The following is a 55,381-nucleotide window of genomic DNA, read 5'->3' on the forward strand; positions in this document are numbered from 1 at the left end:
TCTCGCCGGACGCAACCCTCCTGGCGCCGTCGTCGTCGGCCTTCTCCATCTGGAGCCTGATCTACGTTGGCCTCGTGGCCTATACCGTGTTCCAGTGGCTGCCGTCGCAGCGCCGATCAGCGCGGCAGCGACGGCTGGGTTGGACCGTTGCCGCCTCGATGCTGCTGAATCTCGCCTGGATCCTCAGCGCCCAGGCCGGGCTGCTGGTCCTGAGCCTGATCATCATCATGCTGCTGTTCTTCACCCTGCTCGTGGCCGTTCGGACCCTGAACGCTTTCCCCGGCAGCTCGCGGCTCGAGGGTGCGCTCGTCGATACACCGATCGGTCTCTATCTGGGGTGGATCCTGGTGGCGGCAGCAGCAAATGCGGCCGCTCTCCTCACGGCGAGGAATGCCGATCTTTTCGCCTGGGGCGGCGACACCTGGGCCATCGTAGGAATCGCCGCCGTCCTGATCACGGCCGCCGTCGTCTGTTCAACGGACCGTGGCCGGCTCGCGGTGGCAGCCGCGACCTCATGGGGTCTGCTGTGGATCGCCGTCGAGCGTGCCCTCGGCGAACCGTCGGCGATCGATGTCGCCTTCACCGCCGTCCTGGCGGTCTTCCTCCTGATCATCACCGCCGGGTCCCGCAGGCACCGTGTTGACCACGCGTACCGGCGTCGGCTCCGCGCGGAGCAGGACGCCGAGCGCGAGCCTCTGGATCTGCTCGCCGACGATCGGGAAAGTCTCCGGTAGGACCACCGGGAACGGGCCCCGCATCCCGAAGGCGCGGGGCCCGGTGAACTAGCTTGCGTCGCCCACCGTGATGGCGATCTTGCCGGGCGCATGGCCGTCCATATTGCTGCGGAAGGCCTCCGCCGCCCGCTCCAGGCGGAAGATGCCCGCGATGATCGGCTTCACCTTCTCCGCCTCCACGAGTTCGGTGAGCGCGAGCAGATCGGCCGGATTCGGGCGGACGAAGATGTAGAGACCGCCCCTGTCCTTCACCTCCACGTCGGCAACCGAGGCAATGCGCCCCGGTGCCTTCAGCTGGTCGACGGTGGCTACCCAGTCCTCGCCGCCCACGAAATCGACGATGGCGTCGACCCCGTCCGGGACCAGTTCGGCCAGGCGCCCGGCAAGACCCTCGCCGTAGGCGAGCGGCTCGGCCCCGAGCGACCGCAGGAAGTCATGGTTCTTCTCGGACGACGTGGCGATCACCCGCGCACCCCAGGCCTTCGCGATCTGGATGGCGTAGGTACCCACGCCGCCGGCACCGTTGTGTATCAGGACGACGTCACCCTTGCCCACTCCGACGGCCCGGAGCGACTGGTAGGCCGTCAGCCCGGTCAACGGCATCGTGCCTGCTTCGGCCCAGGAGACATTGCGTGGCTTGCGCGCGAGCGCCCGCACCGGGGCTGCCACCTTCTCGGCGAAGGTGCCCAGGCCCACGGTGTCCATGCGCACATAGCCGATCACCTCGTCGCCCGCCTGGAACTCCGTCACGGACGGGCCGGGCTCGACGACGACGCCGGCCACGTCCCAGCCAGGAATCGCCGGGAAGTAGGTGTGGAGGGCGCCGTCGAGGTAGCCGGCAGTGATCTTCCAGTCGACGGGGTTCACCGATGACGCGCGGACGTCGACGAGGACGGAATCCGGGCCGATCTTCGGATCAGGCTGCTCCCCGTACTGCAGGTTGTCGGGATCGCCGAATGCCTCGTAGAAAATTGCCTTCATGGTGCTCCTTCTCGTGGATCGCTGTTCGTCTCCTCGGCGGTAACCGGTGGCACTTCGCGCGTATTCCGAGATATCGCGGTCCAGGGGCAGCCGACAGGTGGACCGGGCACGGTTGAACACAGCTCCGGACTTGCGGACCTGTGCCTCGCCGAGGGCCACGGTGGACCCACGCCGGAGGTACACCTTGGAGGGTAGATTCTCGGCTCAGGTGCCCAGCCGCTTCGGGTTGTTACGTCTGGGTGGAGGCCATGAGACGTTCCACCTCGTCCGCCAGCTCTGTGATCGGTCGGCGACCATCGAGCTCGAGGGTCGCACCCTTGCGCAGCAGCGGCTCGATGTCGAGGACCTGCTGACGAATCAGCAGCTGCTCTTGTTCTGCTCTCCCATAGGGGTTGTTCGTGCGACGTGAGACGCGCTCGATGAGAACTTCCACGGGGGCGCTGAGGAGGACGACGGCCGCGAAACGATCGTAGAAGCGTCCCTGATTCTCCACAGTGCCCTGGAGAACCAGCGACGGGGTGGACGCGAGCAGCGCGGACATGCGGGCCTCATCCCAAGTGCCGTCAGGCAGTGTCCAGCCGTCGTAGTCAGTGTCGATCGTTCGGTGGCCCCGCCGGGACAACTCGCCGAGCACCGTGGTCTTCCCTGCCCCTGACATACCGGTGATTAGGATTCGGGACATGGGGTCAGCCTACCGAGGTACCTGTCGGCGGGAATGTCTCACGCTTGAAATGTCCGTCACGGTGAGTTGACTGGTTCAGATCACCCTCGACCTCGAGTCGGCTCTAGAGCCCTCGACCTCGTCGCTCCCCTTCCCCTCGGTCCGTCTGGGTGCTCCTCCGCGACCGCCGCCCTCCACCTCAGTGCAGCGGCAGCGCGACGACGATGACCAGTGCAAGGACGCTGACCAGCGCGACGGCGCCCACCATCCAGGCGACGGCCACGACGTCGGCCCCGACATGACCGACACTCATACCCCGCACACCACGTCGATACCGCCGTGCCTGACCGGTTGCGATCCCGAGCGCGATACACGCCGTCAGGCCGCTGATCACGAGCGGGAACCAGCCATGGGCCGGGACCCAGCGCAGCATCAGCACCCCGGACAGGACCAGCGCGAGCAGGGTGCGGTTCCAGGCGAGTGATGTGCGCTCGGGCTGCAGGCCGGGATCGGCCGGACCGCCCGGAAGCGGCCGGTCAGAACCGGGCTCTCGGGCTCCGACGCGCGCGCTCATCGACCGATGAGAACGCCGACGAGTACTGCCGCAGCAACGAGCGACCCACCCGCTGCCAGCACCGGGACCAGCAGCGGCAGGGGAAGAGGAGCCTGCCGGCGCATGGCCCGTTCCACCCTCAGCCAGCGGACTCCCGCTGCGAGAGCGAGCACGAGCGCAAGCCCCAGCAGGACGACGGCGAGCGCCGTGCGGAGCGGCGGGATGAAGGTCTCCGGGGTGAAGGCCTCGACCGCGATACCGCCGGCCAGCAACGCCAGGGCAGTCCTGATCCAGGCCAGGAACGTCCGCTCGTTCGCCAGGGTGAAGCGGGGGTCGGGGTCGACACCGCCGCCGAGGAACCGGGCGGCTCGGGAGTCCCGACGATTGGGATCGACGACTGGCTGCTCGGGCGTGGCCGCCGCGGCGGGAGCGGCACCGTCGTCGCCGGGCTGATCGGATTGGTCGGCAGGACCGCGGGAAGATCTCACGCGCCCATCGTAGGTCCCCAGCGGCGCCGCAGCGGGCATCCCGCCGTCGTCGGACCATGCACGCTCAGGTACCGGCACCCTTGAGGACCGGCACCCGCGTCAGGCGAACGCGGAGATGCCCGTCAGCGCCCGCCCCACGATGAGGGAGTTGATCTCGTAGGAACCCTCGTACGTATAGACGGCCTCAGCGTCCGCGAAGATCTTGGCCATCCCGTAGTCCGTCACGATCCCGTTGCCGCCGAGGATCCCGCGACCGAGCGCCACGGTCTCGCGCATCCGCGCCGTGGTGAAGGACTTGGCGAAGGCTGCCTGCGCCATGTCGGAGGCGCCCTGTGCCTGCAGGTCCGCGATCCGCGCCATGACCGCCAGGCTCGCCGTCGTATTGCCCATCATGGTCACGAGCTGGTCCTGGACGAGCTGGAAGCCCGCGATCGGCCGGCCGAACTGGTGGCGCTCCAGCGCGTACTGCCGGGCGACGTCGAACGCTGCCAACTGCTGTCCCACCGCCTGCCAGCCCACGAGGATGCGCGAGCCGAGCAGGAGCTGGCGGGTGTCATTGAACGAGTCGATGCCGGAGAACCGGTCGGCTTCGGGAACGCGCACGTCGGTGAGGGTGATATCGGCGTTCTGCACGGTCCGCAGGGCCGTCTTGTTGGCGATGGCGGTACGGGTGACTCCGCGCAGGGTGGCATCGAGGATGAAGCCGCGTACCCCTCCGGTCTCGGTGTCTCGGGCCCACAGGAGCATGTAGTCGCAGAAGGTACCGTTGCCGATCCACCGCTTCGCGCCGTTGATGACCCACGTGTCACCGTCGCGGGTGGCCGTGGTGGTCATGCCACCGGCGACGTCGGACCCGTGCAGTGGCTCGGTCAGGGCGAAGGCACCGGTGATGCGCAGGTCCATCGCGTCCTGCAGGAGTCTGGCTTTCTGGTCCTCGCTGCCGAAGGTGTGAAGCGCTTCGACGAAGAGATCGTGATGAACCATGAAGAAGGTGGCGATCGAGGTGTCGGCGCGTGTCAGCTCGGCGATCACCAGACCGCTGAAGAGGTGACTGTACCCCTGCTGGAGGGGCGTGCTGAGCTGGAGATCGGCCAGCTTGGGCAGGAGCTCGTGCGGGAACTCCGCGCGGTTCCACCACTCGACGGCGCGCGGTGAGACCTCCTTGGCGAGGAAGTCCCGGACGTCCTGCAGTTTCTCCCGCTCGTGGGCAGCGAGAAGCGATTCGAACGCGAGGAAATCCGCGGTGGGTAGCTGGCTCTCCATGGAGCCGTCCTTTCGATCGAGACCGGTGGCGGCGATTACTTCGGCGCCATCCGGATGGCTCCGTCGAGGCGGATGGTCTCCCCGTTGAGCATCTGGTTCTCCACGATGTGCGCGGCGAGTGCTGCGTACTCGACCGGCTTGCCGAGGCGGGAGGGGTGCGGCACCTGGGTGCCCAGGGAGTCCTGGGCCTCCTGCGGCAGGGAGGACATCATCGGGGTCTCGAAGATGCCCGGGGCGATCGTGACCACGCGGATGAGCGAACGGGCGAGCTCACGTGCGATCGGAAGCGTCATGGCCGCGACGCCGCCCTTCGAGGCGGAGTACGCGGCCTGGCCGATCTGCCCGTCGAAGGCGGCGACGGATGCGGTGTTGATGATGACGCCGCGCTCGTCCGAGCCGCCGAGCCCGGTGACCGTCGGCGTGAGGGCCATGGCTGCGGCGGCGAGTCGGATCACGTTGAAGGTGCCGAGGAGATTGACGGTGATGACGCGCGTGAACTGCTCGAGTGGCAGGACCCCGTCGCGGCCGAGGACCTTGCCGGGAGTGGCGATACCGGCGCAATTGACGACGATCCGCAGCGGGCCGAGCCCGGTGGCGGCGTCGACCGCTGCCTGCACCTGCTCCGGATCGGCGACGTCGGCGGCGACGAAGCGGACGCGCTCCCCCGACGGATCCAGCTCGACGGCCGCGTCTGCTCCGGCGGACTGCGGCAGATCGACGAGGACCACGGAGGCGCCGCCGTCGAACAGTCTGCGAGCCGTGGCGAGACCGAGTCCCGAGGCGCCACCGGTGACGAGAGCCACCGCTCCACTGATGTCCATGCTGATCCTTCCGCCCGGGGACCGCCGTCGGTCCATCCGGGGCCAGACTACTGTGACCTGGCCCACTGCGCACCCGCGCGGAGTTCTACTGAGCATTGTGCCCAACGGCAGGGCAGGGCGAGCTGGCTAGGGTGGTCGTATGCCCATCCCCGACGACGCCGCGCCCGCGGCCGCAGCCAGCATTCGGCAGCTGTTTGCCCGCCGCAGCCTGCGCGTCCCCGGCACGCGCTTGGGAGCCATCGCCCTCCCTGCACCGGCCGGCCTGCGGAGCCACTGGCACTACTGGTGGCAGGCGCACTTCCTCGACTGCCTCATCGACGAGCACCTCCGTGATCCCTCGGGTCACGCGCTCCCCGAGGCACGAAAACTGGCCCGCGGGATCTGGCTGCGCAATGGTGCCCGATGGCGCAACGCCTACTACGACGACATGGCCTGGCTGGCCCTGGCCCTGCAGCGCCTCGATGCGGCGGCGGGGCGACGCCGGCCCAGTCGCCCCGTGCGGGTCCTCGGCGACGCACTGCGCTCCGCGCATACGCAGGAGCTGGGTGGCGGCGTCTTCTGGAACACGACGCGGGACTACAAGAACACGCCCAGCACGGCCCCCGCTGCGCTCTTCTTCGCAAGGGCAGGGGAGGAGGAGCGCGCGCAGCGCCTTCTCGACTGGCTGAGGGAGCACCTGTTCGATGCGGAGAGCGGGCTCTACCTCGACGGCGTCAAGACCGACGGCCGGGTGGAACGCACGCTCCACACCTATAACCAGGGCACGGTGCTCGGTGCGCTCGTCGCCGTCGGCGGACGCAGCAATCTGCAGCACGCCGGCGAGCTCGTCACGTCGATCGCACGCGGCATGGCCGCCGACGACGGCGTGCTGCCGCTGGGATCCACCGGCGACGGCGGACTCTTCACCGGCATCCTCGCGCGCTATCTTGCGCGGGCAGCCGTGGCGGACGTCGGCGGGTCGGCGGCGACGACGGCCCGGCAGCTACTCGAGTCCACGGCTGCATATGTATGGAACGGGCGCACGCAGCTCGGTGACAGCGCCTTCGTCTTCCCCCCGCCGCAGGACGGAGCGATCAGCCTGTCGTCGCAGCTCCAGGCCTGGATGGTCCTGGAGGCGGAGCGGGCCTCGCGCTGAAGCCGACAGGATCCTGCGAGCCGGATCTGATCAGGACGCACCATCGCTGCGGCATGTCACCCGCAGCGCACCCGCCCCGATGACAGACTGCTCCTATGGAGAACACCGAACGCGCTCACGATCTCGTCATCTACGGAGCCACGGGCTTCGTAGGCGAGCTGATCGCCGCGTACATCGCAGAACACGCCCCTCCCGGCCTCAGGGTAGGCATCGCCGGCCGGTCGAGAAGCAAGCTCGAGGCCGTCCGGTCACGGCTTCCGGCGGCCGCTCGTGAGTGGCCCCTCATCGAGGCCGACTCGGAGGACGCCGGCTCCCTCACCGCCCTCGCCGAGAGCACACGGGTGCTCTTCACCACCGTGGGTCCCTACGTGAAGTACGGGCTGCCCGTCGTCGAGGCCTGCGCCCGGGCCGGTACCCACTACGGCGATCTGACCGGCGAGGTGTCCTTCGTCCGCGACGCCATCGACCGCTGCGATGACCTCGCCAAGGCGAGCGGCGCGAGAATCGTGCATGCGTGCGGCTACGACTCGGTCCCGTCGGATCTCGCGGTCCTCCTGCTGCACCGGGCCGTCGAGGACGACGACGCCGGTGCGCTGACCGACGTCCAGCTCGTCGCGACGGCGAAGGGCGGCGTCAGCGGAGGCACCATCGACTCGATGCGCGGCCAGCTCGACGGTGCACGCTCGGACCCCGCACTGAAATCGCTCGCCGGCGATCCCTACGCCCTCAGCCCGGACCGCGCCGCGGAACCGTCCACCGACCAGCCCGCGGATTACGGCCCCGTGAGCCGCTCGACGAACGGCCTCTGGACGGCGCCCTTCGTGATGGCCGCCGGCAACACGCGGATCGTCCGCCGCAGCAACGCCCTGCAGGGCTGGGCCTACGGCCGCTCGCTCAGCTACGGCGAGGTGATGGGCATCTCCAGCGGACCGGCAGGGGCCGTCGTCGCCCGCATCATCGCCGTGGGGCTGAAGATCTTCATGGGCGCCATGGCGGTCCCGGTGACCCGGCGACTGCTCGATCGCGTGCTGCCCGCTCCGGGCAAGGGCCCGAGCCGGGAGGCACAGGAGGCGGGCTGGTTCCGCTCCACGGTGACCGCCGACACCGAGCGCGGCCGACGCTATCGGGCGACGGTGAAGGCTCCGGGCGATCCTGGGTACGCCGCGACCGCCGTCATGGCGGGTGAGACCGCGCTCTCCCTAGCGCTCGACGGCGACCGGCTCCCACCCGTGAGTGGATCGCTGACGCCGGCCACCGCGCTCGGCGACGTGCTCGTGGAGCGGCTGCGGGCCGCCGGCCACACCTACGAGGTGACCCGGCTGACCTGAGACGCAGACCGGCTCGCGCGGCAGAGGGCAGCGTGCGCTAGACGTCCCTCCGCCGGACGCCCTGGGGATGGAAGGTCTCCCCGCGGGCGAGCATGGCGACGAACTTGGCGATGTTGCGCTCCCTGGCCGCCTCGGTCTTCAGCTGGGACAGCCGGAAGATCAGCGCATAGCGATTCTGGGAACTCAGGGTGGTGAACGTGGCGAGCGCGGCGTCGTCGGCCTCGATCGCCGCCATGAGCCGGGGCGGCACCTCGGCCGTCGCCGGGCCCGCATAGGCGCGCTCCCACCGTCCGTCGGCCTGCGCCGCCGCGACAGCCCGCTCACCCGCCTCCTGCATGCGGCCCTCCCCGCGGAGCCGGTCGATGTAGGTCCTGTTGCGCACCGACCAGATGCTCCGCGGCCCGCGCGGGGTGAAGCGCTGAAGATAGGTGCCCTCGTCGCGCGTTCTGGCCTGGCCGTCGATCCAGCCGAAGCAGAGCGCTTCGTCGAGCGCCAGCGCGTAGGTGAGCGCCGTCGTCGTCCCGCCCTTCTTGTGCTGGACGAGCCACCCACCGGGCGAGTCGCCGTGGTGCTCCTCGAGCCAGAGGTGCCACGCCGCCGCGTGGGGCAGGAGAAGTTCTGGCAGCTCCGGTTTCATGCGATCACTGTAGGGCCGCTGCCACTCTTCGTGCACTAGATTGCTGGAGCACTCCCTTCGCCTATCCGAGGAGACCTGATGCTCCGTGTCCGCCCGCTCGTGTTCACCCACGATCTTCCCCGCGCCGCCGAGTTCCTGCTCGCACTGGGGCTCACCCCCGCCGTCGACCCTGAGCCGACCGACGCTTCCGCCGTGTTCGACGCCGGGAGCGGCCGCGTCGCCCTGCAGGCCTGCGAGCCGGGCAGCCCCGAGGACGGCACGGCGGCGCTGGCGTTCGATGTGTCCGACGTCGCCGAATTCGCACGACGTACGGAAGAGGCCGGGACTTCCGTGGAACTCTCGAAGGCGGGGCACCAGCTCGTGGCCCGCATCACCGCCCCCGACGGGATGTCCTTCCGCGCCGAGGCCGGCCCGCGCAGTACCGGAGCCGATCCGACGCCGCTGTCCGTCGTCGCCCTCTGGTACACGCACCACATCGGCTCCGCCGTGCGTGTCCTGAAGGACATCGGCGCCAGGCCCCGTATCAGTTCGGACGCCGGCACGTGGCACGACTTCAGCGCGAAGAACGGCGGGCTGGTCGCCCTGCACGCCGGAGCGCGCACTGGGCTGGAGCTGGCCTTCGAGGACGACGGCGACGTGCAGTCCCGTGTCGCCGATCTCACCGCCGCCGGCATCGAGTCCGCGCTGACCGGCGAAGGTTATGGCCGATCACTGCGCGTCCGCGCTCCCTGGGGTGCGGAGATCCGGATCAACGGGCGGCACCGAGATCTCCACGGGTACACCGAGCACTGATTCCGGGCGTGCGGTTTTCAGCCACTGGCCGAAGAACCGCCCTGCGGTGACGGAGAGGGCGAGGTCTGCTATAGAACTAGGGTATGAACGTTCGTACCCCTGACCCCAACCCGGGCTGGCTCTCCGACGAAGATCTGTACGAGGCCCGCCGCCGCCTGCCGATGGTCTACGTGGAGGCGATCCCTGTGCGCTGTGATGCGTTGGGCTACGTCGACGAGGTGGGCCTGCTGCTTCAGGCGAACGAACAGGGCGAGATGGTGCGCACGTTCGTCTCGGGGCGCGTGATGTACCGGGAGACCATCAGGGCGGCCCTGCTGCGGCACTTGGAGAAGGACCTCGGACCGCTGGCCCTGCCGCAGCTGTCCCCCTCTCCCCTGCCCTTCACCATCGCCGAGTACTTCCCGTCTCCCTCGGAGACCGGGCTGACCGACGACCGCCAGCACGCCGTCGCATTGGCCTACCTGATTCCGGTGACAGGCGAATGCAACCCGCGCCAGGACGCCCTCGAGCTGTCCTGGATGACGCCGGCGGAGGCACTGAGCCCCGCGATCCAGGCCGAGTTCTCCGGTGGACGCGCCGATCTGCTCCGCCAGGCACTGGCTCACGCCGGGTGGGGTCGCTGAGCAGGAACACCACCACGGGCAGGTCGTAACATCGGGGCGCTGCAGGGCGCACACCCAGGAGGGGATCGAGTGGCGGACAAGGACATGACGGGACTGCGCGCGGTGCCTGCGGACCGGCTCACGGTCGGAGACATGCTCGCGCTTCCACGGGACGAGGGGACGGCGGAGGTCACCTCCGTGGAGGTGGAGCACGACGATTTCGGGATCGCCGCGCTCATCGTCGCCACCGTCGAGGACGGGCGCCGCATCTCGATCGCCAGTGGGTCGCTGGTCCACCTCGAGCCCGCCGACACGGAGCTCGGGGTCTCGGCCGTGGCGGCCGACCACGGATCGCCCGAAGCACTCGTGGCCCAGATTGCCCGGACCCATGAGCACAATCCTGCCCTGCAGGAGATTGCCGGACGCCTGGCACGAGGGATCAATCTCAAGGCCGGGAGTAATCTCCAGGATCTGCACCAGCTCGCCACCACCCTGCTCGTCGACGAGGCGGACACGGCCGCGGCCCTCGGCATCGCCGATCTGCTCGCCGGGCAGCCCTTCGACGGGAACTTCGGTCGCTGGAAGTGGATCGAGGGCGGCCTGGCGATCGCGGCCTATCTCACGCGGCACGACGACGAGCGGTCCGCTGGGTACTCCGCGGCCATCCTCGCGGCCGACGCGGCCGAGACGGATCCGCTGCGCGCGAAGACGGCGGCCATGTACCGGCAGCGGCAACTGAACGAGCCCAATGTGTACGACCCGGAGATCCTGCGGGCAGCCGCGGCCGGGCAGGATGACGTCGAGCGCGACTGGCGCGTGCTGCGCATCGGCGTGCTGCTCTATCTGCGGGCGCACGGCGGCTCCCAGACCCTGGGCCGCGAGGTGCTCGAACGGCGCATCGCCGCGGAACTCGCCGCCGTCGCCGCCCTGAACGGGCGACTGGGGGAGCGCTGAACGGGTGATCGGCGGAGCGCTGATGTTCGGCGAGCCGGGCGGCTGGGGACTGGCAAAATAGGGTGGTGCATCCACAGTCCCAGCAGTCGTCCTTCGCCTTCGCCGTCCACTCGCGCCTCGAGGACACGACGCCGGGTGGCGGGAGCGGCGGTCCACGGCACGGGCGCACAGGCACCATCACCACACCGCACGGGCAGATCCGCACACCGGCGTTCATCCCGGTGGGCACGAAGGCCTCGGTCAAGGCGGTCCTCCCCGGCGCGATGGCAGAGCTCGGAGCGCAGGCCCTCCTGGCCAACGCCTACCACCTCTATCTGCAGCCCGGTGCGGACATCCTGGACGAGGCAGGGGGACTCGGCGCCTTCATGAACTGGCCCGGTCCCACGTTCACCGATTCCGGTGGCTTCCAAGTGATGAGTCTGGGCTCCGGCTTCAAGAAGGTCATCACCATGGACGCACCCACGGACGCCGAGAAGGCGGGGGCGGACGACCGCGTGGCCGTCGGGAAGGAACGCCTGGCGCACATCGACGACGACGGCGTCTGGTTCAAGTCGCATCTCAATGGTGACCGCCACCGGTTCACACCCGAGATATCGATGCAGGTACAGCATCAGCTCGGTGCAGACATCATGTTCGCCTTCGACGAGCTCACCACCCTCATGAACTCCCGCGGCTACCAGGAGGAATCGCTCGAGCGGACCCGGCTCTGGGCGGAGCGCTGCGTCTCCGAGCACGAGCGTCTCACCGTCGAACGCAACCATCGGCCCTACCAGGCGCTCTTCGGCGTCATCCAGGGCGCCCAGTACGAGGACCTGCGGCGCAAGGCCTCGGCAGATCTCGGCGGCATGAACTTCGACGGCTTCGGCATCGGCGGTGCCCTCGAGAAGGAGAACCTGGGCACCATTCTCGGTTGGTGCAGCGACGAACTTCCCGAGGACAAACCGCGCCACCTGCTCGGCATCTCCGAACCGGACGACCTGTTCACCGGCATCGAGAACGGCGCCGACACCTTCGACTGCGTCTCCCCCACCCGGGTGGCCCGCAACTCCGCGTTCTACACTCCCGACGGGCGGTGGAATCTCTCCAACGCGCGATTCAAGCGCGACTTCACACCGCTCGTGGAGGGCTGCGACTGCTACACCTGCACGCACTACACGCGCGCCTACATCCATCACCTCTTCAAGGCCAAGGAGATGGTCTCGGCCACGCTGATCTCCATCCACAACGAGCGCTTCGTGGTGCGCATGGTGGACGACGCCCGGGCAGCGATCGACGACGGCACCTTCTACGATCTCAAGGCCGAGGTCCTCGGGCGCTACTACACCTGAGTCCCCTGCCGGTCCCGATGCATCGGGACTGGCCGCTCCGGAGTCCGGTCGGGCAGACTAGGAGGATGTCCATCACCGAGTCATCCGCAGCCCCTGTCACCCTGACCATCGCCGGATCGGAGGCAACCGGCGGTGCCGGCGCCCAGGCCGATCTGCGCACTTTCCAGGAACTCGGCGTCTTCGGTATCACGGCGCTGACCTGCATCGTCTCCTTCGACCCCGAGCACGACTGGCAGCATCGCTTCGTGCCCATCGACCAGCAGGTCATCGCCGATCAGCTCGAGGCGATCCAGGCCACCTACCCGCTCTCCACGGTCAAGCTCGGCATGCTCGGTACACCCGCCACCATCGACACCGTGGCCGCCACACTGCAGAGCCAGGAGTGGGGGAACGTGGTGCTCGATCCCGTGCTCATCTGCAAGGGCCAGGAGCCCGGCGCGGCCCTCGACACCGATAAGGCGCTCACAGCGAAGATCCTGCCGCTGGCCACCTTCGTCACCCCGAACCATTTCGAGGCCGAATCGCTCTCCGGCACGAGCATCACGAGTCTCGACGACCTGAAGGAAGCCGCCCGCATCATCCACCGCAAGAGCGGCGCCGTCGTCCTCGCCAAGGGCGGCGTGCGCATCGAGGGCCCGGACGCCGTTGACGTCTACTTCGACGGCGAGACCCTCGAGGTGCTGTCCACCCCGAAGATCGGCGACGTCGCCGTCAGCGGTGCAGGATGCACCCTCGCCGCCGCAGTCGCGGCGGAACTCGCCAAGGGTGCCACACCGCTCGACGCCGCGCGGACCGCGAAGGATTTCGTGACGGAGGGCATCCGGAACCGGCTCACCTCCAATGCACCGTTCGACGCCGTCCGGCAGGGCGGGCCGCGCTCCTCGGACTGATCCGCGTCAGGGGATGCACGGCGTCCCCTGCTACGTGCTGCAGTCTCGCTAGGGAGCCGTCGGCGTGGCCTCCGGCGTCGGAGCCTGCTCTTCCTCGGCGCTGCAGGACAACCCCGCGGGCGTTTCATCGATCCCCTGCGGCGCCGCAAGTCCCTTGTAGGCAGAGCCCAGGATCACGTCGACCGAACGGTCCTCGCGCTCATCGGACACGAAGATCGCGTCCGGGATGGTGCGTTGCAGCGTGAAGGCGTTGGCTTGCCCACCCTCTCCGGCGACGATGATAGCCGTCATGCCCGTCGGTTCCACGTCCCTGTTCCCGACCTCGCGGACCGCGAAAGCACGCCCGCGCAGTTGCTCGGCCGCGGTTCCGGCGAGACCGCCGATGGTGGTGCTGTTGTAGACGTCGACGGTGATCGAGCTCGGGTCCTGGAGATCGAACGGCCCGGCGGGGCAGTCCGAGGCCGAGGTGGAGGTCGACGAGGGCGTGCGCTCGAGGGCGTCGAGGGTGATGTCTCCACGGGCCATGCCGACCGCCAGATACACAGCCGCCGCCACCAGACCGACCAGCAGCACGAGGACTACACCGTGACGGATCCGCCGCGTCGAGATTCGCCGCCGGTCTGCTGCGTCGTCGGTCTCGAAGGTGCTGCCCAGATCCGTCTCCGTGACGATCCGCTGGCCGTGCCACTCGGTGGGGTCCCGCCTTGCCCTGGCGCGTTGCTTGCGCTTCGACTCCTGCCCGCTCATCGGGCATCACCAGGGTTCCGGGGGCGAACTGTTCTGAGGATCACTGCCCCAGCCTAGGTAATCGTCTCCCCCAATGGAACGCGGGCCCGTTTCCCGGCATGGCGGCAGCTCGCGTGATGGCCGACGGGCCCGCCCCTACTGCGCCTGCAGCGGCAGATCGTCGTCGAGCGCTGGGTAGGAGGGCTGGGCGCCGGCATGCTGGACCGCATAGGCACCCACCTGCACGGCGAACCGGACGGAGTCCTCGAGTCCGCTCCCTTCCGCGAGTCGTACGGCGAGCGCACCGACGAAGGCATCTCCTGCCCCCGTGCTGTCCACGGCATCCACGCGAGGGGCGGGCACCGCAATTATTCCGCCGCCGTCGGACACCAGGGCACCAGCAGCGCCCAGCGTCATCACCACCGATGCCAGCCCGCACTCCAGCAGAGCCTCGACGACGCTCTGCTCATCGGAAGCCTCGCGGCCCCCGAGCTGAGCCAGGACGAGCGCGCCCTCGTGTTCGTTGACCACCAGCGGATCGGCGAGGAGGAGCGCCTCGCGGTTGAGGTGTATGACCGGCGCCAGATTGAGGATCACCCGCCCCGAGCCCAGTCGCATGGCGGCCTCGGTGGTGTCTGCGGGGACCTCGCCCTGCGCTACGACGACTGCAGCGTCCGCGATGGTCTCCGCAGCAGAGTCCACCAGCGCGGGGGTGGCTTCAGCGTTCGCTCCGGGAACCACCACGATGGTGTTCTCGCCGTCATCGGAGACCTCGACGATGGCGATGCCCGTGGTGCCGGGCGACCTGCGGACAGCTCGCAGGTCGACGCCGGCGCTCGTCAACATCGAGAGTCCGGTGTCCGCATACTCGTCCGAGCCCACGGCGCCGATCATGGTGACGTGACCGCCGAGCAGCGCTGCCGCGACCGCCTGATTGGCTCCCTTGCCGCCGGGCAGCACGGTCAGCGACCGGCCGCGCACGGTCTCCCCAGGTCTGGGATGCCGCTCCAGCGTGACCACGAGGTCGACATTGATGGAGCCGACGACGACGATCCTGGGCGACCCTGTATTCATGCCGCGAGTCTCTCATCCTGATCGGCAGGCGTGACACGACTGGGCTCACACAACTGCCTCAAGTGACCGGTTGTCCGTGGTGAGGCTGTCTCAGGTGTTGGGAGCGATCCCGCGCCCAGTACGAGCCACGGCCAGGAGCTCGAACCCTCCGGTGGGTGACCCGACCTCCTCGAAGAGGGCCTGGCGCAGGGCCTTCTGCTTGTCATGCGCGCCCTTGGATCGGTGACGAAGTGCAGGACCAATTGGGGGAGCAGCACATCCTTGGAATCGTCCTGATACGGCAACTCCTCGGCGCTGCACCGATCGACTTCGACGCCCTGATTGCGGGTACGACACTCAGCGACGAACGGCGCGGACGGATCGCAGGCCGTCACCGCCGTCGCGCCAAGCCGTTCCGCCAGGACCCTTGTCAAAGCACCAGGACCACATCCCACATCGATGGCAGACCATCCACTCTCGACCCCCGCCCAGTCGGCGAACGCTATCGCGAGCGGGTTGGAGTAGCGCCCCATGAAAGCATCGTAATCCTTCCCTGACTTCTGGAAGGTGGCAGCACCCTCGACAGGTTTCATCACCCGCTCCTCATCCGGAGGCGCGCCGTCTCCCACATTCAGATTATTCCGCTCGTAGCGCTTCTGCAGCCCATTTCTGGACATTCCTGCCAACCGCACTGGTTCCCTATGGATAGCCGCCGTGCTCCAGTGGTCAGCTGAGAAGAGCTACTACTGTCAGCCGGCATGCGAATGGAAGCCAGACCCTGAGCGGAACATACTGGGACCATGCCTACGGATGCCCCCATCGACCTGCTGCCCGACGCTCCTGCCCTGCCCTCGGAGGAAAATCGCCCCGTGCAAGGGTTGCTCCTCGATGTCGACGGACCGATCGCCAGTCCTGAAACCCGGACGGTGCCGCCCGGCATCATCACGGATCTGCTGCTCCTCGCCGCGGCGGGGTGGCCCGTGGTCTTCAATACCGGTCGCTCGGACCACTTCATCCGGACACAGGTGATGCAGTCGATGCTCGATGTCGGGATCCCGGCCGGCGTCACCTTCCACGCGGTCTGCGAGAAGGGCGGAACCTGGTTCTCCTTCACGGCCGACGGCGCCGGGGAGGTCTTCGTCGACCAGGGACTCGCGCTGCCCACCAGCTTCGCCGACGACATACGGGATCTCGTGGAGGAGAAGTACGCGCACCTCATGTTCTTCGACGAGACGAAGCTCGCCATGGTGTCCGTGGAGCAGTCACTCGCCGCGAAGAATGCCGAGTACCTCGAGGGCCAGGCCCACTTCGACAACGACGTGTTCAACGTCATGCACAGCCACGACATGGGCGTACGCCGGCTGGAACGCGACGAGCCGGACAGCGCGGGGGAGGTCGGGTACCGGATCGATCCGACCATCATCTCCACCGACATCGAGTCGGTCCGCGTAGGCAAGGACCTCGGGGCGGAGCGGGCCCTGACACTCGTGGCACCGCTCATGGACCTCCCCCACACCTGGCGGACCGTGGGCGACTCCCGCACCGACTACGCCATGGCCGACTACCTGCACGAGCAGGGCTTCGACGTCGCGCACGTGGACGTCCGCCCGGCCGACGGCATTCCGGACAAGCCCTACGAGGTTGTCACCGAGGGTCCACTCATCCACGAGGAAGCGGGAGCCGCGTTCTTCGCGCGCTGTGTAGCGTCACTCTCCTGGAATGCCGGCGGCCCCGACGGGGTAGCCCGGCACTGAGCCCTCGGGCCCTGCAGGAGCAAATCGGGCAGCGGATACGTTGGATACGAGGGACGGCTCCACGGCCGGCTCCCCCTGCCCGACGAGGGCATCGCTAGGCCACGGAGAGAACAGGTCACCGCATGGGCATCATCGATACGTGGAAGCTACAGCTACGCACCACCTTCACCGACGGTGATCCGAGCATTCCGCAGTGGCAGTTCGAATTCGAGAAGGGCGACGACGTCGGCTACTTCCCGGTGGGCTCCGCCGTCTGGACCGTCCACAGCTCGATGACCCCCACGGTCGCCGGTATCCGGGCCCTCCTGCTGCAGGCCCTGCACCCCGGCGCCATGGCCGGCGTCCACGCGCACTCGAGCTTCCGCGAGGAACCACTCGGCCGACTTGCCAACACCATCCGGTGGATCTTCACGGTGACCTATGGCTCGCGGGTCGCAGCACAGGAGGGTTCGGCCTTCGTGCAGCGCCTCCACACCAGGGTCAACGGAACCTACACCGACAGCAGCGGCAACGAGAAGCCCTACTCCGCAGCCGATCCTGAGCTGATCCGCTGGGTGCACCTGGCGTTCACCGACGCCTTCGTCGCGGCGCACAAGGCTTACGGCGGGCCGATCCCGGGCGGAGTCGATGCGTATGTGGCGGAGTGGGCGGCGGCCGGGGAGCTCATGGGGCTGCAGGATCCTCCGCGTTCCGAAGCTGAACTGAGGGATCAGCTCGCGGCGTTCGACGGCGAACTCTCCGACAGCGCACAGGTGCAGGAGACGCTGACCTACATCCGTCGCCCACCACTGCCTCGTTCGCAGCGCATCGGATACCAGATCCTGTTCGCGGGGGCGGTGGCCACCCTCGAGCCGAGACACCGCGAGATGCTCGGGCTCACGGTCCCTTCCCTCGGGCTGATCCCCCTGCCCATCCGCACGGCCGTGCGACTGGTTCTCGGCGTGATCCGGCTGGGTCTGGGACCCGCGGGTCCGGCCGAGACGGCGGCGAAGAAGCGGATCAGCCGGCTCCGTGGCATGACCGACACCTCGACGGCCTGAAGCACAGAAGGACCCCGACCGACAGGCCGGGGTCCTTCTGAGGTGCTACAGCGGAGGATGGGGGATTTGAACCCCCGAGGGCGTGAACCCAACACGCGTTCCAGGCGTGCGCCATAGGCCGCTAGGCGAATCCTCCTCGTTGGAGCAGATCCCAGAATACCCATACATGGTGATCCTGCCGAATCACGGCGTCCCGACTGTCCCTGAGACCGATTCAGGAGCTACGTGGGCAACTGTGTAGACTATTCGCTGGCCCCCCATGTGGTGTCACCCTGTGAACTCCCCCAGGACCGGAAGGTAGCAAGGGTAAGCGGGCTCTGGCAGGTGCATGGGGGGTCTTACCTTTAAGTACCGGCTTCAGGAGGTCGCGCGGTGGCAGAGACGGGCACCGGTCGATTCGCGCCGAGCCCCTCGGGCCCTCTCCATGTCGGGAATCTGCGCACCGCCGTCCTCGCCTGGCTCTTCGCGCGATCGACGGGCCGCCGCTTCCTGATCCGCGTCGAGGACCTCGATCGCGTACGGGCCGGCGCAGAGGCCGAACAGCTGGCAGAACTCGCGGCTCTGGGCCTGATGTCCGACGCCGCCGTGATCCGCCAGAGCGAGCGGGCCGACCACTACGCCCTCGCCCTCGGCCGGCTGCAGGACCTGGGCCTGGTCTACGAGTGCTTCTGCACACGCCGTGACATCGCCGAGGCAGCCAACGCTCCCCACGCGGACCCCGGCTTCTATCCCGGCACCTGCCGGAACCTGGGCGATGCCGAGAGGGCGCGACGACGCGCAGAGCGCGCGCCCGCCCTCCGCCTGCGCTCCGGCGTCGACTCCTGGGCGATCGACGACGTCCTGGTCGGCCGCTTCCGGGCCCCGGTGGACGACGTCGTGCTGCGACGCAACGACGGCGTGATCTCCTACAACCTCGCCGTGGTCGTGGACGACGCGGCCCAGGGCGTCGACCAGGTGGTGCGCGGCGACGATCTGCTCGCCTCCGCTCCCCGGCAGGCCTACCTCGCCTCGCTGCTCGGGCTGGCCATCCCTACGTACGCCCATGTGCCGCTCGCTCTCTCGCCGCAGGGGCAGCGCTTGGCAAAACGGGACGGCGCTGTGACACTGGAGGACCTCGCGGACCTCGGCCACGCGCCGTCGGCCGTGTTGGCCGCCATCCTCGGCTCGCTCGAGCTTCCCACCGGCTCACTGGCAGCGGCGCTCGGAGTCTTCGATGCGCAGCGGGTACCTCGTGAGCCGTGGATCGTGGACCCTGCGCACCTGCTCTCCACCGTCGCCCGTCCGGCACCCGAACAGTCAGCACCAACCGATAAGGTTCATCCGTGAGTACAGCCCTCTACCGTCGCTATCGCCCCGAGACCTTCGCGGACGTCATCGGCCAGGAGCACGTCACAGACCCCCTGATGGCGGCCATCGACAAGGACCGCATCAATCACGCCTACCTCTTCTCGGGGCCGAGGGGTTGCGGCAAGACCACGTCGGCGCGAATCCTCGCCCGGTGTCTCAACTGCGCCCAGGGGCCGACGTCCACTCCGTGCGGTGTGTGCGACAGCTGCGTGGGACTCGCCCGCAACGGCTCGGGCAGCCTCGACGTGATCGAGATCGACGCTGCCAGCCACGGGGGCGTCGACGACGCCCGCGACCTCCGCGAGCGCGCCACCTTCGCGCCGGTGCGTGACCGCTTCAAGATCTTCATCATCGACGAGGCCCATATGGTGACCTCCGCAGGGTTCAACGCCCTGCTGAAGATCGTGGAGGAGCCACCGGAGCACATCCTCTTCATCTTCGCGACCACCGAGCCCGACAAGGTCATCGGCACCATCCGGTCGCGCACCCACCATTATCCGTTCCGCCTCGTGCCACCCGAGCCGCTCATGGCCTACCTGGAGCTGCTGTGCCGGCAGGAGAATGTTCCGGTGGCGCCCGGGGTCCTCTCGCTCGTGATCCGGGCCGGCGGCGGATCGGTCCGTGACTCGCTCTCCGTGCTCGATCAGCTCATGGCCGGCGCCGGCGAGAACGGCCTGGACTACGAGCTGGCCGTCTCCCTCCTGGGGTACACCCACGCGGCGCTGCTGGACGACGTCGTCGATTCCATGGCGGCCGGTGACGCTGGGACGGTCTTCCACGCCGTCGATCGCGTCATCCAGACCGGACACGATCCCCGCCGGTTCGTGGAGGACCTGCTCGAGCGCTTCCGCGATCTGATCGTCATCAACGCAGTGCCCGAAGGCGCGGCGTCGATCCTCCGCGGCGTGCCCGACGACCAGCTGAACCGCATGCGCACCCAGGCGAACCAGCTCGGGGCCGGAGAGCTGTCGCGCGCCGCCGACGTCACGAACACCGCGCTGACGGAGATGACCGGGGCCACCTCGCCACGGCTGCATCTGGAACTGCTGTGCGCCAGGTTACTGCTGCCGGCGGCCGACGCCACCGTCCGCGGCACCCTGGCCCGCGTGGACCGCATCGAGCGGCGCCTCGAGTACGCCGGGGGCACCCCGGTGGTCGAGCCGCGGGTCGAGGCGGGGGTCGAGACGGAGGCTGCGCCGGAGGCTGCGCCGGAGGAGCCTGCGCGACCCGCGGAGCGTTCGCGGCTCGAGGGAGTCCCCCGGAACGCCGAGGAGGCGGCCGCTCAGTGGTCCCTGCCGACGGCTGCGCCGGACCCGCATGCACCGGCCGTTCCTGCTGCGGCACGGACCGGCTCGCCCTCCGCGCCCGACGCGTCCGCCGACTGGGGCGCGAGCTGGGGCATGTCGACCGACGCCGGCTTCTCCGGACCGGAACCCGCGAGCAAGACCGCTGCGACGACGCCGGGCGCTGCCTCGGGAGCCGACCGCCCTGCAGCGCAGGCCTCGGAGCCGTCCGCCGGCGACCGCCCCGCTTCCGGTGCCAGTCTGCCCTCGTCCGACCGGGCCGCGGAAAGCCCCTCGACCGCGGGCATCTCCGCGGAGTCTGACGGACCGCCGCCGAACGGCCCTGGCAAGGGCGACCCGTCATCTGTCGGTCAGCCCATGCCGGGCGACCCCACGCCCTCCAGACCCGCCGATGTCGATCGATCGGTTGCTCCGGGTGAGTCCGCGCCCACCGACGCCGATCCGTCGGTCGCTCCGAGTGAGTCCGCGCCCGCCGACGCCGACCGGTCGATCGCTCCGGATGAGCCCGCGCCCGCTGCGCCCGCCGACGCAGACCGGTCGATCGCTCCAGTCGGCCCCGCGCCTGCGGCCCACTCCGGGCTCGCCCGGCCCACGGATGCCCAACCCGCTTCCGGGGAGAATTTCCCCGCAGAGTCTGTGCCGGCTCAGGGAGCATCGCCCAGGCAGGACCATGCACCGAGCGAGAACATCGAGATGATCCGCCGCGCGTGGCCCGAGATCATGAACGAGGTCGCGGGGATCAAGCGAGCCACCTGGCTGATCGTCAATGTCTCCGCAGCACCGCGCTCGTTCGACGGCAACCAACTGGTGCTTGCCTTTGCCAATCAGGGCAATGCCATCGGCTTCCAGCGCGGACAGCACATGGACAACGTCAAGCAGGCCATCCACAAGGTCCTCGGGCTCACGTGTTCCATCGAAGTGGTGCACGACGCGGGCGGAGGAGGTGGGGCCGACCCAAAAGCACCAGCCGGCCCGCCGGCCCCCACCAGTGACCGGCGTCCCGCTGCGACCACACCCGCTCCCGAGCGCCCGGCCGCCCCGGGGCCCGGGCACGGCCAGCAACCCAGGCAACCGGGAACGGCGTCGACCCCTGACCGCGGACCCCGCCAGCAACCCACGCAACCGGAGCCGGCGTCGACCCCTGACCGCGGACCCCGCCAGCAACCCACGCGACCGGAAACGGCGTCGACCACGAACAACGGCGACCCCTCTCCTGCGGTAGACCCGCTCGCCGGGAAGGTTGGCACCCCGGATCCCGGCGCGGACCCGCCGCGCCGGCCGCGCGAGACCCCGCGAGAAGCTTCTCCCGCACGGGCGTCCACGGCCCGACGTCCACCGGACGAAGGGGTCAGTGGCTGGGATCCGACCATTACCGATGACTCGTGGGCGCTCGTCGAACCTCCGGAGGAGGCCTTCGATCCGGGTGCAGCCTGGGGATCCGTCCCGGACGATCCCTCCGAGCCCCGCAGCAGCGCCTCCGCGGGCGCGACGCGCGCCCCTCGCCCTGATGAAGCAGACCGCGGGGACCGGGCACCGGCGCCGCAGGAGCTCACGGCACATCGGCAGGAGCAGCAACCCTCTGCAGCGCCACCGTCCCGCTCAGTGGTGTGGAGTCCCCCGGCAACTCCTGCACCGACAGGGGACATCGAGGGAGCAGCCGGGATTCCCGGCGCCGCTCCCAACACCGGCGGCGGGTGGAACGGTCCTGCTGCGACGGCCCGCGCCGGTGCGTCCGTCACCGCCCCCCGCCCGGGTAGCGGATCCGCGACGGAGCAGCGCGAGGCTGCGGGTGCGCTCCGCGAGAAGCCCGTCAGCCGGTACCAGCAGTTGCTCGACGAGGGTCAGCGCAAACGGGCGGAAGAGGCAGCCAGCACCCGCGGCGCCGTCGACCTCCGGTTCGTTGAGGATGAACCCAGTGCCGACGACGAGACGCTCGAGGACTCCGGACTCGTCGGTCGCGCCGCGATCGAGCGGATCCTCAACGGGCGCCTGGTCGAGGAACGGACCCCCGACGGCCAGTAGCACCGCGGACCGTACCGACCGGTCGACGCTCACGGCGTAACCACTGCGCTCCTCGGCGTGCAGCACCCGCCGAGGGCGGACAATGGACAGAAGTCATCACCGCAGAAAAGGGAGCACCGTGTACGAAGGCGCAGTCCAGGAGCTGATCGACGAGCTCGGACGTCTCCCAGGGGTGGGCCCGAAATCCGCCCAGCGCCTCGCATTCCACATCCTCGAGGCCGACGGGGAGGACATGGCGCGTCTCGTCACCGCCATCACGACCGTGAAGGAGCGCGTCAAGTTCTGCACCATCTGCGGCAATGTCGCAGAGGAGGAACGTTGCGCCATCTGCCGCGACCCCCGGCGGGATCCGAGCATGATCTGCGTGGTCGAGGAATCGAAGGACGTCATCGCCGTCGAGCGCACACGGTCGTTCCGCGGGAGGTACCACGTCCTCGGAGGCGCCATCAATCCGATCGCCGGGGTGGGACCCGATCAACTGCGCATCCGCGAACTGCTTGCGCGTCTTTCCGACGACCAGGTCCAGGAGATCATCATCGCCACCGACCCGAATCTCGAGGGCGAGGCGACGGCAACCTATCTCGTGCGTATGCTGCGGACCATCGGGATCCCTGTGACCCGGCTCGCGTCCGGGCTGCCGGTGGGTGGAGACCTCGAGTATGCGGACGAGGTGACGCTCGGCCGCGCCTTCGAGGGCCGCCGGGTCATGACCTGAACCACCGTCCACGACGCGCCGCATCCCGGGCACCATACCGGGATCAGGCGATCCGCGTCCCCTTCGCCAGCTGCCGTGCGGGCATGGTCAGCCTCCGGCGCCCGAGGAGCAGAAGGACCCCCGCGAGCGCTACCTGGATGCCCAGACCGAGAGGCCAGATGGGGACCTCCTGGGGCAAGGGCCGCAGTGCCGCGGCGGCTTCCTCTCAGGTGACGTCCAGATCCGGCCCGGCCTGCGCAGCACGCACCAGCTGGCTCGCCATCTCCATGACACCGGGCGCGTAGTAGTCCCCCGCGTACGCATAGGGGTCGGGTACGGCGTCCGCCGGTGGTTCATCAGGGAGACCGTAGGGCACCGCATCAGCCACCACCACGAAGGGGTTGGCCGCAAGAAGCCAGGCTACGTACTCCGTATGGGCCACCGGGGTCGTGTAGGTCTGGGTGATGCACTCGAGTTCGGCGTCCTCGTCGAACCTCCCGTCGTCCCGGTAGGCGGAGTCGGGGTAGTCGTAGTAGGACGTCGTCGTCATCCTGTCCTCCGTCACCAGCGCGCTGCTCAGGCCGAAGACGATCAGCGTCCCGATGCTGAGCAGCGCCACCACCATGTAGGTGCTGACGATCGAGAACAGGGGTCGGTCGGCGAGCGCAGAGATCCCGACGCCGATGGCGCAGAGAATGCCGAGCTCGACGGCGAGCATGAGCAGGGAGACCAGTGCTTCGGACGCGTCGACGCCGCCGAGAGCCAGGGCCCAGAAGATGAAGGGACTGCTCAGTACGAGGAAGGCGAGCGACCCGACCCAGGATGCCAACCACTTGCCCAGGAGCAACTGCCCGGGGCTCAGCAGTGTCACCTGCAGGATGGCAAGGGTCCCTCCGGCGCGGTCGCCGTTGACCGCGTTGGCGGAGAGCCCGGGCGCCACGAGCAGTCCGAAGAAGAGGACGAAGCCGACCACGAGATCGAAGAGGATGCCGCCCTCGTTGTCCATGGTTCCGAGGAAGGCGGTCCCGAGGACGAAGATGAGGCCGATCACCACGAACCAGACGCCGAGCATCCAGTACCAGGCCCTACCGCGCAGGCGCTGCTTCATCTCGAGCGAGAAGACTGTGCGGACGGCCGTCCAGGCGGGAAGGCTCGTGGAAGTACGGACCGGCTGCGGGGTCGAAGGCTCGGTCACCGTGCTCATCGTCTGTCCGTGTCGAGGCTCATGTAGGTCTCCTCCAGTGCGCCGCCCGCGGGCGCGAAAGCGGTGATGACCACGTCGCCGAGCACGAGGGTCCGCAGCAACCACGACGCCTCTGCGGTACTGCCGAGCTGGATGAGGAACTCCTCGCGCCGTGAGTCCCCGCGCGTCTCGAAGCGCACCCCGTAGCTCTGCAGCGCCGTCGCGAGCTCCGACATCGGCTCCGCCCGTACGTAGTAGCGCCTCGTCTGGCTGCCGGCCTCGTCGAGGGTCTGGCTCTTCACCGATCGGCCTCGGCTCACGAACACGGCCCGGTCGGCGATCTCGTCGAGCTCGGACAGGACATGACTGGACACGACGACGGTCTTGCCGGCCGCTGCCAGCGACCGCAGGAGGGAGCGCAGCTCCACACGGGACCCCGGGTCCAGGCCCGACGCCGGTTCGTCCAGTAGCAGGACCTCCGGATCGTGGATGAGCGCCCGCGCCAGGCTGAGACGCTGCTGCTGGCCCCTCGAGAGAACACGCGCCGGCTGCTTCGCGTACTCCGTGAGGTTCACCGTGCCGAGCAGATCCTCGGCACGGGAGGAACGGTCCGCTTCACCCAGCCCGTAGAGGGCACCCATGGTCTTCAACACCTCCGACGCTGTGAGGGAATCCCAGACACCAAGGGTGTCCGGCATCCAGCCCATGCGCCTGCGGACCTCGCCCGGTTGGGCGACCGGGTCGAAACCTGCCACCCGGACGGTCCCTTTGTCGGGGGCCAGGAGGCTTGCCAGGATCAGCAGCAGCGTGGTCTTGCCGGAACCGTTCGGGCCGATCAGGGCCGTTACTTCTCCGGGCGGGGCCTTGAAATCGACGTCGTTGACGGCCTGCACCGAGCCGAAGCTCCGGGCGACACCCTCGACGACGATTCCCCCATTCTCGTCGGTCATGGTAAGAGGGTATGCGATAGGGGCGCTCCATGACCCCGGCCGGACGCTTATTTCCTGCGGAAGCGTGCGTACACAATCGGACACCGACTTCCGGTCCGCAATCACGGCGCCCTACACTGGCACGGGTACCCGGGCCCGGCCGAAGGCTTCAGGTCACGAGGCACCCGCGAATGTCCCGACGGCGCGGCGCGGCCCCGCCGTCCTCCCTAGCAGTGAGCGAGTGCATGAGCCTCATAGTCCAGAAGTTCGGGGGCTCCTCGGTGTCCGACGCCGAGGGGATCAAGCGTGTGGCGCGGCGCATCATCGATACCCAGGCCGCCGGTCATGACGTGGTGGTGGTCGTCTCCGCTATGGGCGACAGCACCGACGAGCTGCTCGATCTCGCCGCGCAGGTGGGCCCCGAGTCATCGAGCGATCGCGAGATGGACATGCTCCTCAGCGCCGGCGAACGCATCTCCATGGCGCTGCTGGCCATGGCGATCCACGGGCTCGGCGCCTCGGCGCAGTCGTTCACGGGCAGCCAGGCGGGCATGATCACCGACGCCATCCACGGCAAGGCGCGCATCATCGCCGTCTCCCCCCACCGGATCCGGACGGCCATCGAGAAGGGTGACGTCGCCATCGTCGCGGGCTTCCAGGGTATGAGCCGGGACAGCAACGACATCACCACCCTTGGCCGCGGCGGGTCCGACACGACCGCCGTCGCCCTCGCCGCAGCCCTCGACGCCGACGTCTGCGAGATCTACACGGACGTGGACGGTGTCTACACCGCGGATCCGCGGGTGGTCGCCTCCGCACAGAAGATCGATGCCATCTCCAGCCAGGAAATGCTCGAGATGGCGGCCTCGGGCGCCAAGATCCTGCATCTGCGCTGCGTCGAGTACGCGCGCCGCTTCGGGGTGCCCCTCCACGTCCGCTCCTCCTTCACGCACAACGAGGGCACCTGGGTACTCCCGGCGCCCGACGACCAGATCACGATCGAAGAGGGAGAACCCTTGGAACAGCCCATCATCTCCGGTGTTGCGCACGACAGGTCCGAGGCGAAGGTCACCGTCATCGGAGTCCCGGACATCCCCGGCAAGGCCGCCGACATCTTCGGCATCGTCGCCGGCGCCAACACGAACATCGACATGATCGTGCAGAACATCTCGACGCACGGCTCGGGCCGGACCGACATCTCGTTCACCCTGCCGATGGTCGACGGTTCCGCCGCTCTCGCAGCCCTCGACTCCGCCCGGGACCGGGTGGGCTTCGAATCGGTCGAGTACAACGAGAGGATCGGCAAGCTCTCCCTGATCGGCGCGGGCATGCGCTCCAATCCCGGGGTCTCCTACCGGTTCTTCCGGGCGCTGTCCGACGCCGGCGTGAACATCGACATGATCTCCACCTCCGAGATCCGCATCTCCGTGGTCACCGAGGCGGAGCTGCTGGACACCGCGGTTCGCGCCGTCCACGCGGCGTTCGAACTCGACGGCGAAGCCCCCGCCGTGGTGCATGCGGGGACGGGACGCTGATCCTCCCCTGACCCGGGCCCTCCCTTTGCCGGCGCCCGGCCCCTACCTTTGTCGGCGCCCGGCCCTCCCTCAGCACTCCGACACCAGCACCCCTGCTCGACCTACTGCTGCCCCACCACCGTTCGAGCCCCAGCAGTGGGAGCGAAGCCCACGCCCGGCTCGCTCCCACTGCTCATGCGCGAGTAGTGGGAGCGATCGCTTGTTCCCACTGCTTCAACGCCAGTGATGGGATCGACGAGGACACACCGCGCTCAATCCCACCGTTCAGGAGCCGACACCGGGATCGAAGACCACGCCCGGCTCACTCCCACCGGTCGGGACCCACCAGTGGGAGCGACCGCTTGTTCCCACTGCTTCCACGCCATCGCTGGGATCGACGAGGACACACCGCGCCCGATCCCACCGATCAAGCCCCAAAACTGGGATCGAAGACCATGCCCAGCTCACCCCCACCGCTCGAGAGCCAATACTGGGATCGACCGAACGCACGACACCTGCAGCTGCGAAGGTCCCACCGGTCGGGACCCACCAGTGGGAGCGACCGCTTGTTCCCACTGCTTCAACGCCAGTGATGGGATCGACGAGGACACACCGCGCTCGAACCCATCCCTTCAACGCCAGTGATGGGGTCGACGCCGATAGACGGGCCGGACGGCTCGGTCGAACCGAGGAGAAATGCCAGCGCCGCGGCCCCACCCGAAGCTCGGCGTCCAGACACCAGTGCCGCGGCCTCGCCCGGACACGGAACGCAGGAAGGCCAATGGATCGATGATCCATCGGCCTTCCCGTGCTGATCACTCAGCTGGTGTCACAGGTTGAGCTGGTGCTACTTGTTGCCGGTCGGGGTGGTCGACTGGGCGGGGCCCGTCAGGAGCTTGTCGACCGGATTGACGGAGGGGAGCTGGGCCGTGGCCTGACCCTTGCCGTCGACCAGAACGGTCACGTAGGTCGTTGCAGAGGATCCTGCGTAACTCACGCGGCCCACGTAGGAGCCCGGCGCAAGCCCGGTCCAGGTGAGCGTGACCGTACCCGAGGTGCCGTTCGCCAGGCGAAGCGGATTGGGCGTCACCTTTGCATTGTTCTCATCGCCGCCCAGGATCGCAGCGTCGATGGTGCCGGTGGCCGGCTTGCTGTCGGTGCTGGAGTACAGATTGGCGATGATGCGGTAGGCACCGGGAGCCGGATTCTCGAGCGTGATCGTCTCACTGGAGTCGGACGTCGCCACCTGGGTGACAGCGCCGGCCGGGGTGATGAGGAACATGTCGAAGTCCGCCGCCGGATCGTCCGAGAGGACCGAGAACTTCGCCACCGGAGTGCCCTCGGGGACGGTGACGTCCTTGACGGCGTTGGAGGCGTTGTTCCCGTTGGAGAGCCCACCGGGAACCAGGCTGATCGCTGACGAGTCGGCCTTCGACAAACCCTCGAGCGTCATCTTGATCGGGGTGTTGGTACCCGACGTGACATCGAAGGTACCGCTGCCATTGGCGCCGGCGGACGTGAAGCCGACCTCGGCAGGCGCATTGACGGCCTGGGGACGGACGGCCACCGGGGAGGTGACCTTCTTGCCCTGACCGGACCAGGTGAGCGAACCCTTGGCGAACTCTCCGAAGGCGGCGCCCTGGTTCTCGAAGGAGACCTTGAACGTGCGGGTCTCGCCGGCGGCGCTGAAGTTCAGGATCGACGGCGTGACCGTGACCTTCACTCCGGGCACGTTCGAGGTGGCGCGGTAGATGCCGGGCGTCACGGCGGTGACCGTGCGGGTCACTTCGGTGCGTCCGGTCAGGTTACCGAGAGCGAAGGACGGCACGTTGGTGTCCTTCGCGGCGACGGCCTCGAGGCCGTCGATCCCGAGGTCGAGCCCGGTGCCCTGGATGAAGCGGAGGTAGTCGTCGGCATCCTGGTCGTACACCAGACCCGGGCTGAGGACGCTGGCCGGGTTGATGTGACCGGCACCCACGGCGAGGACGTCGGTCTCGACGCCGCCGGATGCGGTCTTCAGCGGGTAGGCCGTGGTCATCATCGCGGACTTGACCGCGGCGGGCGACCAGTTGGGCTTCTGCCCGAGGACCAGAGCACCGAGACCCGCGACGTGCGGCGATGCCATGGAGGTTCCGGACAGGAACCCGAACTGCTCACCGTTCGAACCGACGGTGGAGACGCCTGCGAGGACGGCGACACCGGGAGCGGTGATGTCCGGCTTCAACAGATCGGAGTCGGTGGCCAGGAGCGGCCCGCGCGAGGAGAAGCCGGCCACCTGCGGTGTGGGAGGCAGGGGCTTGCCGGTGGTGTCCGTGGGCTTGAGGGCAACCTTGATCGACGGGTTCGCCGCGACCTTCGCCTTGAGCTCGATCGCCTCCGGAGCGTTCACGTGCACGGTGGGGACTGCATGCACATCGGTGTCCGTCGAGGAATCGACGAGGTTCACGAGGATCATGCCGACGCCGCCGGCGCGGGCGACTTCGTCGCTCTTGTCGGTACGGGCGATGGCGCCGCGGTCGCAGACCACGATCTTGCCGGCGACCTTTGCCGGGTCGAGCGTGTTCGCGCCACAGAGATTCGGACTGGCTGCTCCCGCTGCCGCGACATTCGCTGCGATGACGACCGGGCTGGCCGGGACGCCGTTGCGCATGATCGACGCTCCGCGGTACTTGGACCCGTCGGAGAACTCGGCCGTGCCCTGCAGCTCGTAGCTGAAGGTGCTGGCGGCAACGGTGGTCATCCAGGGTCCGCCATGGTTGACGGTGCTCGCGGTGGGACCGGAGTTGCCCGCGGAAGCCGCGACGAAGACGCCGGCGGAGGTCGCGGACAGGAAGGCCAGGGACACGGGGTCCGTGGTCGTCGTCGTGCTGCCCGAGATCGAGTAGTTCAGGACATCCACGCCGTCGAGGATGGCCTGGTTGATGGCAGCGATGGCGGCGGAGGAGTAGCAGCCGCCGGTATCGGGATCGGTGTCTTCCCAGCAGACCTTGTAGACGGAGATCTTCGCTTCGGGAGCCACGCCCGACGACTCACCGAACGAGCGGCCCGCGGCCCGCTGCTCCACGCCGGAGTTGCCGGCGGCGGTGCTCGCGGTGTGGGTGCCGTGGTTGTCGATGTCCACCGGGGAGATGACTTCCTCGGGCGCCCGCTCGGCGGCCGGGACGTTGTCGAGGAAAGTGTCCGCGAAGTAGCGGGCCGAGACGATCTTCGAGTTGCAGAGGCTGCCGTCGAAGTCCTCACCGACCTGGCACTCGCCCTCGAAGGTGGTGCCGTCGCTCTTGAGCATGGCGATGGTACCCGCGGCCGTGAGGTAGGGCTCGCCGACCTTGGGCTGCTGCTTACCCTTCAGCGGCTTGACCTTCTTGCCCTCGAAGAAGGGGTTGTCCGGGGCGTAACCGGTGTCGATCACGCCGACGACGGTTCCCTTGCCAGCGTTCTTCTTGCCGCCGAACTGGGTCTTCCAGGCTCCCTTGCCGCCGTCGAGGCCGAGGAAGTCGATGCTCGAGTAGTCCGGGGCGTTCTCGACGTCCGGCGCAACGAGGAGCACGTCGTCGCTCTTGGCCAGCTGGACCGCCTGGCTGGTGCTGAGGTCGGCCGCGAAACCATTGATGGCCGCCGTGTAGGTGCGGGCGATCTCGACGTTCTCCTCGGCAGCGATGTTCTCCTGCTTCGACTCGAGGAACTCCGAGTACTGCTGGACGTTCTCAGCGGTGGCATCGAGCTTGGCGCCGTCTTCAGGTTTGGTCGGCGCCAGTCCCTCCACTCCGCCCTCGTAGGTGGCTACCGGCTTGTCGGCGAGTACGACGATGTACTTGCCGTCCGGGTACTGAGCAGGGTCCAGATCCTTGGCCGGCGCTTTCTGGGGCGAGACCGAGGTGGACGGAGTGGGTGCTGCGAACGCGGCGGGTGCCACGGCGGTCGAGGTGACCAGTAACGGCAGACCCAGGACGATCGCCGTGGCAGCGCGCAGCGTACTGCGGCCCTGCACGGCTTTTCTCCGTTGTGTCATAAGAAGGTTGTGCCTCTCGTCAGTGTGCGGGCCGGCCTGTGCCGTTCCCCCTGTGCCGCGATCTCCTGGTTAGGACCCCCTGCCTGTGATGATGCTCACAGACGTCGCGGCGAGGACAAACTTACCCGAGGCAACACACCTTGACCAGCAACTCCGGCGGGCGATTCCCAGAATCTTCGCAGGGTATTTACGCCCATCGATACGGGTGATAATGAGAGAGTGCCCCACCGTCCGCTCCGCCTCTCCGAAGGAGAGTGGCAGGACCGCCGACACCGGCACCGGGAGCGCGTGTCGAGGTTCGCGGATCCCTACCTGGACCGCCGCTCACGCGGCGAGAAGCATCCCGTGGAAGACTTCCTCTTCACCTACTACAGCCAGAAGCCCGGTCAACTCCTCCGCTGGCATCCCGGGGCAGGCGTGCTCCTCGAGGGCGGCGCAGCAGCCGAACGCGCAGACTGGAAGTACTACATTCCCGACGACGACGGTGTGCGCGTCGATGCCCGACGGTTCGCCGAGGAGCGACGCGAGGCCATCGACTTCGCGCGCGTGATCCTCGCCAGGACGACGGCCCGGCCCGCCCGGTTCGGCTGCTTCGGACTCCACGAGTGGGCCATGGCCTATCGCTCGACCGTCAACGGCGCGCGCCACGAGTACCTCCAGTTGCGTCTCGGCGCAGCCGGCACCGACGACGTCGTCGAGGGCTCCCGTCTTCGCTGCACCCACTTCGACGCATTCCGCTTCTACGCGCCGGAGGCCGAACCGCTCAACGAGCACACGCCCACACGACAGACCCAGCGCGACCTCGAACAGCCCGGTTGCCTGCACGCCAACATGGATCTGTACAAGTGGGCATACAAGCTCACTCCACTGCTGTCGAGCGACCTCGTGATGGACTGCTTCGAGTTGTCCTGGCGTATCCGGACGATGGACATGCGCGCCTCACCCTACGACCTCGAAGCCTGGGGCTACTCACCCATCGCCATCGAGACCACCGCCGGCAAATCGGAGTACGTCCAGCTGCAGCGCGGTTTCTCCGAGGAGTCCCAGGCCCTGAGGGAACGGCTCCTGCGTGACCTGGAGTTCGCGCTCGCCACGCCCTGAACCGGCACGCGTCGCGGCCGCCGTCCGTTGTCCGGGCATCAGCCGCTAGGCTGGGGGGCCAGCCGAAGGGGACATCATGGCAAGCACATCCGGGGTCTCGCCCGCATCCGCGCCATGCCGTTTCGTGAGGAGGGTCGTGGTTCCGCTCGCCGCCCTGTCCCTCGCACTCTCGGCCTGCACCACGAGCGGGCCGGGCGCCGGACCGACAGCCGAATCGACAGGAACGGAAAGCCCCGTGCAGTCACCCACTCCCCAACCTCCCGCATCCTCGGTCCCCGCCTCGCCGACGGGACAGCCAGCGCAGACGGGACCCACGGCGGACAGCACACCGGCGCCCTCCGGCTCCACGCCCGATGCCGCGGCGACGAGCGCGACGTTGACCGTCTCCATCCAGCAGGACGCCTCATCCGAACCGGTGCAGTACGTCCTCGAGTGCGTCGACGGTGCGCCCGGACCGGCGTCCACCCTCCCGAACGCGGAGGCCGCCTGCGCCCGGCTCGCGCAGCTCGGTACCGACTTCTTCACGGCCCGACCCGACAAGGACATCATCTGTACCCAGCAGTACGGCGGCCCGCAGACAGCGAGCATCACGGGGGATCTCGACGGGACCTCGGTGCTGGCCTCGTTCGCCCTCACGGACGGCTGCCAGATCTCGCGCTGGAAGCAGGCCCAGGACATCCTCGGAGCCCCCGGGGCCTAGGAAGCACCCGGGGCACAGCGGCCGGCCCGGACGCCGTCGGGTGCCCGGTAGACTTGACGGGCAAGCTCGCGGAGCGCTCGTGTCACCCGGATACAGCGTGAGACGGCACTCCCGAGCTCCTGCACGACTGCTGGAACCGCCAGCATTTGCCGCTCACGCACAGGAGTTGCCGGATGCCCCGGATTGTTGTCGACGTCATGCCGAAGCCCGAGATCCTCGATCCGCAGGGTAAGGCCATCGCAGGGGCTCTGCCCCGCATCGGGCTGACCGGGTTCGCCGCCGTCCGCCAGGGCAAGCGATTCGAACTGACGGTGGACGGTGAGATCACCGAGCAGATCCTCGAGCAGGCACGCCACGCCGCCACCACCCTGCTGTCCAATCCTGTGATCGAGGACGTCACCCGCGTGGAGGTCATCGAGGAGGACGCCCCGTGACCAGCACGAGCATCGAGACGCCGCTGATCGGCGATCTGCAGTCCATGACCGGCAACGACGACGGCCCGCTCGCCGCAGTGAGGGTGGGCGTTGTGACGTTCCCCGGCTCGCTCGACGACCGCGACGCGATGCGGGCGATCCGGCTCGCCGGGGGTAGCGCCGTCGAACTGTGGCACGGCGACCACGATCTGCAGGAGGTGGACGCCGTGATCATCCCCGGCGGCTTCTCCTACGGCGACTACCTGCGCGCCGGCGCCATCTCACGGTTCGCCCCGCTCATGGAACAGATCACGCAGGCGGCCACCGGCGGAGCGGACGCCCTGCCTGTCCTCGGCATCTGCAACGGGTTCCAGATCCTCACCGAGGCGCACCTGCTGCCCGGGTCCATGATCAAGAACGAGCACCTCCACTTCCTCTGCCGGGACCAGCGCCTGCGCGTGGAGAACGCCGACACGCACTGGACCGGTGAGTACTGGGCCGGCGAGGAAGTGGTGATCCCGCTCAAGAACCAGGACGGGCAGTTCGTCGCCGACAATCGGACGCTCGACGAACTCGAGGGTGAGGGGCGCGTGGTGTTCCGATACGTGGGCGGGAATCCCAACGGGTCACGCCGCAATATCGCCGGCATCTCGAATACGGCAGGCAATGTGGTGGGCCTGATGCCGCACCCCGAGCACGCGGTGGAGGCCGGATTCGGTCCGGATTCCTCGGCACGCGGCGAGGTGGGGCTCCGTGGGGGTACCGACGGACTCGGGATCTTCACGTCGGTACTCAGGAAGCTGGTGGGCTAGATGACGGCAGAGGCAATGTCCAGGAAGTTCAACATCGACACGGTGGCGAACGCCGAGGCGACACCGGGTCAGGATCTGCCCTGGGCCGCGCTGGGGCTCACGGAGAGCGAGTACCGGCGCATCGGGGAGATTCTCGGCCGCAGGCCCACGGGCGCCGAGCTCGCCATGTACTCGGTGATGTGGAGCGAGCACTGCTCCTACAAGTCCTCCAAGGTGCACCTGCGCCAGTTCGGGGACAAGGTCACCGACGCGATGAAGGAACACCTCCTCGTGGGGATCGGCGAGAACGCCGGCGTCGTGGACATCGGCGACGGCTGGGCCGTGACCTTCAAGGTGGAGAGCCACAACCATCCCTCCTTCGTGGAGCCATACCAGGGCGCCGCGACCGGCGTCGGCGGGATTGTCCGCGACATCATCTCCATGGGCGCACGTCCGGTGGCCGTCATGGATCCGCTGCGCTTCGGAGCGATCGACCACCCCGACACCGCCCGCCTGGTCCACGGGATCGTGGCCGGGATCGGCGGGTACGGGAACTCCCTGGGGCTGCCGAACATCGGCGGCGAGGTGGTCTTCGACGCCGTCTACCAGGGCAATCCCCTGGTCAACGCCCTCGCCGTGGGCGTGCTGCGGCACGAGGACATCCGGCTCGCCAATGCGTCCGGCACCGGCAACAGGGTGGTGCTCTTCGGGGCACGCACCGGCGGAGACGGGATCGGCGGCGCCTCGGTGCTCGCCTCGGAGTCCTTCGACTCCTCCAAGCCGTCCAAGCGCCCTGCGGTGCAGGTGGGTGATCCGTTCGCCGAGAAGGTGCTGATCGAATGCTGCCTGGAACTGTTCAAGGCCTCCGTGGTGGAGGGCATCCAGGATCTCGGGGCGGCGGGGATCTCCTGTGCGACGTCGGAGCTCGCCTCCAACGGTGACGGCGGCATGCACGTGGAACTGACCAACGTGCTGCTGCGCGACCCGTCCCTGACCCCCGGCGAGATCCTCATGTCGGAGTCGCAGGAGCGCATGATGGCCGTGGTCACTCCCGAGAATGTGACCGCGTTCGAGGCGATCATGGACCGGTGGGCCGTCGAATACTCGTGGCTGGGCGAGGTCACCGACACGGGCCGCCTGATCATCGAATGGGATGGCGAGACGATCGTGGACGTGGATCCGCGCACCGTTGCCCATGACGGCCCGGTCTACGAGCGCCCCTATCATCGGCCCAGCTGGCTCGACCGCGTCCAGGCCGATGCCTTCGACGCCGAGCAGCCCACCGATCTGCGCGCCGCTGTGCTCGAGCTCATGGCCTCGCCGAACATGTGCTCGAAGGACTGGGTGACCGATCAGTTCGACCGCTACGTGCAGGGCAACACCGCACTGGCCATGCCCGACGACGCCGGTGTGGTCCGGGTGGACGAGGAAACCGGCCTCGGCGTCGCCATCTCCACCGACGCGAACGGCCGCTACTCCTACCTCGACCCGTACGAGGGCGCGCGCCTGGCCCTCGCCGAGGCCTACCGCAACGTGGCAACATCGGGCGCCGAGCCACTCGCCGTCTCCGACTGCCTGAACTTCGGCTCCCCGGAGGATCCCGAGGTCATGTGGCAGTTCGCCGAGACCGTCCGCGGGCTCGCCGACGCCTGCCAGGAACTCGGCGTCCCGGTGACCGGCGGCAACGTCTCGCTGTACAACCAGACCGGCGGCGTTGCGGTGCACCCCACCCCGGTGGTCGGCGTGCTGGGCGTGTTCGACGACGTCGCCCGGCGGACGCCGTCGGGCTGGCGCGAGGACGGTCAGGCCATCTACCTCCTCGGGACCACGAAGGACGAGCTGGACGGCTCGGAGTGGGCGAATCTGCACGGGCACCTCGGCGGGAGGCCCCCGGCGCTGGATCTGGCCGCGGAGAAGACGCTCGCGGCGATCCTCGTCAATTGCTCGCGCGACGGCATGATCGACGCCGCCCACGATCTCTCCGAGGGCGGTCTCGCGGCGGTCCTGAGCGAGATGGCGCTGCGGTTCGGCGTCGGCGCGCGCATCGGGCTCGACGAGCTGTGCGAACGCGATCGGATCGACGCCTTCACCGCGCTGTTCAGTGAGAGCCAGGGGCGCGCCGTCGTCGCCGTGCCCCGGTCCGAGGAGGTGCGCTACAACGACATGTGCACCGCGCGGAACTACCCCACCCTGCGGATCGGCGTGGTGGACACGGAGAACGAGGCGCTCGATCTGCAGGGCTACTTCAATCTGCCGCTGGACCAGCTCCGCGAGGCGCATCAGGGAACGCTGCCGAGGCACTTCGGCTAGGACTGCGGAGCAGCTGGAGCCGCGCTCAGCCAGCTTTGGGCAGGGCGGTGACGACGACGTTCTTGCCCCACGGGTCCTCGGTGTAGCAGCTGATGAGGACCACGCGGTTCGGCACGACGTTCCAGATGTCGCTGTCCTTCAGGGTGTCCTTGTCATGCGTGGTGACGGAGTCGACGACGAAGGTCATGATGCCCGTCCCCGTCGTGAGGCTGAACTCCTTCCCCACGAGGGACTCGTCGCTCAACCGGTTGAAGGGTGCGTCCCGGCCCTCCCAGCTGTGACCGGCGATGTAGGTGGTGTTCACCGAGCCGTCGCCCGGAACACCGTAGGAGGTCAGCCAGTAGGCGTCGATCGTGAGCGGCGGGACGAGTGTCTGTGCGGCGAGTTCCGTCCCGCTCGGGGTGAGTGGCAGGACTCCCATGTGGATCCCCGCGGCGGGGAAGGTGAATCCGGTGGGTGCGGAGGCCGCCGGGCCGCGCTCCGGCGCCGGGGGCGGCGTGGGCGCCGTCGGGGCAGGCATTGTGGCAGGCGACGACGGTGTTGCGACGGCGGAGAGGGTCGGCTGCGCCGCAGGGGACGTGGCAGCCGGCTCCAGCGGCAGGACCGACGCGGCGATCGCCAGACCAAGGGCCGCCACGAGGGGTAGGGCCAGCCAGCGCCGGCGGAGTGAGGTCTTCGACGGCGCTGCTGTGAGTTGTCGCGTGGAGTCGTCGAGTCCCGCCTCCACCGACGCCGGGGTGTCGCGCTCCGATGCGGGCTCGCGGGGGGCGGCCGCCGGGCGGTCGGGATCCTCGCCGTCCGGCACGGCGGAACTCGCGTCCGTAGGATCGTCCGGCATGTCGTGCTCCTTCATCCCTGCGATGTCCTGACTCGAGTCCTGGCCGGGTGCCGTCGGGCCCGGACCCGCGATCCCTCGATCACAGGTCCGGGCCGGTCGTCGTGCAGTGCTAGCGCTGGGCGCGCTCGAGGCGGCGCATGCGTGCGGCCGTGGCCATGGGGACGGCCACACCGGCGGCCAGCAGCGCTGCGATGAGTGCGAGCGCCGGACCTCCCGTGTCCTCGGCGGCGGCAGCGGTCTGGACATTCAGCCCCTGATTGGTGGCGACCGGCGCCGGAGCAACTGGGGCAACACCGGGAACCACCGCCGGGGCTGCCGGTGCCGCGGCTGTCACGGGCACGACGGGTGTCGCGACCGGCGCCGGGACCACGACGGGCGTGACCGGATCCGCACCGATGGCGCTCGCGTCGCACGCTGCGAGGAACGCCTCGAACAGACCGAGCAGTTGATCGGCAACCGCCTCACCCACGCCCACCTGACCGAGGAGACCCTGGACCTCCTGGGCCGCGGCGTCGAGTTCCAGCTCCGCGGCAGCCAGCGCCGGGTCCTCGAAGGCCGCCTGGACAGCGGCATCGGCGGCGTCCGAGTCCGCAATGGCGGCCAGTTCCAGGTCTTCGGCCGCCTTGAGCGCCTCGCGGGCCTTGATGACGCGCTCATCGTTCTCGGGTTCATCGTCGGTGTCGACATTCTCCGCAGTGGCCAGGGCGACCGCGTCGTCGACGCTCTGCTGTGCGACGGCCACGGCAACCTCTGCGTCCTCGACGAGCTGGTAGGTGCGGTCCGCCTCGTCGAACAGTGCCTCGAGACCGAGTGCCGCTGCGATGCTCTCGTACTTCTCCTCCGCGATGACGACCGCGTCGGTTGCCGCTTCGAACCGGTCCACGAAGTCGACGGTGATACCGGCCGCCGCCAGTGCCGCCTCGAACTGCGTCGAGGCCTGCAGGCAGGCGGCGTCGCCGGGAGCGGCCGAGGCCATCGGGGTGCCGAGGAACAGTCCTCCGGCCAGAAGGGTTGCCGTCGACCCAGCAGCGACCCACTTCTTCGGAACAATCATTTTCGCGTCTCCTGAAACACGTAGTATCCCCCGGGCCATCCCCGACGGCGCAGCTGCGCAACCACAGGGAAGCGGCGTCCTCCGAGGAGGGCGCCGCAGGGTTCCATGATGTCGCCGATCGTGAGACCAGGGTCCGATACTGGATGAACCCTGTGCGATCGCTGTACGACTCAACATAGGGCCACCACGGGGTCGCGACAAGAGACGCGACATGCGGGCGCCCATAACACTTCGGTATCGATCGGAGCCGCGGCGTTCGACCCGCAGGGGCGCCTGATCAGCCGCCTGCCGCCAGCGCCTCGGCAGCCTTCGCGTACCGCGTCAGGACGTAGCGCTGCCCCAGCCGGGTCACGGGAGCCGCGAGCCGGTACAGCGCACTGGCCGGGACGCTGTAGGCCGAGCAGATGAACAGCACGCGGTTGTCGGCGGTCAGCTCCGCGTAGAAGCCCTCCTCGCCCCGCACCGGATGACCGGGCAGTGTGCCGTACCCGAAACCTCCGCGTTGCCCCGGCACTGCCCGGCCTGCGCCGTCGAGCTGCGGGTCCCTGGCCCACAGGACCCGGCAGGGTGCCTTGATCCGCGCCGGGCCCACCCCGAGCCCGGACGTGACCTGTACCCCCGGCGCCGCGCGGTCGGCGTCGGACTCCATGGTCAGACCCGCGCCGCGGTGCAGGTCCCAGGCGAGGATCCCCTCCGTGAGTGCGATGAAAGCGGCCGACGGATCCTCCGCGCTGATCTCGTGGGTCTCCACCATGACGGTGTAGCCGGGGGGCCAGCCGCCGTCGAGCGACGCGGGATAGGGCCTGTCGGTGGCACCCTGCTCCTGGTACGTGAACTGCTCCATACATGCTCCTTCTTCCGGGGCAGGCATCCGATCGGCCAGGCTTGTCCTTGCCTGAATCCGGATGCCGTAGGCCGGATGCTACGGGGTGTCAGAGACCGAGCGCCGGCCCCTCGATGGCGGGGCACGCGTCCATGACGACGTCGAGCCCGGCGTCAGAGGCCCGCTGTGCCGCGGCCTCGTCGATCACGCCCAGCTGCAGCCACACGGCGCGCGCTCCGACCTCGATGGCCTGGTCCACCACCGCTCCCACCTTCTCGGAGTTCACGAAGCAGTCGACCACGTCGATCTGCCCCGGTACGTCCGAGAGCCGCGTGTAGCCCTGCTGCCCGTGGACGTCGTCGCCCTTCAGGCTCACCGGGACGATCTCCATCCCGAGCCCGTCCATCAGGTACCGCGAGACGCCGACGGCCACGCGGCGTGGGTTGCTGGACAGTCCCACCACGGCCCAGCGGCCGTGCCCGGTCAGGAGCCTTTCGATCACGTCGGGATCGTTCTGGTGCGCCATGGTGCCTCCTGGTGCTTCTGCGTCGATTGTTACGGTCTCTATTACACGTCCTCGCCGTCCGATTTTGTTCACCCGCGCCTCCGAGCGTTTCATGGGAGTGACCATCCCGAGCGGCTGAGAGACCTGGATCAGTGACGCCGCAGCAACCCTGGTTGTCCGCATCACCCTGATGCCGGGCAGTAACGAGGTTCGAGCCATGGGACCACCGGCAGCGGTGGCAAGGCTCGATCCGTAGGGTGCTCCCGCCAGGATCGATGGAGACACGATGACTGCACTTCTGACGCCGGGCAGCACCCACCCGCACCACGACCACAGGGCCTTCGGCATCCGCTTCTCCCGGCTCGGGCAGAGTTTCGGCGCGGCGGAGAAGCGGCGCGCCGTCCTCCGCGATGTGAGCCTCGAGGTCCGCCCCGGTGAGATCCTTGCCATCCTCGGGGCCAGCGGATGCGGCAAGTCCACCCTGCTCCGGACGGCGGCCGGCCTCGACACTCCCGATACGGGCGAGGTGCTGATCGACGGCGACCCCGTCCGCGGCATCGACGAACGATGCGCGGTCGCGTTCCAGGAGCCACGTTTGCTGCCGTGGCACACACTCCGGGCCAATGTGGCGATGGGTCTGCCCAGATCCTCCAGCGCGAGTGCGGGCAAGGCCAGGGTGCTTGAACTGCTGGAGCTCGTGGGGCTCACGGCCTTCGCGAAGCACCGCCCGCGTGAAGTCTCCGGCGGCATGGCCCAGCGCACCTCCCTGGCGCGTGCGCTTGCCAGGAATCCCGGGGTGCTCCTCCTCGACGAACCGTTCGGCGCGCTCGATGCGCTCACGCGCATCAGGATGCAGGACCTTCTCCTGGACGTCCATCGTGTCAAACCCACGACCGTTCTGCTCGTCACCCACGACGTCGACGAGGCGTTGCTCCTCGCAGATCGCGTCCTCGTCCTCGGACCCGGTGAGGATGAACACGGCTCCACCGTCGCGGAGCTCCTCCCGGTCCCGGGTACCCGGCCGCGGGGGCGCACCTCGGCGGATCTCGCCGCGCTCCGCAGCAGCCTGCTCTCGATGCTCGGCGTCGACGGCCACTAGGCCCCTCGGCGCCCTTCCCCCTCCTCTCGCCGCACATCGTGCGCGCGTGTCCTCCTGCCTACCCTCCGAAGGATCCATCATGCATCGCACCCTCCTGCCCCTGAGCCTCACGGCCGTCCTCGCCGTCGGCCTGACCGGCTGCCTCGCCGGAGAGGACGCCTCCACCACCCGGTCCACCGACGAGCCCGGTGCCACCGAACTCACCCTCGATTTCGCGACCTACAATCCGCTGAGCCTGGTGATCAAGGACCAGGGCTGGCTCGAGGACGAACTGGCCGATGACGGCGTCAGCGTCACCTGGGTGCAGTCGGCCGGCTCGAACAAGGCGAACGAGGCGCTGCGGGCGGGCGCCATCGACGTGGGCTCCACCGCGGGATCCGCAGCGCTCCTGGCCCGCTCGAACGGCTCGCCCATCAAGACCATCGACATCTACTCGCAGCCCGAGTGGTCGGCCCTGGTCACGGTGGAGGGCACGGGGATCACCGGCGTCGAGGACCTCCGCGGCAAGTCCATCGCGGCCACGAAGGGGACGGACCCCTACTTCTTCCTCGTCCAGGCACTTGAGGCCGCCGGGCTGGACAGCTCGGAGGTGACGGTCCAGAATCTGCAGCACGCCGACGGGTGGGCCGCCCTGAACAACGGATCGGTGGACGCGTGGGCCGGACTGGATCCGATCATGGCATCGGCGGAGCAGGAGGGCGCCGATCTGTTCTACCGGAACATCGACTTCAACACCTACGGCTTCCTCAACGCCACCGAGGACTTCCTCACCACCAGCCCCGAGCTGGCGCAGACCGTGGTCGACGCCTACGAGAAGGCTCGCCAGTGGGCCACGGAGAATCCGGAGGAGACAGCGCGCATCCTCGCGGAGGAGGCGGGCATCGACGTCGAGCTGGCGACGACGGTAATCGTGGAACGGACGAATCTCGACGTCGACCCCGTCCCCGGTGAGGCCCAGCGCCTCGTCCTCGAGACCGTGGGAGCGAACTTCGTGGAGACCGGCGACGTCTCCTCGCAGGACTCGATCGACGAGGCCCTCGACACGCTCTTCGACGAGAGCTTCGCGACGAATGCTGACCCCGACGCCATCGGCGCGGCCTCGTGAGCCAGGGGTCCAGGACCGCCGTCCATGCCCGGACCGCTGCGTCCCGCACCGGTCAGCGGGGCGTTGTGGAGGACGACGCGACGAGCCGGTATGTGCGGGAATCCGCTCGCCCCGATCCGACCGGCACATCGGCAGGAGCACTCACGCGCCGCCCTGTGCGCCTGATGCTGGGGCTGATCGTTCCCCTTCTGGTCCTCGGGGCCTGGCAGTCCAACGCGGTGATCGGCGTCTTCAGTCCGGTCCAGTTGCCGCCCCCGGCGGCGGTCCTCGCGGCCGGCGCCGAACTGGCCGCCCGGGGTGAGCTCTGGCTCCATATCATCATCTCCACCCAGCGCGTGCTCATCGGCTTCGCTATCGGCTCCGTCCTCGGCCTCGCCGTCGGAGCGCTCCTGGGCCTCTCCCGACTGGCGGATGCGCTCCTGACGCCGGTCGTCGGCGCATTGCGCGCGGTACCCTCGCTCGCCTGGGTGCCGCTGCTCATCCTGTGGATGAAGATCGGGGAGGATTCCAAGGTGACGCTGATCCTCATCGGCGCCTTCTTCCCGGTCTTCACCACCGTCTTCGTGGCGTTGCGCCACGTGGACCGTGATCTCGTGGAGGCGGGGCGGGCCTTCGGGCTCCGCGGCATGCAGCTCCTCACCACGGTGCAGCTGCCGGCGGTGGTGCCCGCCATCTTCTCGGGCCTGCGTCTGGCGCTGGCCCAGGCCTGGCTCTTCCTGGTGGCGGCCGAACTGATCGCTTCGTCGCTGGGGCTCGGCTTCCTGCTGATCGACTCCTCGAACAACGGGCGCACCGATCGGATCTTCCTGGCGATCATCCTGCTCGCCGTCATCGGCAAGGCGACCGACGCACTCCTCGGGCTGGCCGAACAGTGGGCGGTACGGCGCTGGACCTGACCCTCACGTTCTGCACAGTCCACATTAAAAGGAAGCGGCAGGTGCCCCGTCCAAGCACCTGCCGCTTCCCGCATGGGATCGCTCCTGGGTCAGCGTGCGACCCGGACGAACTGTGCACCCGGCAGATCCGAGAGGGGGTGCTGCATGGTGAGGTTCCGCCCGTTCATGCCGCTGCTGATGACCTGTCCACCACCGGCGTAGATGGCCACGTGGCCGCCGGTGACCACCAGATCGCCGGGAGCCGGGCTCGAGACGGGTGTGCCGTAGTTCAGGAACTGCAGGGGACCGAGATCTCCCACAGGGATGCCTGCTGCGCGCAGTGCGACCTCTGCCAGCACGGTGCAGTCCTGGACGGCGCCGGCAGCGAGCTGCGCCTGGGCCGAGCCGAGGATGATGCCACCGAGGTTGCCTGCTGCAGGAGCGCTGACCACGGGGGTGGCCTTGGGCGCGGTCCTGCTGTTGATCCCGGTGGAACTGAGCTGGTAGTCCGAGGCAGCAGCAGCCGGGGCCGCGTAGGAAGCGGCAGCAGGGGCCGCGTAGGCGGCGGGCGTCGAGACCGCTACCTGCTGGGCAACGGGAGCAACGACGGCGGCCTGCTCAACGGCGGGGGCGATCGCTGCCACCTGCTGGGCAACGGGTGCGACGACGGCCGCCTGCTGTGCGGCGGGAGCGACGGCGACGGGCACGGAGACCGTCCGGACCGGTGCGGCCACTGCGCCGGCGCTCGGCAGGACGATGCTCTGTCCCGGCATGATGACGGAGTTCAGCGAGAGACCGTTCACGGCCAGGACGGCGGTGAGGTCCACGGCGTAGCGTGCGGAGATGGCGCCGAGCGTGTCGCCTGCGACAACCGTGTGGGTGCCGGCGGCGGCAGGAGCGGCGACGACGGCCGAGGCCGACGTGGTGCCCTGCTCCGTGTAGGTTCCGGCCTGTGCCGTACCCATGGCGCTGAGGGCGAGGCCCGAGGTGACGGCGACGATGGCGACGGGACGGCCGACGGTCGTGGCGTGTGCACGGGCTGCACGGGACAGACCCTGCAGCGCGATGTTTCCGTCGACGGCCGCGCGGTGGCGTGCCGGTGGAGTGTTTCGTGACATGTGTGTACCTCTCCCATGCCTGCGGGGTGAGCTGTCGGGTTCGGATGGGAGTCACCCGGTCGCGGGCACCGCCGGTGGGCGGTGCTGTGCGACTTCACCCCGAGGACGCGGTCAGGAGGTCCTGTGCGCCCGGTGGAACCATGGTTCCCCCGTCTCTGCCTTCATGTGTGCGGACGAGTCCCGGTCGGCGGCAGAGCTCGGCAATCCGACCTGAAGAGCCTCACGTGGACGGAGGCACTGGATGAGAGTAACCACCCCATGCGGGATTTGTCACATTCCGGTAACGTCGCCTATTGTTCCCGCCGGCGGGAGCGCACCGCGGCCCGCGAGGGGCGACGGATCAGTGGGCGTCGACGATGGTGTCGTTCCGGCTGAACCGCCGATTCCTCAGCACCGGCAGGAACTCACGGACGTCGTCGACCCTGCGCCGCGTGACCTCGGCGCTGACAACCCCGCGTTCCTCGTTCTCCAGGTGCGCGAGCGGGATCCCCATGGGGTCGATCACGGCCGAATGACCGATGGTGTGGCCGCCGGAGGTCCCCGCTGCCGCGATCCACACCGTGTTCTCGATGGCCCGCGCCTTCAGCAGCGTCTCCCAGTGCTCGATCTTGTGCTCGCCCTCGAACCAGGCTGCCGGCACGCAGAGCAGCTCCGCGCCGTCGTCGGCCAGTGCACGCGCCTGCTCGGGGAAGCGGATGTCGTAGCAGGTCATGAGCCCCACCCGGAGACCGCCGATCTCGGCGACCTTGATGCCGCCGTCGCCGGGCTTGATGCGGGTGGACTCCTGATAGCTGAACGCATCGTACAGATGCAGCTTGCGGTAGGTGTCCACGATGCGCCCGGTCGCGTCGATGAGCACGAGGGTGTTGAACGGGCGTTCCTCCCCGCTCGGCTCGTAGCCACCGGCGACGACGGCGATCGAGTACTCGGCCGCGAGGAACGACAGCTGCTGGACGAAGGAGGTCCAGTGGGCCTCCACGGCGTCCGCGAGCGCGCCCTCCACGGCACCGATGGAGAACATCGACTCCTCGGGGAAGACGATCAGCGCGGAGCCGTCCGCACTGGCGCTCGCCGCGAGCTCCCGCATGACGCCCATGTTCACGGCGGTGTCCCCGCCGGGCCGGAACTGACCAACACTCACCTTCATACTGCCGCCCTCTCCCTGTGTCCTCCGTCCAGCCTACAGACCCGCCCGAGGCACCCCCGGAGTAGCCTGTGTGTCCATGAGGAAACCGCAGAACAACAGACGCGTGCCGCCCGGACCGGGCCAGGAATCGGTCTGGGACTATCCGAGGCCGCCCCGCGTGGAGAGGATGCCGGCGAGGATCGAGGTGCGCTTCGGCGGGCAGGTGATCGTCCGGACCAGCAACGCCGTCAGGGTCCTGGAGACGAGCCACCCGCCGGTCTACTATCTTCCGATCGAGGACTTCGTGCCCGGTGTGCTGGAGCCGGTGGAGAGCACCACGCACTGCGAGTTCAAGGGTGCTGCCGCCTACTTCGACGTCGTCGCGGGCGCCGCACGCAGCCTCCGCGGCGCCTGGACGTACCCCTCCCCCGTGCGCGGCTACGAGGAGCTCTCCACCCGGGCAGCGATCTATCCCTCACAGATGGACTCCTGCTCGGTGGACGGCGAGCAGGTCCAGGCACAGGAGGGAGATTTCTACGGCGGGTGGATCACCTCGGCCATCGTGGGCCCGTTCAAGGGTGCCGCCGGGACCTGGGGCTGGTAGCACCGCGCGCCCTGCCCCATGTCCAGGGTCCGTGAAGGTTCCACTCATCGGGCGGTCATCCCGGTTTGCTAGTGTTCCACGCTGACCCACGACGCGAGGACACATCATGGCCAGCAGGACACCAGCACGGAAGCGGTTGCTGCTCGCTGCCGCGTTCATCGGATCGGCGGCGCTCCTGAGCGCCTGCGGCGCAGCGGACGAGGCCGACGACGGGGCGGCCTCCGCCACCGCGGAATCGTCCTCCGGAGCACCCGGGGCATCCACTGAAGCGCAGCCCCAGCCAGAACCGGATCTCGAGGGCATCCCTGAGGTGGTGGCCGTGGTAAACGGGACGGACATCGGTCGTGACGAGTTCACCACCGCCTACGAGTCCCAGTTCACCCAGGCCGCGGCAGCTGCGCAGGCCGGTGGGCAGGAGCTCGATCAGGAGCAGCTGCGGACGAGCGTGGCGGACAATCTCGTCAGCGCCGAACTGCTGCGGCAGGAGGCCGAGGACCGGGGCATCGAGGCGAGCCCCGAGGCCCGCGCCGCCGCGATCGACGATCTGCTCGAGACGAGCCAGCTCGGGACCGAGGACGAGCTGCGTGCTGCCTTCGCGGAGCAGGGCCTCGAGGACGAGGAGTTCGACAGGCAACTCGCCGACCAGGTGAAGCTCGACGCGCTGCTCGCCGAGGAGGCCGGCGACACCGCACCCTCCGGCCAGGAGGTCCAGGACACCTACGACGCCGCGAAGGCGCAGCAGGAAGCAGCGGGCGAGACGGCGACGCCCATCCCGCCGCTGGACGAGGTCCGTCCCCAGATCGAGGAGCAGCTCGCCGGGGAGAAGCTCTCCGAGGCGGCGCAGAAGCTCATCGAGGAGCTGCGGGCGGATGCGGACATCTCCGTGAAGCTCTAGCCCGGATGCCCCGGAACGGCCACGCCGGGCTGCTCCGGGGCCCTGCCAAGGCTGCGGTCAGGACCCGATCAGATCGTTGATCACGATGGTCTGGTCGCGGTCCGGGCCCACACCGATGGCCGAGAAGCGGGTTCCGGAGAGCGTCTCGAGCGCTCGCACGTAGACCTGCGCGTTCGGCGGCAGATCGTCCACGGTCCGCGCCCCGGTGATGTCCTCGGTCCAGCCGTCGAAGTACTCGAAGATCGGCTTCGCGTGGTGGAAATCGGTCTGCGTCATGGGCATCTCGTCGTGGCGCACGCCGTCCACGTCGTACGCCACGCACACCGGAATGCTCTCGATGCCGGTGAGGACGTCGAGCTTCGTCACGAAGTAGTCCGTGAAGCCGTTGACGCGTGAGGCGTGGCGGGCCAGCACGGCGTCGTACCACCCGCAGCGGCGAGGACGGCCGGTGTTCACGCCGAACTCCCCGCCCTTGGTCTGCAGACGGAGGCCCATGTCGTCGAACAGTTCCGTGGGGAAGGGGCCCGCACCCACGCGCGTGGTGTACGCCTTGATGATGCCCACCGCGCGGCTGATCCGGGTGGGGCCGATCCCCGAGCCGACGCAGGCGCCGCCCGCCGTCGGGTTCGACGACGTCACGAACGGGTAGGTGCCGTGGTCGACGTCGAGGAAGGTGGCCTGGCCGCCCTCCATGAGCACCACCTTCCCGGCGTCGAGCGCCTCGTTGAGCACGAAGGTGGAGTCGATGACGAGGGGCCTCAGCCGCTCGGCGAAGGACAGGAAGTAGTCGACGACCTCCTCCACCTCGACATCGCGCCGGTTGTAGACCTTCACCAGCAGCTCGTTCTTCTGCTTGAGCGAGCCCTCGACCTTCTGCCGCAGGATCGACTCGTCGAAGACGTCCTGGACCCGCAGGCCGAGGCGGGCCACCTTGTCCATGTACGCCGGGCCGATGCCGCGTCCCGTGGTGCCGATGGCGCGCTTGCCGAGGAACCGCTCCGTGACCTTGTCCAGAACCTGGTGATACGGCGCCACGAGGTGGGCGTTGGCCGAGACGCGCAGCTTGGACGTATCGGCCCCACGGGCCTCCAGCCCGTCGATCTCCTCGAACAGGGCCTCGAGGTTGATGACGCAGCCGTTTCCGATGATCGGCACGGCGTTGGGGCTCAGGATGCCTGCGGGAAGGAGCTTGAGCTCGTACTTCTCGCCGTTGACCACCACGGTATGTCCGGCGTTGTTACCACCGTTGGGCTTGACGACGTAGTCGACCCGCCCGCCGAGCAGATCAGTGGCCTTGCCCTTGCCCTCGTCGCCCCACTGGGCTCCGACGATGACGATTGCTGGCATGGGATACTCCCCCATTCGGTACGGCGTCCCCCGCGTGCCGGGGACCAGACGCCGTGCATGAGAACGCCCCAACCGGCCGCATACTGCTCGCGGCCACTGGGGCTCTTACCGTCCGAGTTTAGCCGAGGTCCCCGGAGGTCACCGCACGGGGCCCTTCGGCGAGCGGTTCCCGTGGCTGCTCCCCACTTCTTCCCCGGCCCACCCCGAGCCGTGGACAATGGGGGCATGGACCGCTTCGTTGGACACATCGCCGGTATCGGCACCACCTCCGGCACGCGGCTCGTGATCGGCCGGTGGGACTCCTCGCCGCTCGGCGTCTTCACGGACGTCATGATGGAGGACGCCGCCGGTCACCGCACCCTGCTCGCTCCGTCGCAGGACGTGGCTGACTACGTGGGTGCCACCTACTCGTTCGACGACGTGGTCCTGTGCCCCATCTCCTCGACGCTGGTGGAGGACCGCCTCGTGGTGGACGGCGGTGAGCTGCAGGTCTTCGCCGAGATCGGCCGGATCACCGCGCTCGGACGCATGCTCGGCGTCGTCCCCCCACGCCTGGCCACGCATCCGCGGTGGCTGGCGCTCATCAATCCGCTGGCCTCTCGGCTGATCGCGGGGGTCGCCACGGCCGGTTCTGCGGGTCACGGGCGCACGGAGTACTACGGGGTCACCTCGGCCCGGGCCATCGAGGGTGCGACGGCGGCCTGGCGGGGCATGGATCTCGGCTCCCTGGCCCCCGTGAGCCCGCCGGTGCGCTTCGGTTTCAGCTCCGCTCCTCCACGCCCGCAGCTGGTGTCCGTCACCACGACCATCCGCCGCCCGGAGGACTGACCCGGCAGGCACTGTCCGCTCCATGTCCGGGCCGGCCGTCCCGCCTCCCGGTCAGTCCACCGCGTCGGCCAGGCGCGCGAGGGCCACACGGTAGTGCGGCCAGTAGCGGATGCTTCCGGGGAGCACCGGAGCCAGGACGCGCACCACGCGGCGCAGGACGGCGAACGCCAACTGCTCCCGACGCCGCCAGGGGAGGGCGTAGGCGTACCGCACCGTCGGCGGGAGGAGACCCGCGGCCAGGAGCGAGGGCACCCCTCGCAGCGGGCGCATCACCAGGGGCGGGTCCGGCGCGAGGATCTGATCCTCGATGAGGTGCGCCGTCGAACCGACGTCCAGCACAGTGCGGATCTGCTCGTGGAGATAGCGCTCCAGGGCGTCGTAGTCCGTGGGGAGAACGTCCTCGGTGACGTCGAACAACCGGGCGAACTGCGTCATGTCGCGGTAGTAGGCGTCGCGCTCCGCCGGGGTGACCGGTCGGAGGAAGATCTCGGTGACCTCGAGCGCGGTCCACACGAGGGTCGCGAACACCCACAGGGCCAACTCCGGATCGCGGGCGCTGTAGGCGGTGCCGGCGGGTATCGACGCGCCGTCGTCGGGGAGCGTCCCCCGCACCGGCCGGTGCCTGCGTGCCACCAGATCGCCGGCAGCCCCGACCTGGGCATGGTCTCCGAAGGTGACCGTCAGGACGGCGTCGAGCGTTCCGCGCAGGCGCCGCAGCGGGTCGGTGGCGAAGTCGCTGTGGGCGCGGACTCCTTCGCCGACGAGGGGATGCGCCACCTGGAGCAGGAGTGCAGCCGGCCCCCCGGCGAGAACGGTCCGCTCGCGGGCGATCCTCCACGCGGTGGAATCGGGACCGAAGAGCCCGGGGTCCCCAACGGCACCGGCCATCGGGCGCGCAGGAAAGAACCGGTCCAGGCGCCTCGTCCACGCTCGCATCCCACCACACTACCGAGCCGGTGGGCACCAGCTGCGGACCTGCCGTGCCGCCCGGTTCCGGATGGTCCGGGAAGATCGATTCAGTCGATCGAGTAGTCGCTCCCCGGGTTCCTCTCGTCAAGATACTCGCGTACCGCGCTCTTGGGCACCCGGTACGATCGTCCGAATCTGATGCTGTCGATGGTTCCCGACTGCACCAGCCGGTAGACCGTCATCTTCGACACCCGCATCATCGCGGCCACCTCTGCCACCGTGTACAACTGCTCCGTACTCATCTTCGTCGACACCCAGCCCACTCCCATTCGCCTCTGTACGTTCGTGGAGCCTTAACTCTGGGCACACCGCTACCACAAGCACAAGGACTCTGGCTACTCGTCTTCGGCCCCGGTGGCCGGACGAGTGGGCGTCCGGCCCCCGGACGGGAAGTGCTGTCGGGGACCGCTGCCGGGACCGGCGCTACCGGCCCGTGCCGTCAGGCGAGCCGGGCACTCGCCTCGGGATCGGACTCCCGCAGGAGAGCCGCGATCCGCTCCGCCTCCTCCAGCTCACCGATGGAAGCGGCCGCCCTGCCGAGGGCGTAGAGCGCCCGCAGGAAGCCGCGGTTCGGTTCATGCGAGTAGGGCACCGGACCCGTTCCGCGCCACCCGCTGCGCCGGAGCGCGTCGAGTCCGCGATGATAGCCGGTGCGGGCGAAGGCGTAGGACTCGATGGTCCGGCCCTCCGCGTACGCCTCGTCCGCGAGCACGGCCCAGACCAGCGACGACGTCGGGTGCGCAGCCGCGAGGTCGAGAGCCTCGTCCCCCGCCGCGAGGCGCTCGACCACCTCCGGCTCCTCGGGGAGCAGCGTGGCGTCGGGGCCGAGCAGATTCCTCCTGAACTCGTCGGACACGACTCAGAGCTTCTTTCCGGCCGAGCCGAGCGAGGCAGCAGCGGTGACCACACGGGCCGCGAGGCCGGCTTCGGCTGCCGCGCCCCAGACGCGGGGGTCGTAGGTCTTCTTGTTGCCCACCTCGCCGTCGATCTTCAGCACGCCGTCGTAGTTCTTCAGCATGTGGTCGGCCACCGGACGCGTGAAGGCGTACTGGGTGTCGGTGTCGATGTTCATCTTGATGACCCCGTAGGAGACGGCGTCGGCGATCTCCTGCTCGGAGGAACCGGAACCGCCGTGGAACACGAGGTCGAACGGCTTGTCCTTGCCGAGCTTCTGGCCCACCTTCTCCTGGATCTCCTTGAGGATCTCCGGGCGCAGTTTGACGCCACCGGGCTTGTAGACGCCGTGCACGTTGCCGAACGTCAGGGCCGTGATGTAGCGGCCGTGCTCCCCCGCGCCGAGAGCGTCGATGGTCGCCAGGGCGTCCTCGACCGTGGTGTAGAGCTTGTCGTTGATGGCGTTCTCCACGCCGTCCTCCTCGCCTCCGACGGTGCCGATCTCCACCTCGAGGATCATCTTGGCCGCGGCCATGCGGGGCAGGATCTCCCGGGCAATACGCAGGTTGTCCTCGAGCGTCTCCGCGGACCCGTCCCACATGTGCGAGTTGAAGACCGGGTCCCGTCCGTTCTTCACGGCGTCCTCGGAGGCAGCGAGCAGGGGCAGCACGAGGTCGTCCAGCTTGTCCTTGGGGCAGTGGTCGGTGTGCAGGGCGATGTTGACGTCGTACTTCTTCGCCACCTCCTTCGCGAAGGCCGCGAAGCCGAGCGCGCCGGCCACCATGTCCTTCACGCTCGCTCCGGACCAGTAGGCGGCACCGCCCGTGGAGACCTGCACGATGCCGTCCGAGCCGGCCTCGGCGAAGCCGCGCATCGCCGCGTTGAGGGTCTGGGAGGACGTCACGTTGACGGCGGGGAAGGCGAAACCGTCGGCCTTCGCACGGTCGAGCATCTCGGCGTAGACATCAGGGGTGGCAATAGGCATGCTGAACTCCTTCTAGGTAGGTGCTTGCCTCATCCTAGCGAGCGGACCTGCCGGGCGCAGGGGTACGTCCGGGGTTCAGACCTGCTGGCCGAAGGCGTGCCGCCGGACCCAGCCGTGCATCGCGATCGCCGCAGCGGCCGAGGCGTTGATGGAGCGGGTGGACCCGAACTGGGCGATCGACAGCGTGGCCTCCGCCGCCTCGTGCACCTCGGGCGTCAGGCCGGGGCCCTCCTGCCCGAACACCAGCACGCAGCGCTCCGGCAGCTCATAGGTCTCCAGGGGTACGGAGTCCGGGAAGTTGTCGATCCCGATCACGGCCAGTCCCTCCGCATCGGCCCACGCGACGAAGTCGGCCACATCCGGGTGATGGCGCACGTGCTGGTAGCGGTCCGTGACCATGGCGCCGCGCCTGTTCCACCGGCGTCGCCCGATGATGTGGACCTCCTTCGCGAGGAACGCGTTCGCGGTCCGCACCACGGAGCCGATGTTGAGGTCGTGCTGCCAGTTCTCGATGGCCACGTGGAACTGGTGCCGCCGCACGTCGAGCTCCGCCACGATCGCCTCGTGCGTCCAGTACCGGTACCGGTCGACGACGTTGCGGGTGTCTCCTGCTGCCAGCAGCTCGCTGTCCCAGTGCTCGCCGTCGGGCCACGGGCCCTCCCAGGGGCCCACCCCGACCCTCGGTGGCGCGGCGGGATCGTCCGTGGTGGCGCCGGCGTCGGGCAAGGTTTCCTTCACCGTCCAAGCGTAGTGTGCCGCCGAGGTGGGAGACTGGCACCGGCAGGTTGCCCGAATCCACCCCGTGAAAGGAAGCTCATGCACGAGAACGAACACATTGAGTGCTGGCTCACCGACATGGACGGCGTGCTGGTGCACGAGAACCATGCGATCCCCGGCGCCGCGGAACTGATCGAGCGCTGGGTGGCCACCTCGAAGCGCTTCCTCGTCCTGACGAACAACTCGATCTACACACCGCGCGACCTCGCCGCACGTCTGTTGGCCTCCGGGCTCGAGATCCCGGAGGAGAATCTCTGGACCTCCGCGCTCGCCACGGCCCAGTTCCTCTCCGATCAGCTGCCGGGCGGCCGGGCGTTCGTGATCGGCGAGGCGGGGCTGACGACGGCGCTGCACGAGGCCGGGTTCGTCCTCACGGATACGAATCCCGACTACGTGGTGCTCGGGGAGACCCGCACGTACTCCTTCGAGGCGATCACCAAGGCCGTGCGCCTCATCCTCGACGGCGCCCGCTTCATCGCCACGAACCCGGATGTCACGGGTCCGTCCAAGGAGGGGCCCATGCCGGCGACCGGGGCCGTGGCCGCGATGATCACGGCCGCCACCAGCCGCGTCCCCTACGTGGTCGGGAAGCCGAATCCCATGATGTTCCGCTCGGCCATGAACCGGATCGACGCCCACTCGGAGACGACGGCGATGATCGGGGACCGCATGGACACCGACATCATCGCGGGGATGGAGGCGGGGCTCCACACCGTGCTCGTGCTCAGTGGCATCACCCAGCCTGAGGACATCGACACCTACCCGTTCCGGCCCGCGCAGATCTGCACGTCGGTCGCCGACCTGATCGAGCAGGTCTGACCGCATCCGGGCTCCTAGAACGCCGTCTTCCGCGTGCCGCCGCCCGCCACCGGCAGGTACTCGCGCTGCACCGCCGTGAGGATCGGGGCGTAGATGTCCGCGTTCCACTGCGGACTCGCGTGGGCCGGTAGCGCACCCGCCGTCACGTAGTCGGTGGCCACCACGTTGTCGGGCAGTGCCCGGGCCCACCCGGCAGGCGCCGTCGAGTAGTCCACCACCTCGTCGTCCGGGTTCCCCGCGAAGACGATCCTCGTGTCGCCGAGGGACAACCTGAAGCGTGACACGTCGAAGTGGTAGATGTACGAGGACTCCGACTGGACGAGCCGGCTGCTGGGGGCCAGCGGGGAGAGCTGCTCGAGCGACTGCTGCATGACCTGGGTCCAGGTGCGCTCGTTCTTGTGGGCGATGCGTTCGCCGAGCTCGTAGGTTCCCCGCAGACTGATCGGGACGCTGAGCCCGGCATCGTAGAGTCTGACGACGCCGTTGAACATGCGCTGGTCACGGACGTCGAAGCGGCTGGACGGCGAGGAGTCGAGGACCACCAGTTCCACCGGGATGCCGCGGTCCCGCAGGCGCGCCGCCACTTCGACGGCGACCATCCCGCCGAAACTGTGACCGTAGAAGTAGAGCCTCTCCAGCCGGAAGTTCGCCACGATGGCGTTGATGTCGAGGCCGCGGTTCGAGTACCCCATCGCGGCCATCTGCCCGCGCCGGGAGAGGGCCGGGCGGAGCGAGTCGAGGATCCAGAGCCCTTCCTCCCAGCTCGTCTTGTACCCGGGGAAGAGCACCCAGCGGTCCCTCGGGAACCGCCGTCGGGCCCGCTCGTCGTCGAGAGGAAGAATGCGGTTCTGCTGCCGCTGGTTCTGGATGATGCGCGTGGCCACGAGGTCCGTGCCGAGGGCCGCCGCCGCCGCCGAACCCATGAGGAAGGACCTGCGCGAGGACACATGGAAGTCCCTCGCCCGTCGAAGGGCCCCGCCGTCGTCCACCATGCACTGTTCCTAGGGAAGACCCAGTTCGTCCTTGCCGAAAGCGAAGAGGTAGGGCACTGCGGCTTCCGACTCGATGCGTTCCTTCGAACCCGTATCCCGATCGACGATCACGGCGACCGCACGCACATCCCCTCCGGCGCGACGCACGCCGTCGACCGCGGTCAGTGCCGAGCCCCCCGTCGTGGAGGTGTCCTCCAGCACGACGACGGCGCGGCCGGCCACCGCCGGCCCCTCGACCTGGCGGCCCATCCCGTGGGTCTTCTGGGTCTTGCGCACCACGAAGGCGTCGATGGGGCGACCGGCCTGCGCTGCCGCGTGCATCACGGCGGTGCCTACCGGATCGGCGCCCATCGTGAGCCCGCCGGCGGCCTCGAAGGCGATCCCGGCGCCGTCGAGCAGCTGGAGCATGACACGGCCCACGAGTGCGGACGCCTCATGGTGCAGCGTGATGCGGCGGAGGTCGATGTAGTAGTCGGCCTCGACGCCGCTGGAGAGCGTGACGCGCTCGTGCACCACGGCGAGTTCCTTGATCAGCTCGAGGAGCCGGGTGCGATCGGCGGTCGGCGCGGGAGTCTCGGCGGTCATGCGGCCAGTCTATCCAGCGCGCGGGCACCGCGGTGCGCTCCGGGCCGGAGCCGTGATCCCGCCTCGTCCGCCGGATAATTTTCCGCAGCGATCCGGGGACTTCGACGCGCGGGACCCCCGGATTCGACGGCGAGTCGTAGCCCGACACGCGTCCGCCCGGCCCGATGTCCCCGGATCAGCACCGCTGGCCGGTGCTGTTGTGCACATAGCAGCTTGCTCTCCTCAACGGCCGTCTTGCCCGAGGTGGAATCGACCCATGGATGCCGTCACCGCCCTCGCACTCGCCGGATCGGTGGCGAGGACGAACCGGCTCGTGGAACAGGGAGTCAAGCACCGGGAGATCGCGCTGCAGGTACGGTCCGGGACCGTCATCCGGCTACGACAGGGTGTTCTCGCGCTCCCGGAGGCGCCGCAGGATCTCGTCACCGCGACACTGCACGCCGGTCGCCTCACCTGCGCCTCGGCCGCCCGGCACTACGTCCTGTGGCTCCTGCACCCACCTGTGGCCCATCATCTGTGCTCCCATGCCCGCGCGCAGCAGCAATGGGTCAACCATCACCGGCAGCTCTCCGTGCCCGTGCACCCGACCCTTCCACTGGTCGGCCCGGTGGACGTCCTGATCCATGCTCTCCACTGCCTGCCGGCGCTCGATGCCGCGGTCATGGTGGAGAGCTCGCTCCGACGCGCCGACACCGTCCGGCCGTTCCTTCTCGATCGCCTGCAGGGCAACCGCAACGGCCCTGCACGCGCGGCACTCGACCTGGTGACAGGAACGGCGGAGTCAGCACTGGAGGTCGTCGCCCGCGTCCTGTTCTCCCGCGCCGGGATCCACCTCCAGTGCCAGGTGCAGCTCGACCTCCGGACGGCTACGAGGACGTGAGGTTCCACGCGGATGCGGTCCTCTCACAGGTTCTCACCGTCCTCTCCGGTCGTCCGCTCCGCTGAACGGCCCGGCGTCCGACCATGCGTTGGACCCCGTTTCGGATCGCCATCCATGACCTGTGAGAGACCGCGTCCGGTCCGGTTCCCCAACGGCAATGCCGGGGAGCCTGACCCGGTCCGAATCAGCCTGTGCCATGCCGGAAA

The 55,381-nt window shown here is 68.8% G+C and carries 55 protein-coding genes, 1 tRNA gene, 1 other RNA gene and 1 riboswitch (1 of these 58 cut by a window edge); of the genes, 28 read left to right on the forward strand and 29 right to left on the reverse strand.

What is annotated here, in order from left to right:
* Nucleotides 1–734 carry the 3' portion of a TspO/MBR family protein gene (locus FQ377_RS10985; RefSeq protein WP_148601310.1) on the forward strand. It extends 601 nt beyond the left edge of the window, so the window shows 734 of its 1,335 coding nt (coding positions 602–1,335); its start codon lies off the left edge, out of view; it ends in the stop codon at nt 732–734.
* 48 nt (nt 735–782) lie between these two features.
* Here FQ377_RS10985 and FQ377_RS10990 read toward each other — a convergent pair whose 3' ends face one another.
* From FQ377_RS10990 to FQ377_RS11015, 6 genes are all read right to left on the reverse strand, one after another.
* Nucleotides 783–1,715 carry an NADP-dependent oxidoreductase gene (locus FQ377_RS10990; RefSeq protein ID WP_148601311.1) on the reverse strand — a complete coding sequence of 311 codons (933 nt, stop codon included), beginning with the start codon at nt 1,713–1,715 and terminating at the stop codon, nt 783–785.
* Between the two features lie 229 nt (nt 1,716–1,944).
* Nucleotides 1,945–2,397 (reverse strand): AAA family ATPase, encoded by a 453-nt coding sequence (locus FQ377_RS10995; RefSeq protein ID WP_148601312.1) that lies wholly within the window; start codon nt 2,395–2,397, stop codon nt 1,945–1,947.
* A gap of 178 nt (nt 2,398–2,575) precedes the next feature.
* Complete coding sequence (locus tag FQ377_RS11000) at nt 2,576–2,950, reverse strand: DUF202 domain-containing protein (RefSeq protein ID WP_148601313.1); 375 nt, start codon at nt 2,948–2,950, stop codon at nt 2,576–2,578.
* Complete coding sequence (locus FQ377_RS11005) at nt 2,947–3,417, reverse strand: YidH family protein (protein ID WP_262364410.1); 471 nt, start codon at nt 3,415–3,417, stop codon at nt 2,947–2,949. Before FQ377_RS11005 ends, FQ377_RS11000 begins: the two co-directional genes overlap by 4 nt.
* Nucleotides 3,418–3,516: 99 nt before the next feature.
* Entirely contained in the window at nt 3,517–4,680 is a 1,164-nt protein-coding gene (locus FQ377_RS11010; RefSeq protein WP_148601315.1) for an acyl-CoA dehydrogenase family protein, read from the reverse strand.
* A 35-nt stretch (nt 4,681–4,715) separates the two neighbouring features.
* Nucleotides 4,716–5,501: a 3-hydroxyacyl-CoA dehydrogenase gene (locus tag FQ377_RS11015; RefSeq protein WP_148601316.1), complete on the reverse strand. Its 786-nt coding sequence runs from the start codon at nt 5,499–5,501 to the stop codon at nt 4,716–4,718.
* A gap of 139 nt (nt 5,502–5,640) precedes the next feature.
* Here FQ377_RS11015 and FQ377_RS11020 point away from each other — a divergent pair, with 139 nt between their 5' ends.
* Nucleotides 5,641–6,636 carry a glycoside hydrolase family 76 protein gene (locus tag FQ377_RS11020; RefSeq protein WP_148601317.1) on the forward strand — a complete coding sequence of 332 codons (996 nt, stop codon included), beginning with the start codon at nt 5,641–5,643 and terminating at the stop codon, nt 6,634–6,636.
* A 95-nt stretch (nt 6,637–6,731) separates the two neighbouring features.
* Complete coding sequence (locus FQ377_RS11025; RefSeq protein WP_148601318.1) at nt 6,732–7,964, forward strand: saccharopine dehydrogenase family protein; 1,233 nt, start codon at nt 6,732–6,734, stop codon at nt 7,962–7,964.
* A 37-nt stretch (nt 7,965–8,001) separates the two neighbouring features.
* Here the strand turns inward: FQ377_RS11025 and FQ377_RS11030 are convergent, their stop codons facing one another.
* Entirely contained in the window at nt 8,002–8,601 is a 600-nt protein-coding gene (locus tag FQ377_RS11030) for a YdeI/OmpD-associated family protein (RefSeq protein ID WP_148601319.1), read from the reverse strand.
* Nucleotides 8,602–8,679: 78 nt separating this feature from the next.
* On the opposite strand from FQ377_RS11030, the gene FQ377_RS11035 reads away from it, so the two are divergent.
* The 5 genes from FQ377_RS11035 (at nt 8,680) to FQ377_RS11055 (ending at nt 13,167) form a co-directional block, all read left to right on the forward strand.
* A complete protein-coding gene (locus FQ377_RS11035; protein ID WP_148601320.1) occupies nt 8,680–9,393 on the forward strand; it encodes a VOC family protein in 714 nt (237 codons plus the stop codon).
* 83 nt (nt 9,394–9,476) lie between these two features.
* Nucleotides 9,477–10,016, forward strand: a complete 540-nt coding sequence (locus FQ377_RS11040) for an NUDIX hydrolase family protein (RefSeq protein ID WP_148601321.1) — start codon at nt 9,477–9,479, stop codon at nt 10,014–10,016.
* Nucleotides 10,017–10,100: 84 nt separating this feature from the next.
* Nucleotides 10,101–10,949, forward strand: coding sequence for a DUF6707 family protein (locus tag FQ377_RS11045; protein ID WP_148601392.1), 849 nt, complete (start codon nt 10,101–10,103; stop codon nt 10,947–10,949).
* Between the two features lie 65 nt (nt 10,950–11,014).
* Nucleotides 11,015–12,277 (forward strand): tRNA guanosine(34) transglycosylase Tgt, encoded by a 1,263-nt coding sequence (gene tgt, locus FQ377_RS11050; protein ID WP_148601322.1) that lies wholly within the window; start codon nt 11,015–11,017, stop codon nt 12,275–12,277.
* A gap of 65 nt (nt 12,278–12,342) precedes the next feature.
* Nucleotides 12,343–13,167 carry a hydroxymethylpyrimidine/phosphomethylpyrimidine kinase gene (locus FQ377_RS11055; RefSeq protein ID WP_148601323.1) on the forward strand — a complete coding sequence of 275 codons (825 nt, stop codon included), beginning with the start codon at nt 12,343–12,345 and terminating at the stop codon, nt 13,165–13,167.
* A 48-nt stretch (nt 13,168–13,215) separates the two neighbouring features.
* Here FQ377_RS11055 and FQ377_RS11060 read toward each other — a convergent pair whose 3' ends face one another.
* The 3 genes from FQ377_RS11060 to FQ377_RS15295 all read right to left on the reverse strand — a co-directional run bounded on the left by FQ377_RS11060 (nt 13,216) and on the right by FQ377_RS15295 (nt 15,623).
* Nucleotides 13,216–13,914, reverse strand: a complete 699-nt coding sequence (locus FQ377_RS11060; RefSeq protein ID WP_148601324.1) for a LytR C-terminal domain-containing protein — start codon at nt 13,912–13,914, stop codon at nt 13,216–13,218.
* A gap of 135 nt (nt 13,915–14,049) precedes the next feature.
* Complete coding sequence (locus FQ377_RS11065; protein ID WP_148601325.1) at nt 14,050–14,967, reverse strand: ribokinase; 918 nt, start codon at nt 14,965–14,967, stop codon at nt 14,050–14,052.
* Entirely contained in the window at nt 14,964–15,623 is a 660-nt protein-coding gene (locus FQ377_RS15295; RefSeq protein ID WP_148601326.1) for a class I SAM-dependent methyltransferase, read from the reverse strand. Before FQ377_RS15295 ends, FQ377_RS11065 begins: the two co-directional genes overlap by 4 nt.
* 123 nt (nt 15,624–15,746) lie before the next feature.
* On the opposite strand from FQ377_RS15295, the gene FQ377_RS11075 reads away from it, so the two are divergent.
* Together FQ377_RS11075 and FQ377_RS11080 are read left to right on the forward strand one after the other, a co-directional pair.
* A complete protein-coding gene (locus FQ377_RS11075; protein ID WP_262364411.1) occupies nt 15,747–16,700 on the forward strand; it encodes a Cof-type HAD-IIB family hydrolase in 954 nt (317 codons plus the stop codon).
* A 122-nt stretch (nt 16,701–16,822) separates the two neighbouring features.
* Entirely contained in the window at nt 16,823–17,740 is a 918-nt protein-coding gene (locus FQ377_RS11080) for an oxygenase MpaB family protein (protein ID WP_148601327.1), read from the forward strand.
* A 51-nt stretch (nt 17,741–17,791) separates the two neighbouring features.
* On the opposite strand, the gene FQ377_RS11085 is transcribed toward FQ377_RS11080, so the two are convergent.
* A tRNA-Ser gene (locus tag FQ377_RS11085) sits at nt 17,792–17,876 on the reverse strand.
* A gap of 112 nt (nt 17,877–17,988) precedes the next feature.
* Between FQ377_RS11085 and ffs the strand changes: the two genes are divergently transcribed.
* The 4 genes from ffs to recR all read left to right on the forward strand — a co-directional run bounded on the left by ffs (nt 17,989) and on the right by recR (nt 23,128).
* Nucleotides 17,989–18,084, forward strand: an RNA gene (gene ffs, locus FQ377_RS11090) — signal recognition particle sRNA small type.
* Between the two features lie 28 nt (nt 18,085–18,112).
* Entirely contained in the window at nt 18,113–19,066 is a 954-nt protein-coding gene (gene gluQRS / locus FQ377_RS11095) for a tRNA glutamyl-Q(34) synthetase GluQRS (RefSeq protein ID WP_148601328.1), read from the forward strand.
* Nucleotides 19,063–22,413, forward strand: coding sequence for a DNA polymerase III subunit gamma and tau (locus tag FQ377_RS11100; RefSeq protein ID WP_148601329.1), 3,351 nt, complete (start codon nt 19,063–19,065; stop codon nt 22,411–22,413). Before gluQRS ends, FQ377_RS11100 begins: the two co-directional genes overlap by 4 nt.
* Before the next feature lie 118 nt (nt 22,414–22,531).
* The gene (gene recR, locus FQ377_RS11105) at nt 22,532–23,128 is read left to right on the forward strand and encodes a recombination mediator RecR (protein WP_148601330.1); all 597 of its coding nucleotides are present in this window, start codon (nt 22,532–22,534) and stop codon (nt 23,126–23,128) included.
* Nucleotides 23,129–23,171: 43 nt separating this feature from the next.
* Here the strand turns inward: recR and FQ377_RS15145 are convergent, their stop codons facing one another.
* Genes FQ377_RS15145 through FQ377_RS11115 form a run of 3 tightly spaced genes read right to left on the reverse strand, consistent with a single transcriptional unit; the run spans nt 23,172 to nt 25,240 of the window.
* A complete protein-coding gene (locus tag FQ377_RS15145) occupies nt 23,172–23,306 on the reverse strand; it encodes a hypothetical protein (protein ID WP_262364412.1) in 135 nt (44 codons plus the stop codon).
* Nucleotides 23,307–23,333: 27 nt separating this feature from the next.
* Entirely contained in the window at nt 23,334–24,311 is a 978-nt protein-coding gene (locus FQ377_RS11110; RefSeq protein WP_148601331.1) for an ABC transporter permease, read from the reverse strand.
* Complete coding sequence (locus tag FQ377_RS11115; RefSeq protein WP_148601332.1) at nt 24,308–25,240, reverse strand: ABC transporter ATP-binding protein; 933 nt, start codon at nt 25,238–25,240, stop codon at nt 24,308–24,310. The genes FQ377_RS11110 and FQ377_RS11115 overlap by 4 nt, the downstream gene beginning before the upstream one ends.
* 224 nt (nt 25,241–25,464) lie before the next feature.
* On the opposite strand from FQ377_RS11115, the gene FQ377_RS11120 reads away from it, so the two are divergent.
* Nucleotides 25,465–26,754 (forward strand): aspartate kinase, encoded by a 1,290-nt coding sequence (locus FQ377_RS11120; protein ID WP_187393339.1) that lies wholly within the window; start codon nt 25,465–25,467, stop codon nt 26,752–26,754.
* A gap of 826 nt (nt 26,755–27,580) precedes the next feature.
* Here FQ377_RS11120 and FQ377_RS11125 read toward each other — a convergent pair.
* Complete coding sequence (locus FQ377_RS11125; RefSeq protein WP_148601334.1) at nt 27,581–30,742, reverse strand: S8 family serine peptidase; 3,162 nt, start codon at nt 30,740–30,742, stop codon at nt 27,581–27,583.
* A 219-nt stretch (nt 30,743–30,961) separates the two neighbouring features.
* Here FQ377_RS11125 and FQ377_RS11130 point away from each other — a divergent pair, with 219 nt between their 5' ends.
* The 5 genes from FQ377_RS11130 to purL all read left to right on the forward strand — a co-directional run bounded on the left by FQ377_RS11130 (nt 30,962) and on the right by purL (nt 36,057).
* Nucleotides 30,962–31,843, forward strand: coding sequence for a 3-methyladenine DNA glycosylase (locus tag FQ377_RS11130; protein WP_148601335.1), 882 nt, complete (start codon nt 30,962–30,964; stop codon nt 31,841–31,843).
* A gap of 76 nt (nt 31,844–31,919) precedes the next feature.
* Complete coding sequence (locus FQ377_RS11135; RefSeq protein ID WP_148601336.1) at nt 31,920–32,543, forward strand: SSI family serine proteinase inhibitor; 624 nt, start codon at nt 31,920–31,922, stop codon at nt 32,541–32,543.
* A gap of 173 nt (nt 32,544–32,716) precedes the next feature.
* Nucleotides 32,717–32,977 (forward strand): phosphoribosylformylglycinamidine synthase subunit PurS, encoded by a 261-nt coding sequence (gene purS / locus FQ377_RS11140; protein WP_148601337.1) that lies wholly within the window; start codon nt 32,717–32,719, stop codon nt 32,975–32,977.
* 44 nt (nt 32,978–33,021) lie between these two features.
* Nucleotides 33,022–33,768 (forward strand): phosphoribosylformylglycinamidine synthase subunit PurQ, encoded by a 747-nt coding sequence (gene purQ, locus FQ377_RS11145; protein WP_148601394.1) that lies wholly within the window; start codon nt 33,022–33,024, stop codon nt 33,766–33,768.
* Nucleotides 33,769–36,057 (forward strand): phosphoribosylformylglycinamidine synthase subunit PurL, encoded by a 2,289-nt coding sequence (purL, locus tag FQ377_RS11150; RefSeq protein WP_148601338.1) that lies wholly within the window; start codon nt 33,769–33,771, stop codon nt 36,055–36,057.
* A gap of 25 nt (nt 36,058–36,082) precedes the next feature.
* On the opposite strand, the gene FQ377_RS11155 is transcribed toward purL, so the two are convergent.
* The 4 genes from FQ377_RS11155 to FQ377_RS11170 all read right to left on the reverse strand — a co-directional run bounded on the left by FQ377_RS11155 (nt 36,083) and on the right by FQ377_RS11170 (nt 39,298).
* Nucleotides 36,083–36,895 carry a class F sortase gene (locus FQ377_RS11155; protein WP_262364413.1) on the reverse strand — a complete coding sequence of 271 codons (813 nt, stop codon included), beginning with the start codon at nt 36,893–36,895 and terminating at the stop codon, nt 36,083–36,085.
* Between the two features lie 109 nt (nt 36,896–37,004).
* The gene (locus FQ377_RS11160; RefSeq protein ID WP_148601339.1) at nt 37,005–37,949 is read right to left on the reverse strand and encodes a hypothetical protein; all 945 of its coding nucleotides are present in this window, start codon (nt 37,947–37,949) and stop codon (nt 37,005–37,007) included.
* 277 nt (nt 37,950–38,226) lie between these two features.
* The gene (locus FQ377_RS11165) at nt 38,227–38,793 is read right to left on the reverse strand and encodes a DUF1990 family protein (protein WP_148601340.1); all 567 of its coding nucleotides are present in this window, start codon (nt 38,791–38,793) and stop codon (nt 38,227–38,229) included.
* Nucleotides 38,794–38,881: 88 nt separating this feature from the next.
* A complete protein-coding gene (locus FQ377_RS11170) occupies nt 38,882–39,298 on the reverse strand; it encodes a CoA-binding protein (RefSeq protein WP_148601341.1) in 417 nt (138 codons plus the stop codon).
* A gap of 265 nt (nt 39,299–39,563) precedes the next feature.
* Here FQ377_RS11170 and FQ377_RS11175 point away from each other — a divergent pair, with 265 nt between their 5' ends.
* The 3 genes from FQ377_RS11175 (at nt 39,564) to FQ377_RS11185 (ending at nt 42,377) form a co-directional block, all read left to right on the forward strand.
* A complete protein-coding gene (locus FQ377_RS11175) occupies nt 39,564–40,376 on the forward strand; it encodes an ABC transporter ATP-binding protein (RefSeq protein ID WP_148601342.1) in 813 nt (270 codons plus the stop codon).
* Between the two features lie 79 nt (nt 40,377–40,455).
* The gene (locus FQ377_RS11180; protein WP_148601343.1) at nt 40,456–41,481 is read left to right on the forward strand and encodes an aliphatic sulfonate ABC transporter substrate-binding protein; all 1,026 of its coding nucleotides are present in this window, start codon (nt 40,456–40,458) and stop codon (nt 41,479–41,481) included.
* A 92-nt stretch (nt 41,482–41,573) separates the two neighbouring features.
* Complete coding sequence (locus tag FQ377_RS11185; RefSeq protein WP_262364423.1) at nt 41,574–42,377, forward strand: ABC transporter permease; 804 nt, start codon at nt 41,574–41,576, stop codon at nt 42,375–42,377.
* Nucleotides 42,378–42,466: 89 nt separating this feature from the next.
* Here the strand turns inward: FQ377_RS11185 and FQ377_RS11190 are convergent, their stop codons facing one another.
* Together FQ377_RS11190 and FQ377_RS11195 are read right to left on the reverse strand one after the other, a co-directional pair.
* Nucleotides 42,467–43,474: a LysM peptidoglycan-binding domain-containing protein gene (locus FQ377_RS11190; protein WP_148601344.1), complete on the reverse strand. Its 1,008-nt coding sequence runs from the start codon at nt 43,472–43,474 to the stop codon at nt 42,467–42,469.
* Nucleotides 43,475–43,477: 3 nt separating this feature from the next.
* Nucleotides 43,478–43,659: riboswitch (cyclic di-AMP (ydaO/yuaA leader) on the reverse strand.
* Nucleotides 43,660–43,814: 155 nt separating this feature from the next.
* Nucleotides 43,815–44,621: a carbon-nitrogen hydrolase family protein gene (locus FQ377_RS11195; protein WP_148601345.1), complete on the reverse strand. Its 807-nt coding sequence runs from the start codon at nt 44,619–44,621 to the stop codon at nt 43,815–43,817.
* A gap of 76 nt (nt 44,622–44,697) precedes the next feature.
* Between FQ377_RS11195 and FQ377_RS11200 the strand changes: the two genes are divergently transcribed.
* Complete coding sequence (locus FQ377_RS11200) at nt 44,698–45,204, forward strand: DUF427 domain-containing protein (RefSeq protein WP_148601346.1); 507 nt, start codon at nt 44,698–44,700, stop codon at nt 45,202–45,204.
* A 106-nt stretch (nt 45,205–45,310) separates the two neighbouring features.
* Nucleotides 45,311–46,099 carry a SurA N-terminal domain-containing protein gene (locus tag FQ377_RS11205; protein ID WP_148601347.1) on the forward strand — a complete coding sequence of 263 codons (789 nt, stop codon included), beginning with the start codon at nt 45,311–45,313 and terminating at the stop codon, nt 46,097–46,099.
* A 57-nt stretch (nt 46,100–46,156) separates the two neighbouring features.
* Here the strand turns inward: FQ377_RS11205 and FQ377_RS11210 are convergent, their stop codons facing one another.
* A complete protein-coding gene (locus FQ377_RS11210) occupies nt 46,157–47,446 on the reverse strand; it encodes an adenylosuccinate synthase (RefSeq protein ID WP_148601348.1) in 1,290 nt (429 codons plus the stop codon).
* 225 nt (nt 47,447–47,671) lie between these two features.
* On the opposite strand from FQ377_RS11210, the gene FQ377_RS11215 reads away from it, so the two are divergent.
* Nucleotides 47,672–48,274 carry a hypothetical protein gene (locus FQ377_RS11215; RefSeq protein WP_148601349.1) on the forward strand — a complete coding sequence of 201 codons (603 nt, stop codon included), beginning with the start codon at nt 47,672–47,674 and terminating at the stop codon, nt 48,272–48,274.
* A 51-nt stretch (nt 48,275–48,325) separates the two neighbouring features.
* Here FQ377_RS11215 and FQ377_RS11220 read toward each other — a convergent pair whose 3' ends face one another.
* From FQ377_RS11220 to FQ377_RS11240, 5 genes are all read right to left on the reverse strand, one after another.
* Nucleotides 48,326–49,162 (reverse strand): oxygenase MpaB family protein, encoded by an 837-nt coding sequence (locus FQ377_RS11220; RefSeq protein ID WP_187393341.1) that lies wholly within the window; start codon nt 49,160–49,162, stop codon nt 48,326–48,328.
* A gap of 128 nt (nt 49,163–49,290) precedes the next feature.
* Nucleotides 49,291–49,512 carry a helix-turn-helix domain-containing protein gene (locus FQ377_RS11225; RefSeq protein ID WP_262364414.1) on the reverse strand — a complete coding sequence of 74 codons (222 nt, stop codon included), beginning with the start codon at nt 49,510–49,512 and terminating at the stop codon, nt 49,291–49,293.
* Between the two features lie 170 nt (nt 49,513–49,682).
* Entirely contained in the window at nt 49,683–50,099 is a 417-nt protein-coding gene (locus FQ377_RS11230; RefSeq protein ID WP_148601352.1) for a DUF3151 domain-containing protein, read from the reverse strand.
* Nucleotides 50,100–50,102: 3 nt separating this feature from the next.
* On the reverse strand, nt 50,103–51,122 hold the full coding sequence (gene fbaA, locus FQ377_RS11235; RefSeq protein WP_148601353.1) for a class II fructose-bisphosphate aldolase: 1,020 nt from the start codon (nt 51,120–51,122) through the stop codon (nt 50,103–50,105).
* A 75-nt stretch (nt 51,123–51,197) separates the two neighbouring features.
* A complete protein-coding gene (locus FQ377_RS11240) occupies nt 51,198–51,860 on the reverse strand; it encodes a TrmH family RNA methyltransferase (protein WP_148601354.1) in 663 nt (220 codons plus the stop codon).
* Between the two features lie 78 nt (nt 51,861–51,938).
* On the opposite strand from FQ377_RS11240, the gene FQ377_RS11245 reads away from it, so the two are divergent.
* A complete protein-coding gene (locus FQ377_RS11245) occupies nt 51,939–52,718 on the forward strand; it encodes an HAD-IIA family hydrolase (protein WP_148601355.1) in 780 nt (259 codons plus the stop codon).
* A 14-nt stretch (nt 52,719–52,732) separates the two neighbouring features.
* Here FQ377_RS11245 and FQ377_RS11250 read toward each other — a convergent pair whose 3' ends face one another.
* Nucleotides 52,733–53,710, reverse strand: coding sequence for a thioesterase domain-containing protein (locus FQ377_RS11250; RefSeq protein WP_148601356.1), 978 nt, complete (start codon nt 53,708–53,710; stop codon nt 52,733–52,735).
* Nucleotides 53,711–53,719: 9 nt separating this feature from the next.
* Entirely contained in the window at nt 53,720–54,295 is a 576-nt protein-coding gene (gene pyrE, locus FQ377_RS11255) for an orotate phosphoribosyltransferase (protein ID WP_148601357.1), read from the reverse strand.
* 256 nt (nt 54,296–54,551) lie between these two features.
* On the opposite strand from pyrE, the gene FQ377_RS11260 reads away from it, so the two are divergent.
* Nucleotides 54,552–55,175, forward strand: a complete 624-nt coding sequence (locus FQ377_RS11260; protein ID WP_148601358.1) for a hypothetical protein — start codon at nt 54,552–54,554, stop codon at nt 55,173–55,175.
* Nucleotides 55,176–55,381: the final 206 nt, after the last annotated feature.

The organism is Arthrobacter echini, from assembly GCF_008107445.1.
Lineage (GTDB): Bacteria > Actinomycetota > Actinomycetes > Actinomycetales > Micrococcaceae > Arthrobacter_D > Arthrobacter_D echini_A.

Coding starts and splice junctions, on each gene's coding strand:
- FQ377_RS11065 (WP_148601325.1), bottom strand. CDS start 14,967: ATGAATACAGGGTCGCCCAGGATCGTCGTCGTCGGCTCCATCAATGTC.
- FQ377_RS11120 (WP_187393339.1), top strand. CDS start 25,465: ATGAGCCTCATAGTCCAGAAGTTCGGGGGCTCCTCGGTGTCCGACGCC.
- FQ377_RS11125 (WP_148601334.1), bottom strand. CDS start 30,742: ATGACACAACGGAGAAAAGCCGTGCAGGGCCGCAGTACGCTGCGCGCT.
- FQ377_RS11055 (WP_148601323.1), top strand. CDS start 12,343: ATGTCCATCACCGAGTCATCCGCAGCCCCTGTCACCCTGACCATCGCC.
- FQ377_RS11205 (WP_148601347.1), top strand. CDS start 45,311: ATGGCCAGCAGGACACCAGCACGGAAGCGGTTGCTGCTCGCTGCCGCG.
- FQ377_RS11135 (WP_148601336.1), top strand. CDS start 31,920: ATGGCAAGCACATCCGGGGTCTCGCCCGCATCCGCGCCATGCCGTTTC.
- FQ377_RS11030 (WP_148601319.1), bottom strand. CDS start 8,601: ATGAAACCGGAGCTGCCAGAACTTCTCCTGCCCCACGCGGCGGCGTGG.
- FQ377_RS11000 (WP_148601313.1), bottom strand. CDS start 2,950: ATGAGCGCGCGCGTCGGAGCCCGAGAGCCCGGTTCTGACCGGCCGCTT.
- FQ377_RS11020 (WP_148601317.1), top strand. CDS start 5,641: ATGCCCATCCCCGACGACGCCGCGCCCGCGGCCGCAGCCAGCATTCGG.
- FQ377_RS11200 (WP_148601346.1), top strand. CDS start 44,698: ATGAGGAAACCGCAGAACAACAGACGCGTGCCGCCCGGACCGGGCCAG.
- FQ377_RS11115 (WP_148601332.1), bottom strand. CDS start 25,240: ATGACCGACGAGAATGGGGGAATCGTCGTCGAGGGTGTCGCCCGGAGC.
- FQ377_RS15295 (WP_148601326.1), bottom strand. CDS start 15,623: ATGTCCAGAAATGGGCTGCAGAAGCGCTACGAGCGGAATAATCTGAAT.
- FQ377_RS11025 (WP_148601318.1), top strand. CDS start 6,732: ATGGAGAACACCGAACGCGCTCACGATCTCGTCATCTACGGAGCCACG.
- FQ377_RS11170 (WP_148601341.1), bottom strand. CDS start 39,298: ATGGCGCACCAGAACGATCCCGACGTGATCGAAAGGCTCCTGACCGGG.
- fbaA (WP_148601353.1), bottom strand. CDS start 51,122: ATGCCTATTGCCACCCCTGATGTCTACGCCGAGATGCTCGACCGTGCG.
- FQ377_RS11075 (WP_262364411.1), top strand. CDS start 15,747: ATGCCTACGGATGCCCCCATCGACCTGCTGCCCGACGCTCCTGCCCTG.
- pyrE (WP_148601357.1), bottom strand. CDS start 54,295: ATGACCGCCGAGACTCCCGCGCCGACCGCCGATCGCACCCGGCTCCTC.
- FQ377_RS11175 (WP_148601342.1), top strand. CDS start 39,564: ATGACTGCACTTCTGACGCCGGGCAGCACCCACCCGCACCACGACCAC.
- FQ377_RS10995 (WP_148601312.1), bottom strand. CDS start 2,397: ATGTCCCGAATCCTAATCACCGGTATGTCAGGGGCAGGGAAGACCACG.
- FQ377_RS11220 (WP_187393341.1), bottom strand. CDS start 49,162: ATGGCCGGTGCCGTTGGGGACCCCGGGCTCTTCGGTCCCGATTCCACC.
- FQ377_RS11260 (WP_148601358.1), top strand. CDS start 54,552: ATGGATGCCGTCACCGCCCTCGCACTCGCCGGATCGGTGGCGAGGACG.
- FQ377_RS10990 (WP_148601311.1), bottom strand. CDS start 1,715: ATGAAGGCAATTTTCTACGAGGCATTCGGCGATCCCGACAACCTGCAG.
- FQ377_RS11015 (WP_148601316.1), bottom strand. CDS start 5,501: ATGGACATCAGTGGAGCGGTGGCTCTCGTCACCGGTGGCGCCTCGGGA.
- purS (WP_148601337.1), top strand. CDS start 32,717: ATGCCCCGGATTGTTGTCGACGTCATGCCGAAGCCCGAGATCCTCGAT.
- FQ377_RS11060 (WP_148601324.1), bottom strand. CDS start 13,914: ATGAGCGGGCAGGAGTCGAAGCGCAAGCAACGCGCCAGGGCAAGGCGG.
- FQ377_RS11180 (WP_148601343.1), top strand. CDS start 40,456: ATGCATCGCACCCTCCTGCCCCTGAGCCTCACGGCCGTCCTCGCCGTC.
- FQ377_RS11040 (WP_148601321.1), top strand. CDS start 9,477: ATGAACGTTCGTACCCCTGACCCCAACCCGGGCTGGCTCTCCGACGAA.
- FQ377_RS11195 (WP_148601345.1), bottom strand. CDS start 44,621: ATGAAGGTGAGTGTTGGTCAGTTCCGGCCCGGCGGGGACACCGCCGTG.
- FQ377_RS11225 (WP_262364414.1), bottom strand. CDS start 49,512: ATGGGAGTGGGCTGGGTGTCGACGAAGATGAGTACGGAGCAGTTGTAC.
- FQ377_RS11080 (WP_148601327.1), top strand. CDS start 16,823: ATGGGCATCATCGATACGTGGAAGCTACAGCTACGCACCACCTTCACC.
- FQ377_RS11215 (WP_148601349.1), top strand. CDS start 47,672: ATGGACCGCTTCGTTGGACACATCGCCGGTATCGGCACCACCTCCGGC.
- FQ377_RS11160 (WP_148601339.1), bottom strand. CDS start 37,949: ATGATTGTTCCGAAGAAGTGGGTCGCTGCTGGGTCGACGGCAACCCTT.
- FQ377_RS11155 (WP_262364413.1), bottom strand. CDS start 36,895: ATGCCGGACGATCCTACGGACGCGAGTTCCGCCGTGCCGGACGGCGAG.
- FQ377_RS11010 (WP_148601315.1), bottom strand. CDS start 4,680: ATGGAGAGCCAGCTACCCACCGCGGATTTCCTCGCGTTCGAATCGCTT.
- FQ377_RS11110 (WP_148601331.1), bottom strand. CDS start 24,311: ATGAGCACGGTGACCGAGCCTTCGACCCCGCAGCCGGTCCGTACTTCC.
- purQ (WP_148601394.1), top strand. CDS start 33,022: ATGACCGGCAACGACGACGGCCCGCTCGCCGCAGTGAGGGTGGGCGTT.
- FQ377_RS11035 (WP_148601320.1), top strand. CDS start 8,680: ATGCTCCGTGTCCGCCCGCTCGTGTTCACCCACGATCTTCCCCGCGCC.
- FQ377_RS11250 (WP_148601356.1), bottom strand. CDS start 53,710: ATGGTGGACGACGGCGGGGCCCTTCGACGGGCGAGGGACTTCCATGTG.
- FQ377_RS11245 (WP_148601355.1), top strand. CDS start 51,939: ATGCACGAGAACGAACACATTGAGTGCTGGCTCACCGACATGGACGGC.
- FQ377_RS11210 (WP_148601348.1), bottom strand. CDS start 47,446: ATGCCAGCAATCGTCATCGTCGGAGCCCAGTGGGGCGACGAGGGCAAG.
- FQ377_RS11165 (WP_148601340.1), bottom strand. CDS start 38,793: ATGGAGCAGTTCACGTACCAGGAGCAGGGTGCCACCGACAGGCCCTAT.
- FQ377_RS11045 (WP_148601392.1), top strand. CDS start 10,101: ATGACGGGACTGCGCGCGGTGCCTGCGGACCGGCTCACGGTCGGAGAC.
- FQ377_RS11190 (WP_148601344.1), bottom strand. CDS start 43,474: ATGTCACGAAACACTCCACCGGCACGCCACCGCGCGGCCGTCGACGGA.
- purL (WP_148601338.1), top strand. CDS start 33,769: ATGACGGCAGAGGCAATGTCCAGGAAGTTCAACATCGACACGGTGGCG.